The following is a 48,591-nucleotide window of genomic DNA, read 5'->3' as shown; positions in this document are numbered from 1 at the left end:
TCCGACCTCCTCCCCACCACCCTCGGGTAAGGAGGGGCCCCTTGTTAACAGACGTCTGTTAACAAGGGGCCCCTCCTTACCCCGTGGTAGAACGGGCAGGGTGCGGGGGCGTACGGCGGGGGTCCTGGTTGTGGTGGTCGCGGTGGTCGCGACCGCCTGCCAGCGGCCCGCGCCGCGCCCGGCGCCGTCGCCCACCCCGACCGGGCCGCGCGCCCCGGCCGACGTCGTCGACCTGGCCGCCGTCGACCCCACGGTCCGCACCGACATCCGGTACGCCTCGGCGCACAACTTCGTCGGCCGGCCGATCGACGGCTATCCCGAGCCGCTCTGCCTGCTCACCCGCCGGGCGGCCGAGGCGCTGCACCGGGTGCAGACCGCCGCGTCGGCCCGGGGCCACAGCCTGAAGGTCTACGACTGCTACCGCCCGCAGCGCGCCGTGAACGAGTTCGTCGCCTGGGCGAAGCGTCCGCAGGAGCAGCAGATGAAGGCGGAGTTCTACCCGGACCTGCCGAAGGACCGGCTCTTCGCCGACGGCTACATCGGGGCTCCCACGGCCCACAGCCGGGCCAGTACGCTCGACCTGACCCTGGTGCCGGTGCCCACCCCCGCGCAGCCCACCTACACGCCCGGTGACCCCCTGCTGCCGTGCACCGCACCCGCCGGCCGCCGCTTCGCCGACAACTCGGTCGACATGGGCACCGGGTTCGACTGCTTCGACCCGCGCGCCCACACCGCCGACGCGAGGATCACCGGGGCCGCCCGGGCGAACCGGGAGCTGTTGAAGCGGCTGATGACCGCACAGGGGTTCGAGAACTACCCGCTCGAGTGGTGGCACTACCGGTACGTGGACGAGCCGTACCCGGACACCTGGTTCGACTTCCCGGTGGCCCGCGCGTCGCTGCGGTAACCCCGTTGCGTCATGATCCACGAAGGCTAGGCTGCGGTGACCGCACCCGCCCGGAAGGACGTCCCGTGGAGACCGAACGGATCGGCCCGCCGCTGCGGGCCGGCGAGCGGGAGACGCTGCGCGCGTTCCTCGACTTCCACCGGGCCACCCTGGCCCTCAAGTGCGAGGGGTTGACCGACGAGCAACTGCGCCGGCGGGCCTCCCCGCCGTCGACGCTGTCCCTGCTCGGCCTGGTCCGGCACCTGGCGGAGGTGGAACGCTTCTGGTTCCGCCGCGTCATCGCCGCCGAGGACGTGCCGCTGGTCTGGTCGGACAGCGGCGACTTCCAGGCGGCGTACGACACCGGCGGGGCCGACCGGGCGGAGGCGTTCGAGGCGTGGCGGCGGGAGGTCGAGCACGCCCGCCGGATCGAGCGGGCGGCCGAGTCGCTCGACGCCACCGGCCACCAGGCCCGCTGGGGCGAGGACGTCTCGCTGCGCCTGGTGATGCAGCACATGCTGCACGAGTACGCCCGTCACAACGGCCACGCCGACCTCCTGCGCGAGGCCATCGACGGCACCGTCGGCGTGTAAGGCCGGGCCCCCTGTTAACGCCTCCGGTAGAGCAGGGGCCCCCGCTCAACACGTCGATCATGAGGCGCGGGACCGAGGTCCCGCCCGCCGGGTCCTCCGGCCCTGCCACCCGCAGTCGTGGGCGAGAAGCGTGGGAGGTGACAACGGCGTGAGGAGGAGCCATGAAGGCACTCGTGTACGGCGGGCCGGGCGAGAAGTCCTGGTCCGAGGTCCCGGATCCCACCATTGCCGGCCCGCGTGACGCGATCGTCCGGGTGGACGCGGTCACCATCTGCGGCACCGACCTGCACATCCTCGGCGGCGACGTGCCCGAGGTCGAGCCGGGCCGGGTGCTCGGCCACGAGGCGGTCGGCACGGTCGTCGCGGTCGGTGACGGCGTTGCCAACCTCACCCCCGGCGACCGGGTTCTCGCCTCCTGCATCTCCGCGTGCGGCGTCTGCCGCTACTGCCGAGACGGCGTCTACGGGCAGTGCCTCGGCGGCGGCGGGTGGATCCTCGGGCACACCGTCGACGGCGTGCAGGCCGAGTACGCCCGCGTCCCGTTCGCCGACCTGTCGACGTACCGCCTGCCGGAGGGCGTCTCCGACGAGGCGGCGGTGCTGCTGGCCGACATCCTGCCCACCGCGTACGAGGTCGGCGTACTCAATGGCGGGGTGCGGCCCGGCGACACCGTCGTGGTGGTCGGCGCCGGCCCGATCGGCCTGGCCGCGATCCAGACCGCCCGCCTCTTCTCACCGACCCACGTGATCGCCGTCGACAAGGCGCGCAGCCGCCTCGACGCGGCCAAACGGTTCGGCGCGGACCTGACCGTGCTCGCCGACGACGACCCGCTCGACGCGGTGCGCTCGGTCACCGGCGGGCTCGGCGCGGACGTGGCGATCGAGGCGGTCGGCGTGCCCGCCAGCTTCGAGCTGTGCACCGCGCTGGTGCGCCCCGGCGGACGGGTCGCCAACATCGGCGTGCACGGCGCGCCGGCCACGCTGCACCTGGAGCGGCTGTGGATCCGCGATGTCACCATCACCACCGGCCTGGTCGACACCCGCACCACGCCCAAGCTGCTGGACATGCTGGTCGCGGGCCAGCTCGACACCGCGCACATGGTCACCCACCGGTACCCGCTGGCGGAGATCGTCGAGGCGTACGACGTGTTCGCCCGCCCCGCCGAGACCGGCGCGCTGAAGGTCGTGCTCACCCGCTGAGCGGTGTTAAGCGGGGCCCCCTCCTCCACCGGAGGCGTTAACCGGGGGCCCCGCCTTACACCCGCAGCGGGAGCCAGGCGAGGACGTCGGCGATGCGCGCGTCCCAGTAGGCCCAGTCGTGGTCGCCGGGGCCGAAGTCGACGGTGAGCGGCCGGCCGCACCGCCGGGCGGTGTCGACGAACCGCACGCTGTCCTCGTGGAGGAAGTCCTCGGTGCCGCAGGCGACGTAGAGCGCCGGCAGGTCGTCGCCGGCCCGCTCCAGCAGCGTCACCGTGTCGTCCTCGTCGGGCGGCGGGCGGTCGCCCCACACCGTGTGCCACACGGCCGGATCGACCGGGCTGGACGGGTGGTGGCGTCGCCGCACCACGTCGAGCGCCCCGGAGAGGCTGGCCGCCGCCGCGAAGCGGTCGGGGTGGCGCAGCGCCCACTTCAGCGCGCCGTAGCCACCCATCGACAATCCGGCGACGAACGTGTCCTCCCGCCGGCCGGAGAGGCGGAAGAACGATCGGCACACCTCGGGCAGTTCCTCGCTGAGGAACGTCCAGTACCGGTTGCCGTGCTCCTCGTCGCGGTAGAAGCTCCGCTGCACCTGCGGCATCACCACGGCGAGCCCCAACGGGGCGACGTAGCGCTCGATCGACGACTGCCGGGTCCACGCCGTGTCGTCGCCGGTGAGGCCGTGCAGCAGGTAGAGCACCGGCGGGTCGCCGTCGCGGGCGGCGCCGGCCAGGCCGACGCCGGCCGCGCCCGGGTCGGGCAGCAGCACCGTCATCGAGGTGCCCATGCCGAGCGCCTCGGAGAAGAAGTCACAGCGGATCCGAGCCATGAGCCGGCAGCGTACCGGGCCCCGACGGGGTGCGGGTCGACAGTTCCTATTGCCGCGGGCCACCCGGGCGGGACAGGATGGGCATGCGTGCCGGAAACGTGTTCGTAACCTGCGCGCTGCTGGTCTCTGTCACGAGGAAGTGGGAGTCAGGCATGAGCGACGTCTCGGCGGCACTGGGTGTGCGCCTCTACCCGGACCTGGTCGAGCCCGGCGGTCTGGCTCCCGCGCTCGCGCAGACCGCGACCGCCCACCAGCTCGACGTCGGCCGGGTGACCGCACCGGAGCAGGGTCGCAGCCGGTTCACCTGCGCCGAGCTGACCTCGCAGCGGGGCGTGGTCTGCGTCAGCCTCGGCTCGCAGGCCCGCTACTTCATGATCGACCTGCGGGTCGACGGCGAGGTCGAGGCCCGCGGCGACGCCACCGACCTGCTCCAGGTCGCGCAGGTGGCGGACGCCTGGCGGGCCGGCGCCACGCTCGCCGAACTCACCGCGCGTTTCCCGTTCATGGAGCAGGCGAAGCGCCATCCGGTGGCCCAGGCCGGCTGACCCGGTCGCGCCCGCCCGTTTGCGAACGGCGGGCCCCGGCAATATCGCGTTGCCGCCCCGAAGCGGGTGCCCGTACCGTGAGCGGGCAACGTCGTACTGATCAATCCAGGGAGCATCCGGTGTCGCAGCAGAATCGCACCCGCGCCGAGCGGCTCTTGCCGCGCGTCGGTGCCCTGCTGCCCGAACCGGGCCGCGAGGCGTGGTCGCAATCCGGGTGGTGGCGCGTCTAGCGCCGGCGCGACGATCTCGCGCGAGCCGCCCGCCCCCCAGACCGGAGCCGGGCGGTTTTTCGTTCGCCCGGCACGGGCCGTTGGAGCAACTGGCAGCTCACCCGGTTCTCACCCGGGAGGCTACGGGTTCGAGTCCCGTACGGCCTACGACCCCACGACACGAGGAGACGACGATGGGTTTCACCCCGCTGGCCGGTACCCGGGCGCCGGTCCGGGTCTGGACCGACCCGTACACGATCGAGGCGCAGGCGGCCCGGCAGCTGCGCAACATCGGCGCGCTGCAGTGGGTGCAGGGCGTCGCGGTGATGCCGGACGTGCACTTCGGCAAGGGCGCGACGGTCGGGTCGGTGATCGCCATGCGGCAGGCCGTGTCGCCGGCCGCGGTCGGCGTGGACATCGGCTGCGGCATGTCCGCGGTGCGGACCTCGCTCACCGCCGCCGACCTGCCCGACGACCTCGGGCCGCTGCGGTCGGCGATCGAGACGGCCATCCCGGTCGGCTTCGCGATGCGCGACGACGCGGTCGATCCGCGCCGGGTACGCGGGCTGGAGCAGGCCGGCTGGGACGAGTTCTGGCGGCGGTTCGGCACGCTCGACCGGCGGGTGGCGCAGCTCGAGACGCGGGCGCAGCGCCAGCTCGGCACGCTCGGCGGGGGCAACCACTTCATCGAGGTCTGCCTGGAGCAGGGTGGCCCGGACGACGGGCGGGTCTGGCTGATGCTGCACTCGGGGTCCCGCAACATCGGCAAGGAGTTGGCCGAGCGGCACATGGCGGTGGCGCGCGGGCTGCCGCACAACACCTGTCTGCCCGACCGTGATCTCGCGGTGTTCCTCGCCGGCACGCCGGAGATGGACGCCTACCGGCGGGACCTGTGGTGGGCGCAGGAGTACGCGCGGCGCAACCGGGCGGTCATGCTGGCCCTGCTCGCCCAGGTGGTCCGCGACGCGTTCCCGCAGGTCGGCTACGACGAGGCGATCTCGTGTCACCACAACTACGTGGCCGAGGAGAGCTACGACGGGGTGGACGTGCTGGTCACCCGCAAGGGCGCGATCCGCGCCGGCGCGGGCGACCTGGGCATCATTCCCGGCTCGATGGGCACCGGCTCGTACATCGTGCGCGGGAAGGGCAACGTCGACGCGTACTGCTCGGCGTCGCACGGTGCGGGTCGGCGGATGTCGCGGGGGCAGGCGAAGCGGACGTTCAGCACGGCCGACCTGGCCGCGCAGACGGCCGGTGTGGAGTGCCGCAAGGACGCCGGGGTGGTCGACGAGATCCCCGGCGCCTACAAGGACATCACCGAGGTGATGGCCCAGCAGGACGACCTGGTTGAGGTGGTCGCCCACCTCAAGCAGGTCGTCTGCGTGAAGGGCTGAGGCGGGGCCGGCGTCGGAGGGGGCGCCGGTCCTACCGGGTCCGGCGGGCGGCGCGCACGGCGACGGCGACGGCGCCGATGACCAGCAGACCGGAGAGGAGTTGAAGCCCGGGGGAGTCGTCGGCCTCCCCGTAGACCAGTCCGGCGACGCCGAGCGCGGCGGCGGAAACGACGACGGCGGCGAGCAGTGCTCTCATCGCTCGTCCTCGTCGGCGACCCATTCGAGGAGGTCGCCGGGTTGGCAGTCGAGCACCCGGCACATGGCCTCGAGCGTGCTGAACCGGACCGCCTTGGCGCGGCCGTTCTTCAGCACGGACACGTTGGCCGGGGTGAGCCCGACGCGCTCGGCGAACTCGCCGACGCTCATCTTGCGCCGGGCCAGCTCGACGTCGATGCGCACGACGATGGGCATCAGATCACCGCTTCCATGTCGGTGCGCAGCGTGGTGGCCTGCCGCAGCAGCGCACGCATCACGACCATCAGCAGCCCCAGCACGCTGACCCCGGTGGTGAGCAGGAAGAGCAGCAGCGGCAGGCCCGGGTCGTTCGCGTTGAACCCGACCCAGAGGAAGACGCCGACCAGGCTCACCCAACCGACGACGATCGCCCAGACGATGCCGTCGACCCAGGCCAGGGACGCCTCGGTGAAGATCCGATCATGCTTGACCAGAGTGAGGAGTTGCCAGGTGCACACGATCACCACCTGCACGCAGAGCACCCAGAACACCGTGACCGCGGTGGCCGGCCAGCGCAGGTACGCGTCGTCCGGGTTCTCCCGGGCCAGGTGCGCGAACTGCCCGGGCAACGACATCGTCTGGAACAGGACCAGGACGCCGAACAGCAGGACGAGGAAGGCGCGGAGTGCCGTCACCGCGCGCTCGGTAGTCAACATGCATCGACTATCACTCGCTAGCTATCGAAAGTCAATCGACTCGTTCACCGTGCCGTAGTCAGCTCGCCCGGGACGCGCACCACGTCGACCCGGCAGCCGTCGCGCGCCGACACCTGGCACACCTCGACGCCGCCGCCGGCTGCCGCGCCCCGGTAGCGGACGGCCAGCCGGTAGGTGCCCCGGCAGCCGGAGCCGCAGGAGGCCGACCGAGGTGAACCCGGTGCCGACCTCCCGGCCGATGCGAGTCGCCTCCGCGCCGGGCGGCACCAGCGTGGTCAGGCCGGCGGCGCGCTCCGCCCGGGACGGGCCGGCGGCCAGTTCGGTGAGCGCCAGGTGGGAGGTGGTCGCGGCGGCGGGAAGGCCCGTCGGAGGCGCTGATCGACGCCGCCGGCTCACCAGGCTCACGTGGACCGTGATCCGTACCGTCTGGCGGTTAGAGGGGGCCCCTCCTCTACCGAATCCGTTAAGAGGGGGCCCCTCCTTACGCGGCTCAGCCGTACACCGGATGGTCGGCCTGGAAGTCCAGCCGGTGGTCCGCGCCGGCGGCCAGCTCGGCGAGCACGTCGTCGAGGTCCAGGAACGTCCGCCACGGCTCCTGCCCGGTGATGCCGGCGAGCCGGTCCACCACGAGCTGCTCCAGGTCGGTGACCCGGCGCCCCTTCCACACCTTGTCGGCGAGGCTGACCAGCAGGTCCTCCAGTTGCACGCCGGGGGAGTGCCAGGCGGCGTGGGTGACGGCGAAGCGGGCCCGCTCCTCCGGCACGCCGTAGCGCAGCAGCAACCGGTAGCCGGCCTCCTCGTGCGCCGAGCCGGGACCGGTCAGCTCGGCCGGGTGCTCGACCTTGCCGAGGTCGTGCACGGCCGCGCCGAACAGCACCGCCTGCCGGTCGAACGGCACCGCGGTGAAGCGGTCGGCGAACGCGGCGGTGAGGTGCCAGGCCACGTCGTGCACCAGCCGCAGGTGCGCGCCGAGGCGGGGCGGCGCGGCCAGGGCGTCCAGCAGTTCGACCACCACGCCGGGCAGCGGCAGCAGCGGCGGGTCGCCCGGCTCGGTGAGGGCGCGGCGCAGCGCGTCGGAAGTCACCGGGGCGAGGGTACCGCCTGTCCCGCCCGGTCACCCCGCGTCCTGACCGAGTGGCTGACGGTGATCCGCCTGCTCGCCCGATCCCGGCGTGATCGTCCGGTCAGGAGGGTGGAGCAATGCCTACCACGGGGGAAGCCACATGACCGAGTTGAGTCGTCGTACCCTGCTGCGTGCCGCCGCGTTGACCGGCGCCGCCGCCGCGACCGGCCTCGTCGCCGCCACGCCGGCCTCGGCCGCCGAGGTCGCCAACGGGCCGTGGCTGGTCAGCGTGGGCTGGGGCGTGCTCCAGATCGACCCGGGCCGCACCACGCCGCGACCGCTGCTGCCGGACGGCGACCACGCCAAGACCTCGCCGGACGGCCGGTATGTGGCCTGGGTGAACTCCGCCTGGTCGGGCGACGGCACGTTGCTGCCGTACGTGGCCGTGCACGACCGGGTCACCGGTCAGAAGCGCACGCTGCTCGCCGACCCGCCCGGTGTCCGCTACGGCGCGCCGACCTGGTCGCCGGACGGCCGCGAGATCGCTCTGGTCACCGGGAAGCAGAGTGACACGCTGATCGCGGTCGACGTGGCGACCGGCGGGACCCGGGTGCTGGTCCAGGGCCACGCCATGGGCTCACCGGACTGGTCCCGGGACGGCTCGATGATCGTCATGCACTGGCGCAGCCGTTCGGAGGGCCCGCAACTGCGCGTTCTGGAGGTGGCGACCGGCGAGGTGCGGCGACTCTACGCACCGCAGGTGGGGGAGCGCTTCAGCGGGCCGGTGTTCACGCCCGACTCCCAGCGCGTGGTTTTCTGCACCACCCGCTGGTATCCCCACCTGGAGACGCTCAACCAGTCGCTGGCGTCGGTGCGGGTCGGTGGCACCGGCCTGAAGAAGCTCACCGACGAACCGCGGTTCTACCTGTCGCCGGTGTTCTCCCCGGACGGGCGCTACTGCGCCGCGTTGTCCATCCCGCCCGAGAACGAATACCCCGACGGTGGCAACATCATCGTCTCCACCAGCGGCTTCGGGGCCCAGTGGTGGATCCCCGGCGACGAGTACGACGACAGCACCCGGCTGGACTGGGCGCGCGCGATCTGACCCGCCCGCACCGACGCGGCGGCCGGACGACGGCCGCCGCGTCGGCGTATCCGGAGTGGATGTCCACGCCGTCGGGCGCGCGCGGTGCGAGGCTGGGGGCGGACGCCGCCGACGGGGCCGGCGACCGCTGGGGGAGATGCGATGGCCGAGCCGCCGACGGGACCTCCGCGCACCGCGCGCAGGCGCACGGCCGGCACGCCAACCAGCACCGCTACCACGACGGCGCGCAGGTCGACGGGTACGTCGACGACCCGTACCACCGGGTGCGTCGGGCGGTCGCGGCCCGGCTGGTGGCCGACGGGGTGACCGGCGGCGGGCCGGTGCTGGAGCTGGGGTGCGGGTCGCGCGGCATGCTCGACCCGACCGCGCTGCCCGGGCCGCTGGTGCTTGCCGACATGGCGGAGACCGCGCTGGGCACGGCCCGGCGGGCGGCCGGCGGCCGGGCTTTGCCGGTGCGCCTGGACGCCACCCGTGAGCTGCCGTTCCGGGCGGGATGCTTCACCGGCTGCCCGGCTGCCCGGCTGCCCGGCTGCCCGGCTGCCCGGCTGCCCGGCTGCCCGGCTGCCCGGCTGCCCGGCTGCCCGGCTGCCCGGCCGACCGGCGCAGCTTCGTGGCCGGCCCGCCGGAGACGATCGACCGGCTGGTCAAGCTGGTCACCGCGGCACAGTGGATCGAACCGCAGGTGCGCCGGCTCACCCCGGTCAGCCTGGGCTCGGTCGGCTGGTGAGCTGATTCGCGGGCCCGGCCCGGGTGCGGTGCCCCACCAGGGAATCAGCGGACGACGACCAGATTGGCCATGTCCACCACCGGCCGGAAGCCGAGGCGGGCGTAGAGCCGGTTCGACGTGGGGTTCGCCTGGTCGGTGAAGAGGCACACCCGGGCGCCCTCGGCCCGCAGCCGCCGACTCACCTCGGCGACCGCGTTGCCGGCCCACCCTCGGCCGCGCTGCCCCGGTGGCGTGTAGACCGGTCCCACCCGGGCGACGCCGAACGCCGGGGGGTTCGCGGCGGTGAGGTGCACCGGCCGGCCCGCCGCGTCGGTCCAGAACCAGATCCGGCCACCCCGGATCCGGCGGAGCAGCTCGTCCCGGTCGGGCGTTTCGTGGGCGCTGGCGCCGCGCGGGCGGCCCGCCTGTTCGTCGGCGTCGGCCATGAACGCGCCGAACCAGGCGGCGACGAGGTCGACGTCGTCCTCGCCGGCGGCGGTCAACGCCCCCGGCGCCGGCGCGGGCGGCACCAGCGCGTCGAGTTCGTGCAGCCGGGTGTGCTGGGCGACCTCGACCCGGCCGCCGCACAGACGGGCCACCTCGTCGGCGCAGTCACGGGCCGCGGGCAGGGCACCGTTGACCGCCGACACCTGCTCGCCGCGTCCGTGCCAGGTCCGGGCCAGCGCGACCGCCGCCTCCGCCGGCATCGGCAGCAGGAACGGCGGGCGCGGCGGGAACGGCGCGGCCCGCATCCCCGCGCCGACCACCGCGCCGGAGTCGTCCCGGACCACCAGCCACCAGTCGTCCTCCGGCAGGCTGATCCCCTCGGCCCGGTGGGCGGCCATCCGGTGGGCGACGGAGGCGACCACCGTGTTGACCACCGGGTCGGCCGCCAGGTGGTCGCCAGCGGCGTCGAGGAACGCGTCCGGCTCGGCGTGGAAGTGCAGGGTGGGGGTCATTCCGGCACGGTAGTGCTCGCGCGGGCCCGGCCGTAGCGGATTTCCGGCCCGGTCGTCGGTGCCCGCCGTCTCGCCGCCGAGCCGACACCGCCGGCTCAGGCGGTGGCCAGTTCCGCGAACCAGCGGCCACCGTCCGGCCGCAGGTCCCGCACCACCAGCCCGGCCGCGTCGGCCGGCGCGTGCACCGACCGGGTGTCCAACCGTGCCCAGCGGAAGCTGGGTCCCCGGCGCCGGCCCGACACCACGCGCGCCTGCCCCTGCCAGGCGCCGCTGCCGGGCGGATCCAACTCGACCAGCACGGTCCCCTCCGGGTGCAGCAGTTCCCGGCATCGACCCAGCAGCCGGGCCGGGTCACCACCGATGCCGATGTTGCCGTCCAGCAGCGCGACGTGCCGCCACCGGCCCTCCGCCGGCAACGGGTCGAACAGGTCGGCGCGTACCGCGACCGCACCGCGAGCCCGGGTCAACGCCACCGCCCGGGGGCACACGTCGACCCCGACGGTGGTCACACCGGCGCGGGTCAGCGCCGCGGCGAGCCGGCCCGGCCCGCAACCCAGGTCCAGTGTCGGGCCGTGGCAGCGGGCCACCACCGCGGCGGTAGCCCTCTCGGCCGGACCGTGCCACCGCTCGACCGGCAGCCGCCGACGCACCCCGTCGGCCTGCACCAGCCAGTGGGCGCCGGCCCGCCGCCGCAGCGCCGCGCCGAACCCGTCCACACCGGCCCGCCGGCCCGGCTCGCTCCTCGCGCTCAGGGAGCCGGCGTCGGTTCGCGACTGCGGGGCTCGCAACCCCGGCTCATTCCTCGCGCTCACGGGGCCGGCGTCGGTTCGCGACTGCGGGGCTCGCAACCCCGGCTCACTCCTCGCGCTCACGGGCCACCCACCAGGGTCGGCCGCAACGCGGCGACCTCGCGGGCGAAGCGGCCGTCGGGTGCGCAGCGGGCCACCGCCCGCGCGTCCACCCAGTCGTCCACGTCGCGCAACGTCGGCAGCGCGCCGACCCGGAGGCCGGCCCCGACCAGCGCCGCGTGGGTGAGCCGGCAGGTGTCGGCGGTGGACATCGGCACGCCGCGCAGCGCCGCCGCCCGGCGGGGGTCGCGCAGGCCCAGACCCCACCAGCCGCCGTCCGCGGCCGGGCCGAGCACCGCGTCGGTGCCGGGCGCGGACAACCGGCGTACGGCGGCGGCGAGCCGCCCCGGGGTCACCTGCGGGGTGTCCATGCCGATCTGCACCACCGGCCGCCCCGGGTACGCGTCGGCCACGTCGGCGTGCGCGTGCGCGAGTCGATCGGCCAGGCCGTCGCCGCGCTGCGGCAGCACCGGCCACCCGGCGACCGCGGCGGTCAGGTCCGCGCCGTCCTCCGCGTCGGCGAAGCGCCCGGCCAGTGCCAGCACCGGCAGGACGCCCTCGGTGGCGGCGACCGCGTCCAGCGTGTCGCGCAGCGCGGCGGCGGCGATACGGGCGGCCTGCGCCGGGGTGGCCGGTGGGCAGAGCCGGGTCTTGACCGCCCCCGGCACCGGCGCCTTCGCCACCACCAGCAGGACGGTCACCGCGGGCCGTCCACGCTGCGCAGGACCGTCAGGAAGTCACGGGTGGCCCGGACCGTGCCGCGTACCGAGCCGGACACCTTCGACTTCGTGCCGGCGGCGCGCGGGGCGTAGCGGACGTCGCGCTCGTGGATCCGCCAACCGGCCGCCGCGGCCCGGATCATCAACTCCAGCGGATAACCGAACGCCCGGTCGGTCACGCCGAGGGCGAGCAGGTCCGCGCGCCGGGCGACCCGGATCGGGCTGAGATCGCGCAACGGCACCCCGCGCTGGCGCAGCAACGCGGCGACCAGCGCGGTGCCGGCCCGGGCGTGCCACGGCCAGGCGCCGGTGGACACCGGCCGGCGGCGACCCACCGCCAGGTCGGCCGTGCCGGCCGCCACCGGGGCGACGAGCGCCGGCAACTCGCCGGGGTCGAACGAGCCGTCCGCGTCCAGCACGCAGACCAGTGCGGTGTCGGCGGCCTCCAGCCCGGTGTGCACCGCCGCGCCGTAACCGCGCCGAGGCTCGCGTACCACCCGTGCGCCGTGCCGGGCGGCCACCTCGGGCGAGCCGTCCCGGGAGCCGTTGTCCACCACGATCGCCCGGTAACCGGGCGGTAGCGCGTTCAGCACCCCGGGCAGGGCGGCGGCCTCGTCCAGGCACGGCAGCACCACGTCGATCTGTGTCGGCATGCCGCCGAGGCTAGGCCGGCAGCCGCCCGGGTGAGCCCGGATCGCCCTTACGGAACCCTTACCGGTCAGGCATTTCTTACCGACCGGTGACAGGTCGGCGGTTGTCCTGACGAGCGGTGCCGGCGGGCCGTACCGTGCGGTCGTCATGAGACTCGCACCCACACTGCGCCGCACCCCCACCGCGGAGCGGGCCGGGCCCTCACGCCGGGGCGATCTGGTCGCGGTCGCCGTCGAGGCGGCGCTGCTCGCCGCCGCCGTCGTGGTCGGGCTGGTGCTCAACCGGCGCGGCGTCGGCCTGCACGCCGACACCGCGCCGCTGTACGCCACCTGGCACCCCCACGTGGGCTGGGGCACGCCGCTCGCGGCGGCGGTCGCGCTGGTCGTGCTCGGCCCGGGACTGCGCTGGTCGCGTTCCGCGCGGTGGGGGCCGCTGCTGGCCGCCGGCTGGCTGGCCGCGGTGGCCTGGACGCTGGCGCTGGCCCTGGTGGACGGCTGGTCCACCGGGCTGACCCGGCGACTGACCGCGCAGGCGGAGTACCTGCACGAGGTGCCCCGGGTGACCGACATCCCGGCCATGCTGGCCGGCTTCACCGGTCGGATCCTGGACTTCCAGCCCGAATCCTGGTCCACCCACACCGCCGGGCATCCGCCGGGCGCGCTGCTGATCTTCGTCTGGCTGGACCGGGTCGGGCTGGGCGGCGGCGCCGCCGCCGCGCTGTGCTGCGTGCTGGTCGGGGCGACCGCCGTGGTCTCCGTGCCGGTCACGCTGCGCGCGCTGGGCGCCGCCGACGCGGCCCGGGCGGTGCTGCCGTTCCTGGTGCTGCTGCCCGGCGCGGTGTGGTTGGGCGCGTCCGCCGACGCGGTGTTCACCGGCGTGGTGGCCGCGGGGCTGGCGCTGCTGGCGGTCCGCGGGCCACTCGCCGCGCTGGCCGGCGGCCTGCTGCTCGGCTTCGCGCTGCACCTGTCGTACGGATTCGCGCTGGTCGCCGCGCTGGCGGTGACCGTGCTGGCGTTGCGGTCCGACCGTCGCCGGGCCGCCCTGCTCACCGCGACCGCCGGCGTCGCGACCGTCATGGCGCTCTTCGTGCTGGCCGGCTTCCGCTGGTGGGAGGGGTACGACCGGGTCGTCGAGCGCTACTACCAGGGCTGGGCGGCCGACCGCCCGTACACCTACTGGGTATGGGCGAACCTCGCCGCGCTGCTGCTCTCCGCCGGCCCGGTGCTCGGCCCGGCGCTGCGCCGCACCGCCGTCGCCGCCCGACCCGTGTTCGGTCCGGCGCTGTGCCGCACCGCCGTCGCCGCCCGGGCCACCTGGTCGGCCGCCGTCACCGGGCGAGCCGCTCGCGACCGTGCCGGGTCGTCGTCGGTTGCCGCGCCGTCGTCGGACGACACGTTGTTCGTCGGCCGGTCGGGGGCTCGGGTCGTCGGGGTACGGCGACTGGTCGGACTCGGGCCGGCGGTGCTGCTGCCGGCCGCCGCCGCGCTGGCGGTGACCGCCGCCGACCTGTCCGGGATGAGCAAGGCCGAGGTGGAGCGGATCTGGCTGCCGTTCGTGGTGTGGCTACTGGTCGCCGCCGCTCACCTGCCCCCACCGACCCGCCGCCGCTGGCTCGCCGCCCAGGCCCTGACCGCCCTGCTCGTCAACCACCTCCTGCTCACCGTCTCCTGACCGGCCGCGATTCACCGAGCATGGAGGGGTGGCGCCCAGGATGTCGGACAGGACCGATATCGGAGGTCCACCACTCCATGCTCGACGAGTCGATCCGGCCGGGCCGGGGGCGGGTGGTCAGGCGGGTTGGGGGGAGAGGGCGGCGGGGGAGCGTAGGGGGTCGGTGGCGAAGGCGGTGACGCCCTCGGTGAAGGTGACCCGGGCGGTGTAGCCGAGCAGATCCCGGGCACGGGCGGGGTCGGCCACCACGTGCCGGACGTCGGCCGCCCGCGCGCCGCCGGCCACCACCGGGTCCGGGCCGCCCATGGCCGTCGCCAGGGCCGTCGCCAGGTCGCCCACGGTGTGCGGCTCGCCGGAGCAGACGTTCACCGGCACCAGGCCGTCGGGCGCCGGCGCGGCCAGCGCCAGCAGGTTCGCCCGGGCCACGTCGGTGACGTGCACGAAGTCCCGGCGCTGGCGGCCGTCCTCCAGGACGACCGGCGCGCGGCCGGCGGCCAGCGCCGAGCGGAACAGCGACGCGACCCCGGCGTACGGGGTGTCGCGGGGCATCCGGGGGCCGTAGACGTTGTGGTAGCGCAACGCCCACACCCCGCCGCCGGTCTGCCGGGCCCACGCGGCGGCGTAGTGCTCCTGGGCGAGTTTGCTGGCCGCGTACGTGCTGCGCGGCTCCAACGGCGCGTCCTCGGGCACCAGCGCCGGGGCGAGCGTGCTGCCGCAGTCGGGACACGTCGGGTCGTACCGGCCGGCGGTCAGGTCGGTGGCGCGGCGCGGGGCGGGGCGGACCACGCCGTGCCGGTCGCAGGTGTAGCGCCCCTCGCCGTAGACGACCATCGAGCTGGCCAGCACCAGCCGGCGCACCCCGGCGGAGTGCATGGCGGCCAGCAGCACCGCCGTGCCCAGGTCGTTGTGCGCCGCGTAGTCGGGCGCGTCGGACGGGTCGAGGCCGTGCCCGATCATGGCCGCCTGGTGGCAGACCGCGTCCACGCCGGACAACAGCCGGCCCAGCAGCGCGGCGTCGCGCACGTCGCCGACCACCGGGTCGTGCCGCCGGGACCACTGCGGCAGCGTGCCGCCGTGCGCCTGCGGCAGCAGGGCGTCCAGGCAGACCGGCTCGTGGCCCTCGGCCGCCAGCAGGTCGGCGATCTGCGATCCGATGAAGCCGGCCGCGCCGGTGACCAGTACCCGCATACCGGCCCACGCTAGGGCACCCGGGCCGGGTCGGCGGCCGGTTCAGGCAGGACGTCAGCGGTCCGTAAGAGACGGCGGCGGTAAGGCATCGGTAATGCGGCAAACGCCGTCACGGGCCGCCGGCGGCGTCTAGCGTCCCATCCCGTGAGCAACGACGTCCCGCCGCCGCACGACCCGGCGTACGCCGCGCCGGCCCGGCTCTGGCGCACCCTGGACCGCCACCGCCCGCCGGGCGTCGACGCGGTCGACCGGGCCTGGCGCAGCCCGGTACGCGGACCGTGGCTGACCTCGGTGCTGGGCGCGGTGCTGCTGGCCACCCTGCCGCTGGTGGTGGTCACCGGGCTGCTCGACTGGATCGCCTACGGACCCCGCTTCGACCAGGCGTTCCCCCGCGACGTGGGCTGGCTGCACCCGCCGGTGTTCGACTGGCCGACCCGGCCGGCCTGGCTGTTCCGCCTCACCCAGGGGCTGCACGTGACGCTCGGCATCGTGCTGGTGCCGGTGGTGCTGGCGAAGCTCTGGTCGGTGGTGCCGAAGCTGTTCGCCTGGCCGCCGGCCCGCTCGGCCGCGCAGGTGCTGGAGCGGCTGTCGTTGCTGCTGCTGGTCGGCGGCATCCTGTTCCAGAGCGCCACCGGCCTGCTCAACATCCAGTACGCGTACCTGTTCGGCTTCGACTTCTACACCGCGCACTGGTACGGCGCGTGGATCTTCACGGTGTCGTTGGTCGCGCACGTGGCGATCAAACTTCCCCGGTTGGTGACCGCGCTGCGCGGGCCGGGCTTCGCGCGTACCCGCGTGGACCGGACCGCACCGGAGCCGGCGGACCCGGACGGCCTGGTGGCCCGCCGCCCCGGCCCGGCCACGATGAGCCGCCGCGGGGTGCTGGCGCTGGCCGGCGGCGGCGCGCTGCTGCTGGCCGCGCTGACCGTGGGGCAGAGCGTGGACGCGCTGCGGCGCACCGCGCTGCTGCTGCCCCGCGGCCGGCGCGTCGGCGGCGGGCCGACCGGCTTCCCGGTCAACCGCACCGCCGCCGCGGCCGGCGTGACTGCCGAGGCCACCGGGCCGGGCTGGCGGCTGTCGCTGCGGACCGGCGACCGCGCCGTCACGCTGGACCGGGCCGGGCTGCTCGCGCTGCCGCAGCACACCGCGACCCTGCCGATCGCCTGCGTGGAGGGTTGGTCCACGTCGCAGACCTGGACCGGGGTACGCCTGCGGGACCTCGCCGCGCTGGTCGGCGCCGCCGACCCGGCGGCCGCCCGGGTCAGCTCGCTGGAACGCGGGGGTCTGTTCCGCCGGGCGACCCTGCACGGCGGGCAGGTCACCGACCCGGACGCGCTGCTCGCGCTGCGGGTCAACGGCGTCGACCTGAGCGCGGACCACGGTTTTCCGGCCCGCGTCATCGTGCCGGCGCTGCCCGGTGTGCACTGCACCAAGTGGGTGGAGGAGATCGTGTTCGATGGCTGACCTCCGGCGGGCGTACGGCGCGGCGCCCTGGCACCTGCTGCTCCTGGTCGGCTGCTTCGCGGTCGCCGGGTGGGTCGCGCTGCGGCTGGCCGGCGAGCCGGGCGCGGGGCGGATGCTGCTCTGGTTCGTCGGCGCGGTCATCGCCCACGACCTGGTCCTGTTCCCGGCGTACGCGGCGGCCGACCGGGCGCTGGGGCACGCCGGCCCGTCGCTGCGCAACCACGTCCGGGTGCCGGCGCTCGCCTCGGCGCTGCTGTTCCTGGTCTACCTGCCGGGCGTGCTCGGCCTCGGCGACGGCACCTACGCGGCGGCCACCGGCCTGACCCCCGAGCCCCTGCTCGGCCGCTGGCTGGTGGTCACCGCGGTGCTGTTCGCCGCGAGCGCGCTGCTCTTCACGATCCGCCGGGCGCTGCGCTGGACGTCCTGACCCGGCCCGGCCGCCAGTCGGTCAGGCGCCGGGGCCGACCAGCAGGGCGGCGACGGTGACGGTCGTGGCGAGCGCGGCCAGCGCGGCGCTGGTGGCCACGAACCGCCCCAGCGGCACCGCCAACCCGGCCGCCCGGCAACGCTCGTACCAGATCAGCGTGGCCAGTGATGCCCACGGCGTGGCGAGCGGGCCGACGTTCGTGCCGACCAGCAGCGCCAGCAGTTGGGTGTGCCGGTCGGCGGCGATGACCGCCTCGCCGGCCACGTACGCGGGCAGGTTGTTGACCACGTTGCTGAACAACGCGCCGACGGCGCCTGCCCGCAGCGCGCCCTGCATGCCCGGATCGCTGCCGATCAGCGCGCCCATCACGGTGTCCAGCCCGTGCCGGCCGACGGTCTGCACCACCAGGAACAGCCCGGTGACGAACACCAGCAGCCGCCACGGCACCAGCGCCGGGCGCAGCCGGTGCCGGGCCCGCACCGCGAAGCCCGCCAGCAGGATCGCGGCGGCCACCGCGGAGGCGACGCCGATCTCGACGCCGGCCAGCACCCCGGCGACGAAGAGCAGGCAGGCGGCCAGCGCGGTCCGGTGGAGCAGGCGGTCCGCCGGCACGTACGGCGGCGGCGGAACGAACTGCTCGGCGCCGGCGCGGGCCGGTCGCCAGTACCACCGCCACAGCAGCAGCATGGTGACCGCGACGGCGACCACCTGCGCCCACCACATCCGGGCCGCCCACGGCACCGGATCCAGGCCGATCCGGTCGCTGGCCAGGATGTTCGTCAGGTTGGACACCGGCAGCAGCAGGCTCGCGGTGTTGGCCAGCCAGACGGTGGTCATGGCCAGCGGCGTCGCCGGCACGCCCAGCGTCCGGGCCAGCGCGATCATCACCGGCGTCAGCAGCACCGCGGTGGTGTCCAGGTTGAGCGCGATCGTGGTCACCGACGCGAAGCCGACGCAGAGCCAGAACAGCGCCCGGAAGCTGCCCCGCGCGCTGATCGCGACCCGCGCGGCGAGCGCGTCGAAGACCCCGGCCACCGCCGTCAGCTCCGCCAGCACCACCACCGTGCCGAGAAAGACCAGGATCGGGGCGATCCGGCGGAGCGTGGCCTCGGCGTCGGCGCGCGGGAGCAGGCCGGTGAACACGCAGGCCACGCCGACGACGGCGAGCGCGATGGCGATCCAGTCCAGCACGTGCAGCCGCCGACGGGGCCGGTCCGGCGCGGCGGACGGCGGGTCGCCGACGGTTTCCACGAACGCCGATCGTCGCACATCCGCCCGGTCCGGTCCGCCCGAGGCGATCGGTGCGTCGAGCTGCCGACGGTGGGAGCCGGACGAAGCGCGGGCGGCGCCGGAGGTGGCCGCGCTGCACTCGACGGCCGGTCCGGCCTGGGTGGGGCCGGGGCGGGCGGTGGGTGCCGCCCGCCCCGGCTCACCGGTCGGTCAGCGCCGCCACTTCTGGTTGGCGGTGCCGCCGCACTCCCAGATCTGCAGCCGGGTGCCGTCGGCCGAGCTGGGTCCGGTGGCGTCCAGGCACTTGTTGGCCTGCGGGTTCACGATGTCGCCGGCCGAGCTGAACACCCACTTCTGCGCGCCGGTGCCGTTGCAGTCGTAGAGCTGAACCTTGGCGCCGTTCGCGGTCGACCCGGAGGCCACGTCCAGGCACTTGCCGAGCGCGCGCACCGAGCCGTCGGCGTTCCACGTCCAGCGCTGGGCGGCGGTGCCGTTGCAGGTCCAGAGCTGGACCGGGGTGCCGTTGGCGGTGTTGGCGCTGGCCACGTCGACGCACTTGTTGCCGTATCCGACGATCTGCCCGCCGGTGCCCCCGCCACCGTTGTCCCAGGCCTGCACCCGCACGTAGTCGACGGTCATGGTCTGCGGGAACGTGGTGGAGCCGTCCGGCGAGCCGGGCCAGTTGCCGCCGACCGCCACGTTCATGATCATGAAGAACGGGTGGTCGAAGACCCAGCGGTTGCCGCCCGCGTCGGCCGGCGTCTTGCGGGAGTACGCCACGCCGTCGAGGTACCAGGTGATCGAGTCCGGGGCCCAGTCGACGGCGAACGTGTGGAACGCGTCGGCGAGGGCCTGGCCGCCCGGCAGGGACGTCGACGCGCCGATGCCGTTGCCGCCGGAGTAGCCCGGGCCGTGCAGGGTGCCCCAGACGGTGGACGGCGCGTAACCGACGTTCTCCATGATGTCGATCTCACCGCTGTTGGGCCACGGGTTGCTGCCGATGTCGTTGCCGAGCATCCAGAACGCCGGCCACAGCCCCTGCCCGCGCGGGATCTTGATGCGGGCCTCGAACCGCCCGTACGCCTGGGCGAAGGTGCCGTTGGTCAGCAGCCGGGCCGAGGTGTACTGGCAGCTTCCGTACCAGCAGTTGTAGCCGGCCGGGTTCTCCTTGCGGGCGGTGATGACGAGATTGCCGTTACCGTCGAGCGCGGCGTTGCGGGTGCTGTTGGTGTAGTACTGCAACTCGTTGTTGCCCCAACCGCCGCCGCCGATGTCGTAACGCCACTTGCTCGCGTCGGGGGCGGCGCCGGCCGGGCCGTTGAAGTCGTCGGACCAGGTGACCGCGCCGGGGGCGGCCACCGCTGGGGTGCTCGGGACGGTGGTGAGGGCGGCCGTGAGGCCGACCGCCGCCATCGCCAGTGCGGCGACGGTACGGATGCTGCGCACGGGGTGCCTCCTGCGGTGGTGGGGTCCGTTCACCGTCCGTCCGGCCGCCCCCGTCGAACGGTTAACAAACCATAGAGATAGGCTTCGATGAAGGTATGAACGAAGCCGCCCGATGTCAAGAGAGCGCTTCCTCCGGCTCGCGCTGCCACGCCACCGGCGACGGGCGGCCCATCGTGCGCCACGGCCCGCCCAGCAGCGGCGTGAGCACCACCAGCAGGTAGCAGGCCCCCATCACGACGAGCGTGGAGGCGGGGCCGAACCGGTCGGCGGCCAGCCCGGCGCCGAGCGCGCCGACCGGCATGGCCGCCCAGGCGCCGGCGCCGATCACCCCGTACACCCGGGCCCGCATCGATGCCGGCACCCGCTCCAGCTCCACCGCGCCCATCAGTGGGTTGAGCGCACCGGCGGCCAGCCCGGCCACCGCGACCACCGCGACCACCACCGGCAGCGGCGGCGCGGCGGCGAGCGCCCACAGCGGCGGCGCGCCGCAGATCGCGTACGCGGTGACGAACGTGGCCCGGCGCGGCAGCCGGTGCCCGACCCCGCTGAACACCAGCGAGCCGATCAGCGCACCGCCGCCCATGACGCCGACCAGCAGGCCGAACGCGGCCGGACCGCCCAGTTCGCGGTCGGCGACGACCGGCAGCAGCACGTTGCTCTTGGCCGCGTCGAACAGGTTCGTCACCAGCACCAGCAGCACCATGGCGCGCAGCAGCGGCTCCCGCACCAGGAAGCGCAGCCCGGCGGCGAACTGCCGCCAGTAACCGCCCGCCTCCACCTCGTCGTCCTCGATGGACCGGCGTAGACCGCGCGGCACCAGCAGCGTCACGACGAGCGCCGAGACGGCGAACGTCGCCGCGTCCACGGCGAGCACCGGCAGCGCGCCCAGCACGCCGACCAGCAGGCCGGCCACCGGTGCGCCGATCATGCGGGCGCCCCGTGAGGTGGCCTCCGCCCAGCCGACCGCCCGTTCGATCGGCACCCCGGCCGCGACGGCCGCCTCCGGCAGCAGCGCGGTGCGGGCGGTCTGGCCGGGCGTGTCCAGCAACCCGCTGACGAAGACCAGCGCCAGCAGCGCCGGGAACGGCAGACCGACAGTGGCGTGCAGCAGGGGCACGGCGGCGACGGTGACGCCGGAGATGACGTCGGCCAGCACGCTGGACCGCCGGTAGCCGATCCGGTCGACCAGCACGCCGCCGAACGCGCCGCCGAGCACCACCGGCGCGGTGGCGAACGCGCCGGCCAGCCCGGTGGCCGCCGGCGAGCCGGTCTCGGCCAGCACGTAGAGCGGCAGCGCGATGAGCGTCAGCACGTTGCCGGTCAGCGAGACGGCGTGCCCGATCAACAGCCCGGCCAGCGGCCGGCGGTCGCGGCTCACTGCGGCCCCCGGTAGGCCTGCCAGATCAGCGTGACCATCTCCGCGCCCGGCCGGCCCGACGCGCCCCGCTCGCGCCAGCGCCGGCCCAGCGCGGACAGCTCGTCACGCAGCTCGCCCAGCTCGTCGGGAGTCAGGTGCAGCACCGTGTCGCTGCTGGTGGTGCCGCGCACCCAGGCCAGGTCGAGGCTCGCCTCGGACTCCAGATAGGCCTGGTAGCGGGCCGCGTAGCGTGCCATCACGGCCCGGCTCAGCAGGTTGCTGGCGAGCCGCCGCTCCGGGTCGTCGAGCAGCTCGACCGGATCCCAGTCGGTGGTGGCGTGCGCGGCCCGCCACCACCGCTCGCGGCGGTCGCGGGCCAGCTCGGGCGCCTCGGCCACGAAGCCGTGCTCGGCCAGCTTGCCGACGTGCCAGCTGACCGAGCCGACCGCCTCGCCGGTGCGCTCGCTCAGCATCCCCACGGTCTGCGGGCCGCGCAGGCGTAGCTCGCCGAGCAGTCGCAGCCGGGTCGGGTGGGCCAGCGCCCGCATGGCCCGCGGGTCGGTCAGGCGCACGTGCCGGGGCTCGGTGGACATGCCGTCAGGCTAGACGGACAAGAAACGACGTACAAGGTGTCTTGTATGTTCGCGGGTCAGTCCAGGCAGAACTCGTTGCCCTCCGGGTCGGTCATCGTCAGGTGACCGGCGTCGAGCGGGGGAGCGGGCTCGTGGCGGGCGACCCGGCCGGCACCGCGCGCGACCAGCCGGTCGGCCGCCGCCTCCAGCGCCGCCATCCGGGCGTCGCCGGTCAACCCGGGCGCAGCGCGCACGTCCAGGTGCACCCGGTTCTTGACCCGCTTCGGCTCCGGCACCCGCTGGAAGAACAACCGCGGTCCGGTGCCCTCGGGGTCGACCACGGCCGAGGCGTCGTGGTGCCGCTCCGCGGGCACACCCATCGCGGTCAGCGCCTGCTCCCACGAGTCGAAGCCGTCCGGCGGCCCCTGCACCCGGTAGCCGAGCGCCTCGGCCCAGAACGCGGCCAGTCCGGCCGGGTCGGCGCAGTCGAAGGTGAATTGCACGTCGAGGCCCATCTCAGCTCTCCTCACGTCGGGTCCCGGCCAGCCTGCCGCAGAAAGCGGTCAGGAACTGTCCGTGACCCGCCGGGGAGTCAGGACCGGCGGGTCGTCCCGGCCCGGCCCTTGAGCCGCCGCCCCATCTCCCGGGCGATCTCCCGCTTGGCGTCCCGCTCGGCGAGCGCCTGACGCTTGTCGTACGACCGGCGGCCCCGGGCCAGGCCCAGCTCGACCTTGGCCCAGCCGTCGGCGAAGTAGATCGACAGCGGCACCAGCGTGACGCCGCCGTCGCGCAGCTTCTCCAGGATGCGGGCGATCTCCACCCGGTGCAGCAGCAGCTTGCGGGTGCGCCGGGGCGCGTGGTTGGTCCAGGTGCCGAAGCCGTACTCGGCGATGTGCAGCCCGTAGAGCCAGATCTCGCCGTCGCGCTCCTGAGCGAACGCGTCGACGAGCGACACCCGCCCCTCGCGCAGCGACTTCACCTCGGTGCCGGCCAGCACGATGCCCGCCTCGTAGGTCTTGAGGACGTCGTAGTCGTGCCGCGCCCTCTTGTTCGAGGCGATCGGTTTGCGCCCGTTCTCCCTGGCCACGCCGGCAGGATACCCGCCGGCACCCGGCGGACCGCCGACGCCGCTCAGGCGGGCACCGCCTCCGGCTCCCGGTCCACGTCGGCGCGGTCGGCCACCCAGCCGGTGACGATCAGCAGCAGCGCCGCAGCGTAGGTGCTCATCACCAGCAGGCCCGCGCCGGGCAGCTCCGTGCCGGCCGCGCCCACGCCGATGAGCAGGTCGGATACGAGGAAGCACGCCCCACCGGCGGCGACCCGCGCCGACACGCCGGTCGCGGCGGCGGCCATCAGGCACAGCGCCAGGCTGTAGCCGAGCACGGGCGCCCGTAGCGGCCCCAGCGCGCCCCACAGCAGCGCGTTGCCGACGGCCCAGGCAAGCAGGTAACCGGCCCAGGCCGGCACCGGCGGTCGGCCGCGACGCAGGAACGCGGCGAGAAAGGCGAGCTGCGCGATCAGGAAGAACCCCATCCCGAGCAGGAACGCGGTACGTCCCGGCACGAGCAGGGCCACGTCCCCGGCGGTGGCCGCGACCAGACCCGCCGCCACCGCGTCCACCCGGCGCCGGTGCGCGTGGAGGTACGCCAGCAGCACCGGCGCCAGCAGCGGCTTGGCCAGCCACTGGAGCACTGTCGAGTCGAGTGTGACGCCGACCAGTTCGACAGCGGCGACGACGCCGAACAGGGCGAGCCAGGGGCGTCTCACCGGGCCGGCTGCCAGCCGGGACGGCCCAGCAGGTAGCCGAGCCGGTGTCGCCAGCAGGTGGCCCGGCGTAGGTCGGCGAGGATCGCGGCGAACTCGTGGGTCGCCACCCGCAGCGGGTTGTAGGTGCCGATGTTCTTCGTCAGCCCGTAGCGCGCCGGGGCCCGCTCCGGCTCGAAGCTGCCGAACAGCCGGTCCCAGACGATCAGGATGCCGCCGTAGTTGCGGTCGAGGTATTCGGTGTTGGAGCCGTGGTGCGCCCGGTGGTGCGACGGCGTGTTGAAGACCCACTCGATCGGCCGGGGCAGCTTGCCCACCCGCTCGGTGTGCAGGAAGAACTGGTAGAGCAGGCTGATCGACTGCTGGAGGAAGATCATCCACGGCGGGATGCCGAGCAGTGCCAGCGGCAGCCAGAACGGCAGCGAGGTCATCGGCGTCCAGCTCTGCCGCAGCGCGGTGGAGAGGTTGTAGTGGACGCTGGAGTGGTGCACGACGTGGCTGGCCCACAGCACGCGCACCTCGTGGTGCGACCGGTGGAACCAGTAGTAGGCCAGGTCGTCGGCGAAGAAGACGATCGCCCAGGTCCACCAGTCGCCGGGCGAGAGGTGCACCGGCGCGACGGTCCACAGCGCGGCGTAGAGGCCGACCGTGAGCAGCTTCCACGGCACGCCGATGAGCTGGCTGCCCAGCCCCATCGACAGGCTGGTGGTGGTGTCGCGCAGCTCGTAGCCGCGCTCGTCGTCGTCGGGCAGGAAACGGTAGGAGACCGCCTCGATGACGATCAGCAGCAGGAACGCCGGGACGGCGTACAGCACGGCGGGGATCATGCGCGCGCTTCCCTTCCGGGGGTGGGGGTGGTGGGGGTGGTGACCGGGGCGGTCAGCAGCGCCCGGGCGTGCCGGGCGGCCGCCGCGCCCTGGCCGGACGCGACGGCGGCGGCGAGCCGGCGGTGGCCGGCCACGTCGAGCAGTTCGGCGGCGCGGGCGTCGGGGGGGACGTCGCCGACGGCGAACGTGCCGGCCACCAGACTGTTGAAGGCGAGCTGGTAGGCGGTGTTGCCGCTGCCCAGCACGACCAGTCGCCAGATGCGGATGTTCGCCTCGGCCATCCGGTCGAGGTCGGGCGCGAGCGTGCCGTACTCCTCGGCGGCGTGGACCAGCGCGGCGACGACGTCGGTGTCGGCGCGCTCGGCGCAGAGCCGGGCCGCGTCGACGCCGACGCACGCCCGCATCTCCAGCATGTCGCGCACCAGCGTCTCGACCGGGAGTACGTCGCCGGAGCGGGCCAGCGACAGCGCCAGGTCGAGCCCGGCGTGCACCCGCCAGTCGAGCACCCGGGTCGCGCCGCCCTGGCTCACCCGCACCAGGCCGAGTTGTTGCAGCCGGCGCAGCGCCTCCCGGACCGCGTGCCGGTTGACCGCGAACGCGGCGGCCAACTCGCGCTCGCCGGGCAGCGTCTCGTCCGGGCGGTGCCGGCCGGCCACGATGGCGTCGCGGAGCTGACCGAAGACGTGGTCGGAGACCGAGGCGCGGGGGGCGGGGACGAAGGTCATGCGCAGCAGTGTGGCCCGGGACACATCAACCCGTCAACTGGTTGGACCAGTTTAGGTGCCGGCCGGTGCGTGCCGTCGCGGTCACCCCTCGTATCCTTTCGCCGTGGACCCACGACCGGGAAGGGAGTCGGTGTGAGCGACCGGGTCGAGACGTTGGAGTTCCAGGCCGAGGCGCGTCAGCTCTTGCAGTTGATGGTGCACTCGATCTACTCAAACAAGGACGTCTTCCTGCGTGAACTCATCTCCAACGCGTCGGACGCGCTGGACAAGCTGCGGCTGGAGTCGCTTGTCGACAAGGAGCTGTCCGCCGACACGTCGGACCTGCACATCGAGCTGGAGGTCGACCGGGACGCCCGCACGCTCACCGTCCGGGACAACGGCATCGGCATGTCCCGCGACGAGGTGGTCGCGCTGATCGGCACCATCGCCAAGTCGGGCACCGCCGAACTGCTGCGCAAGCTGCGCGAGACCAAGGACGCCGCCGCCTCGCAGGAACTGATCGGCCAGTTCGGGGTCGGCTTCTACGCCACCTTCATGGTCGCCGACAAGGTGACGCTGCTGACCCGCCGCGCCGGGCAGGCCGCCGGCACCCGATGGGAGTCCACCGGCGAGGGCACCTACTCCGTCCAGCAGGTCGAGGACGCGCCGCCGGGCACCTCGGTCACCCTGCACCTCAAGCCGGTCGACACCGACGACAACCTGCACGACTACACCGACGAGCGGACCATCCGGGAGATCGTCAAGCGATACTCCGACTTCATCGCCTGGCCGATCCGGATGACCGTCGACAAGCCCGGCGAGGACGGCGCCACCGTCCGCGAGGAGCAGACGCTCAACTCGATGAAGGCGCTCTGGGCGCGCTCGCGCGACGAGGTCGACGAGTCCGAGTACAAGGAGTTCTACCGGCACGTCGCGCACGACTGGGCCGACCCGCTCGACACCATCCACATGCGGGGCGAGGGCACCTTCGAGTACGAGGCACTGCTCTTCCTGCCCTCGCACGCCCCGCTCGACCTGTTCTCCCCGCAGGGCCGCCGCGGCGTGCAGCTCTACGTCAAGCGCGTGTTCATCATGGACGACTGCGAGGCGCTGATTCCCAACTACCTGCGCTTCGTCAAGGGCGTGGTGGACGCGCACGACCTGTCGCTCAACATCTCCCGGGAGATCCTGCAACAGGACCGGCAGATCCGCGCGGTGCGCCGGCGGCTGGTCAAGAAGGTGCTCGGCACGCTCAAGGACATGTCGGCCGAGTCGTACCGCACGTTCTGGACCGAATTCGGGCCGGTGGTCAAGGAGGGTCTGCTGGAGGACCCGGACAACACCGAGACGCTGCTCGACCTGGTGCGCGCCGCCTCCACCCACGACCCGGCCGAACCCACCTCGCTGCGCGGCTACGTCGAGCGGATGAAGGACGGGCAGACCGAGATCTACTACGCCACCGGCGAGAACCGCTCCACCATCGAGAACTCCCCGCACCTGGAGGCGTTCCGGGCCAAGGGCTACGAGGTGCTGATCCTCACCGACCCGGTGGACGAGGTGTGGGTCGAGCGGGTCGGCGCGTACGACGGCAAGACGCTGCGCTCGGTGGCCAAGGGCCAGGTCGACCTGGAGACCGAGGAGGAGAAGGAGCAGGCGGAGGCCGAGCGGCAGGAGTACGCCGACCTGCTCGCGTTCCTCGGCGACGCGCTCACCGACAGCGTCAAGGAGGTGCGCCTGTCCACCCGGCTGACCACGTCGCCGGCCTGCGTGGTGGGCGACGCGTACGACATGACGCCGACGCTGGAGAAGATGTACCGGGCGATGGGCCAGGAGGTGCCCCGGGTCAAGCGGATCCTGGAGCTGAACCCGACCCACCCGCTGGTCACCGGCCTGCGCAAGGCCCACGGCGAGGGCGGCGACACCGCCGCGCTGACCGAGACCGCCGAGCTGCTGTACGGCATGGCGCTGCTGGCCGAGGGCGGCGAGCTGGCCGACCCGGCCCGCTTCACCCGCGTCCTCGCCGACCGTCTCGCCCGCGGCCTCTAGCGGTAAGGAGGGGCCCCTTGTTAACGCCTGGCGTTAACAAGGGGCCCCTCCTTACCCGCAGGTGCGGAAGGATCGAGGCGTCCCGACCAGCCGCAGCATCCGCGGCTGGTACGCGCCCACCCCGATGCCCACCGGGTGCGCCGGGCGCCGGCCCGCTCCGTTCCTCGCGCGATCTGGCCCGGTCCCGCCCCACGGTAGCCCCACCTCAGGTCGGCGACGGCGAACTCGTGTCCCTGGACGCGGTAGCCCGACCGGGTGAAGAACGTCACAAGAAGTGGTCGATCGTCGCGAATCGTCCCTAGCGTCGGTTCCGTTCGCAGTCGCGGACACCACGGTCCGGCAACGCCCAATCCCGCCGCCGGCCGGTGGTACCCGAACCTCAGGCGGGAGCGGGGGACCCACAGGTTCCATGGTGCACGTCACCTCGGGGTGAAGCCGCCACCGGCGGCCGGGCTCCTCGGCCCGAACCCGACAGCTCACCTCGTCGGCGTGGAGGAATCCACATGTCAACTGCATACTCATCCCGGCGCCGCCGGACCGTGGTCGGCGCGCTCGTCGCCGGCGCCGCCACCGGTGCCGCGGCACTGTTCGGGCCGGCCGCGCCGGCCAGCGCCGCGAGCGTGAACTGGGACGCCGTCGCCCGCTGCGAGTCGGGCGGCAACTGGCACATCAACACCGGCAACGGCTACTACGGCGGGCTCCAGTTCTCTCGCAGCACCTGGAACGGCTACGGCGGCCAGAAGTACGCCGCCCGGGCCGACCTGGCCAGCCGCGCCGAGCAGATCGCCGTGGCCGAGAAGGTCCTCGCCGGGCAGGGCATCGGCGCCTGGCCGGTCTGCGGCAGGAAGGCCGGGTCGGGCTCGACCGCGTCCACGAAGAGGGCCGCCAGCCCGACGAAGAAGACCGTTTCGCGCCCGTCGGGCGGGGAACGGCGCGGCGCACCGACCACCGGGTCCCACCTGGTGCGGCCCGGCGACACGCTGTCCGGGATCGCCGCGGCGAAGCACGTCGCCGGTGGTTGGCGGGTCCTGTACGCGCGCAACCGGGCGGTCGTCGGCGAGGACCCGGGTCTGATCTTCCCGGGGCAGCGGCTGCGCTTGCGCTGATCCCCGGCCGCGGGTGGTGTCCCGCGGCGGGCCGGCGCTCTTGAGCCCTGTCGCACGCCGTGGGGCCGGTGTCGCGTCGTGCGGGTGCCTGCCACTCCGCGACACCGTCCGGTGGCTCCGCGCGTCGTGGTCCCTCGGGACGTGTCGCGCCTGGACGACGCGAACGCCCGGCCGGTTCGTCCGGCCGGGCGTTCGCGGTCTGCGCGACACGCCGGGCGCGGAGGTGTCCGCCCTGCTCCCGGCGTCACCTGCCCGGCCGGGCGCGGCTGGTGACGAGGTTCCGTCGGCGCCGGTTGCTATGGTCACGAGGCTCGGCTAAGACGTGAAGAAAGCGCGGATATGACCAACGATGCGTTCTCGGCCGCCGCGAGCCTCGACGAGCTGCTGACCCGCACGCAGCAGGCGCTGGCCGCGATGCGGTCCCGGGCCTGCGGGCTCGCCGACGGTGAGCCGGGCGAGCTGCTGCTGGCCGAGGGTGCGGCTGCCGGCGGCCGGGTCCGGGCGGTCGCCGTCCAGGGTGGCCGGTTGCACTCCGTCGTCGTGGACCCGGAGTTGGCCGGGGTGCCGCTGGATATCCTCTGCGGACACCTCGTCGACGCCGTCAACGACGCGCTGAGCGAGTTGGACGCTCAGGTCAGCGCGTCCGCCCGGGCGGACACCGACGCGCTGGCCGCCCGCCTCGGCGGCCCGCCCGACCAGGCGGAGCTGTTCAGCCGCACGATGCACGAGGTGGCCGCGCGGATCCGCCGCGACCGCGCCGCCGCGTCCCGCCCCGCCTGACTCGCCCGACCGCCCTCAACGGCGGACGAACGCCCGCCCGCTGGCGCGCTTCGGCTGTTGATCGACTCCGGTGCGGGGAGGTGGCGGTCTCGGGGACACGTGGGTGCCGCCACCTCCCCGCACCTGCGCCAGGCAACCGGCCGGGACGTGGAACGGCCGGCCGTCGGGAGCCGACGGCCGGCCGTTCGTGTCGCGGTCAGCTCAGCGTGACCGCCGTGTCGTCGACGACGAAGGACGTCTGCAGGGAGGCGTCCTCCACGCCGCTGAACGAGATGGTCGCCGTGGTGCCGGCCAGCGACGAGATGTTGAAGGATCGCTGCACGTAGCCGGTGGCCTTGTTCAGGTTGGAGTAGGTGGCCAGCGTGGTGCTGCCGGCCTTGACGGTCAGCTTGTCGTAGGCGGTGCTGGTGGTCGACTCCGCGCTGTCGATGTGCAGCCAGAAGGTGAGCGTCGCCTGGCAGCCGGCCGGGATGCTCACCGACTGGCTGAGCGTGTCGGTGTGCGAGGAGCCGTAGCCGTCGAGCCACGCCTTGTACGAGCCGCTGTGCGCGGCCTGGCCGCTGTCGGTGGTGATGACGCCGGAGGTGGCGCTCCAGTTCACGTTGCCCGACTCGAAGCCGGGGTTGGCGAGCTTGTTGCCGGAGCAGCCGCCGGACGGCGGGGTGGAGGTGGCGGTCGGCGTGGGCGTCGTGCCGCCGGAGCAGGTCGGGTCACCGGACTGCGCCGGCACGCTCACCGCGTTCCAGGCCGCCTTGACGGCGTTGAACTCGGTGCAGCTGCTCGGGTAGAGGTTCTTCGCCGCCTGCAGCGTCCAGGTGCGGTACTTCAGGTACGACGAGGACGAGGTCTTCAGCAGCATCGCGTTGTACATGATCTTGATGGCCTTCTGGATGCCCAGGCCGGTCACGCTGCTGCCGTTGCAGGTGGAGCTGGACGGCTGCCCGTTGGTCGGGCTGCTGCCGTTGGCCAGCAGGTAGAACCAGTGGTTGCCGGGGCCGGCGGAGGCGTGCACCTCGCCACCGGGAACGCTGCTGGAGTAGCAGTTCGGGTCGCCGAGCGCGCCCGGGTTGTACATGTTGCGGATCGGGCCGGAGCCGACCAGGTTGATCTTCTCGCCGACCAGGAAGTCGGGCGCGTCGTAGCTGGACGGCTCGTTGGCGAACCACTCGGTGGCCGCGCCGAACGTGTCCGCCACGAACTCCTGGGTGCCGCCCCGGGAGATGCCGCCCGGGGTGTGGTCGTCGATGCCGTGGCCGATCTCGTGGGCCACCACGTCCAGCGAGCCGATCCACTGGTCGGCGGTGTTCTTGCCGATCTGCACCTGGCTGCCGTCGTAGTAGGCGTTCTGGTCGTTCAGGCCCACCCGGATCGGCCAGTAGCCGCCGTTGCCGTCGGCACCGTTGCGGCCCAGCCACTGGCTGAGCATCTTGTGCTCGGTCTGCGCGGCGAACAGCGCGTCGACGCAGCCGGTCTCCCGGTTGGTGGCGGTGCCGTTGCCCCAGGCGTCGTCGGTGCCGCTGAACGTGGTGTTGTTCGCCGCGTCCTGGCAGCTCAGGTTCGTGACGGTCGGGTCCTTCATGGTGTAGGTGCTGCCCGACTTGGTGGTGTTCAACGTGAGCGGGCTCGGCCCGTTCCAGGCGCCGGTGCCGGTGCCGGCGACGACGTGCTCCTGCGTGCCCAGGACCGCGCCGGTCCGGGCGTCGACGTCCACGGTGAGCCGGCTGGGGCCGTCGGCGTTGGTGCCGCGCACGGTCGTCTCCCAGGCCAGCGCCGGGCTGGCGCCGAGCGTGTAGACGACAAGCGTGGTGCCCTCGACCGAGCTGACGGTCTTGAGCTGGGCGCGTGCCTTCTTCGCGGCGGCGGCCGAGGTCAGCTTCGGGGTGGTGGCGAGCGCGCCGATCGGCCGCTGCTGGGCGACCGAGGCGTACTTCAGGTTGCCGGCGGCGTCGGTGGCGAGCACGAAGTCGCCGCCGACCACCGGCAGTCCCTTGTAGGTGCGCTCGTAGGGCACGTACTGGGTGCCCTCGGAGGAGATGACCGGCTTCTGCACGAACGCGTCGTCGGAACCGGCCTGCAGGTAGGCGGGGCGGTCCGCGACCAGTGCGCGGGCCGAGTCGGCCGCCGCCGCGCGGGCCTGGGCGGGGTTGGGGGCGGCGGGCCCGGGGGGCGCGGCCTGCACGGCCGCGGCGGTGCCGGCGGCGATCACGCCGGCCGCGGCCGCGCCGGTGAGCGCGGCGAGGCGAGGTGAGAGCTTCAAGGGGGTTTGCTCCTGTTCCTAGGCGCGCAGCACGGAGCCCGGTGGGGTCGGGCGGCGCGATGGTGCGAGGCGGGGGTGACGGCCGGTCACCGGAGCTGCCGGCGTGGCTCCGGGTCGACAGATCGACCGTCCGAGCCGCCGGGGGTTCGACGACTCGCTTGCTGCACAATCACACGCCGTCGGAGTCGCGAGCAATGGGTGACCCGGGCAACCGACGACTGCCGGACACCTCGCCGTCGACCCGGATTCAGGAAGCAATGATCTTCAATAGCACCTGATCAGGGTGAACATTGTCGACGATGGACGGCGGGGTGCCCGACCTGCGTGCATTGCCGCAGTTCGCGGATCGTGCACAGAGTTTCAGCGCGGTTGCGCCGGAACCGCGCCGCACCGGCAGGCGTGCGCCGGGCGGGCCCTGGGTACCAGGACCCCCATGGGGACGAACCCGGCCGAGCGCGCCGACACCGCAGCCGTGGCGACCGGTGTCGTCGCGGTCGTCGCCCACCGCAAGAAGACGTTCGGCGGCGGTCTGGACGAGCTGCGCGCCCGGCTGGCCGGCGCCGGAGTCGGGCGGCTGCTGTGGCACGAGGTGCCGAAGAGCCGCAAGGCCCCCGACCGGGTCCGCCGGGCGCTGGACGAGGGCGCCGACCTGGTGCTGGTCTGGGGCGGCGACGGCATGGTGCAACGGTGCGCCGACGCGCTGGCCGGCAGCGGCGTGCCGATGGGCATCCTGCCCGCCGGCACCGCCAACCTCTTCGCCACCAACCTCGGCATCCCCGCCGACCTGCCCGCGGCGGTCCGGATCGCGCTGCACGGACCGCGCCGGCGGCTGGACCTGGGCCGGATCAACGGGGAGCACTTCGCGGTGATGGCCGGCGCCGGGTTCGACGGCGACCTGATCCGCGACGCGGACCGCAAGCTCAAGGGCCGGCTCGGCCGGTTCGCCTACGTCTGGACGGGGCTGCGGCACGTGCGCGGCGAGTGCGTGCGCACCCGGATCCGGGTGGACGGCGCCGACTGGTTCGACGGCGAGGCGAGCTGTGTGCTGTTCGGCAACGTCGGCACCATCACCGGCGGCATCCCGGCCTTCGACGACGCCCGACCCGACGACGGCGCGCTCGAGGTGGGCGTCGCCACCGCCAGCGGCGCGGTGGACTGGGCCCGCACGCTGGGCCGGATGGCCACCGGCCGCTCCGACGAGTCGCCGTTCGTGCGGATCACCCGGGGCCGCAAGGTCACCGTGCGGTTCGCCGCGCCGAAGACGTACGAGCTGGACGGCGGCGCACGGGGCACGGCGAAGCGGTTGAAGGTCAAGGTGGCACCGGGCGGGCTGACGGTCTGCTGCCCGGAGCGCGCGGACTGACCCCCCGGGCCGGTCCGCTCCTGGCCGGGCAGGATGTCGGCATGCGCGACGACGTCCGGGACTACCTCGCCGAGTTGGTCCGGCGCGCCCGGGGCGTGCTCGGTGCCGAGCTGGTCGGCGCGTACGCGGCCGGCTCGGTCGCGCTGGGCGCCTACCAACCGGGGCGCAGCGACGTGGACGTGGCGTTGCTGGTCGACGGGCCGCCGTCCCCGGCCGCGAAGCGGACGCTGGTGCACCGGTTGCGGCACGAGGAGCTGCCCTGCCCCGCGCGTGGCCTGGAACTGGTCGCCTACACCCGGGCGGTGGCCGCCGCCGGCCGCAGCGAGCCGGGCTTCGAGCTGGAGCTGAACACCGGCGCCACGATGCCGTCGCGCGTCACCTACCACCCGGCGGACCGGCCCGCCGCCGACGGCCGGTTCTGGTATGCGCTGGACCGCAGCATCCTGCGCCAGTCCGGGCTGACCCTGCTCGGTCCGCCGGCCGCCGACGCGTTCGCCGATCCGGCCCCGGCGGCGCTGCGGGCGCTGCTGGTCGACGCGCTGCGCTGGTGGCTGGCGTTGCCCACGCCGCCCGGCGACGCGCCGGCGCCGGGCGCCGAGGACGCGGTGCTCGGGGCCTGCCGCGCGCTGGTGCGCTGCCGCGACGGCGTCTGGCTCGGCAAGGTCGACGCCGGGCGGCGGGTGGCCGCCGACGACCCGGACGCCGCGCTGATCCACCGGGCGGTCGCCGCGCGCTCGGGCGGGCCGCCGCCGTCCGGCCCGGCGGCCCGCGCGTTCCAGCGGCGGGTGCTGGCGCAGCTCGACGCCGGTTGAGCCGCCGCTAGGGTGGGCGGGGGGAGGTGCGGTGATCATGGCGGAGCTGGGCGCGTCGGTGCGGGCCGGGCTGGAGGCGGCGGTGCCCGGCGGCGTGAGCACCCGGGCCGCGGACCGGCTGAAGCTGGCCCACGACGCGTCGCACTACCTGCTGCACCCCGGCGCGGTGGTCACCCCGACCGACGCCGGTCAGGTCGCCGCGCTGCTGGCGCAGAGCCGCCGCGCCGGCGTACCGCTGACGTTCCGCTCCGGCGGCACCAGCCTCAGCGGCCAGGCGGTCACCGACCGGCTGCTGGTCGACGTCCGCCGGCACTTCCGCGACCTGACCGTGCTCGACGACGGGCGGCGGGTGCAGGTCCAGCCGGGGGTGGTGCTGCGGCAGGTCAACGCCCGGCTCGCGGCGCACGGCCGCAAGCTCGGCCCGGACCCGGCCAGCGAGGCCGCCTGCACCGTCGGCGGGGTGGTCGCCAACAACTCCAGCGGGATGACCTGCGGCACCGAGTTCAACACCTACCGCACGCTGGAGTCGCTGGTGCTGGTGCTGCCGAGCGGCACCGTGCTGGACACCGGCGCGCCGGACGCCGACGCCCGGCTGCGCGCCACCGAGCCGGCGCTGCACACCGGCCTGCTGCGGCTGCGCGACCGGGTGCGCGGCAACCCCGACTCGGTGCGCCGGGTCCGCGCCCAGTTCGCCATGAAGAACACCATGGGGTACGGGATGAACGCGTTCCTCGACCACGACGACCCGGCCGACCTGCTCACCCGGCTGGTGGTGGGCAGCGAGGGCACGCTCGCGTTCGTCGCGTCGGCGACGTTGCGCACCGTACCCGTGCTCCGGCACGCCGCGACCGGCCTGCTGGTCTTCGACACCCTCGGCGCGGCGATGGCCGCCATGCCGGCGCTGGTGGCCGCCGGGCCGGCGGCGGTGGAGTTGCTCGACGCCGCCGCGCTGCGGGTGGCCCAGCGCGATCCGAAGGCGGACGCGGCGCTGCGTGGCCTGGCCGTGCGCGGGCACGCCGCGCTGCTGGTGGAGTGGCAGGAGTCCGACCCGGACGCGCTGGCCGAGCGGGTCGCCGCCGCCCAGCCGGTGCTGGCCGACCTGCCGCTGACCACGCCGGCGGGGCTCAGCGGCGAGCCGGCGGCCCGGGCCGCGCTGTGGCACATCCGCAAGGGCCTGTACGCGGCGGTGGCCGGCGCCCGGCCGTCCGGCACCACCGCGCTGCTGGAGGACGTCGCCGTGCCGATGGCGGCGCTTGCCGACACCTGCGCCGCGCTGGCGGACCTGTTCGACCGCCACCGCTACGCCGACAGCGTCATCTTCGGGCACGCCAAGGACGGCAACCTGCACTTCATGCTCAACGAGCGGTTCGGCGGCGGCGAGGCCCCGGCGCGCTACGCCGACTTCACCGAGGACATGGTCGACCTGGTGCTCGGCCACGGCGGCACGCTCAAGGCCGAGCACGGCACCGGCCGGGTGATGGCCCCGTACGTACGCCGCCAGTTCGGCGACGAGCTGTACGACGTGATGCGCGAGCTGCGCGCGCTCTGCGACCCCGAGGGCGTGCTCAACCCGGGCGTGCTGCTCGGCGACGACCCGCAGGTGCACCTGCGGCACCTGAAGACCGTGCCGACCGTGGCGGAGGAGGTGGACCGTTGCGTCGAGTGCGGCTACTGCGAGCCGGTCTGCCCGAGCCGGGACCTCACCACCACGCCCCGGCAGCGGATCGTGCTGCGCCGCGAGATCGCCGCCGCCGAGGCGGCCGGCGACCGGGCACTGGCCCGGGAGCTGTCGGACGCCTACGACTACGACGCGGTGCAGACCTGCGCCGTGGACGGCATGTGCGCCACCGCCTGCCCCGTCCTGATCAACACCGGTGACCTGGTCAAGCGGCTGCGCGCCGAGGAGCACGGCCGTGCGTCGGCGCCCGGCTGGCGGGCCGCGGCCCGGCGGTGGGGCGCCACCACCCGGGGCATGGCCCGCGGGCTGGACCTGGCCGGCGCGCTGCCGCCCGCGCTGCCCGAGGCGGCTACCCGGGCGGCCCGGGCGCTGCTCGGCCCCGAGCGGGTCCCGCAGTGGCGACGCGATCTGCCCCGCGGCGGCGCGCCCCGCCGTCCCCGTCCGGTCGACGACCCGGACGCGGTTTTCGTGCCCTCCTGCCTCGGCACGCTGTTCGCCCCGGCCGGGGGCGGCGCCGGGGTGGCCGCCGCGCTGCTCACCCTCGCCGACCGGGCCGGCGTACGCCTGCTCGTGCCGGACGGGATCGGCGACCTCTGCTGCGGCACGCCCTGGTCGTCGAAGGGGCTGACCGACGGCTACCGGGCGGTACGCGACCGGGTGCCGCCGGTGTTGCGGTCGGCCAGCCGCGACGGGGCGCTGCCGGTGGTCAGCGACGCCGCGTCCTGCACCGAGGGCTTCGACCGGCTGCTCGCCGACGCCGGCGACCTGCGGGTGGTCGACGCGGTGGAGTTCGCCGCCACCACCCTGCTGCCCCGGCTGACCGTGCGCCGCCGGCTGGGCTCGCTGGCGCTGCACCCGACCTGCTCGTCGACCCGGCTCGGCCTGGACGACGCGCTGCTCACGGTGGCCCGGGCGGTCGCCGACGAGGTGGTGGTCCCGGACGGCTGGCAGTGCTGCGGCTTCGCCGGTGACCGGGGCCTGTTGCACCCGGAGCTGACCGCGTCGGCCACCCGGGCCGAGGCCGCCGCCGTCACCGCGCGGCCCTTCGACGGGTACGCCTCGGTGAACCGCACCTGCGAGATCGGTTTGGCGCGGGCCACCGGGCAGCCGTACCGTCATGTGTTGGAACTGCTCGCGGAGGTGAGCGCCTGATGTGGCGTAGTTGGCGGTTCGCCGGCCTGATGCTGGCCGCCGCCGTGGTGATGGGCGTCAGCCAGTGGCGGCTGGGGCAGCCGGCCGTCGGCGCCCTGCCGTTCGCCGTGCTGGCCGTCCTCTTCTCCCCGCTGGTCTTCCCCCGGTCGCTGACGGCGGCCCAGGCGCGGCTGCGCAGCGCGCGCGACGGCCGCCCGGTCGTCTACTGGCGCCCCGGCTGCACCTACTGCCTGCGGTTGCGGCTGCGGCTGGGCCGGAACGCCGGGCGGGCCTACTGGGTGGACATCTGGCGTGACCCGCAGGGGGCGGCGGCGGTCCGGGAGGTGACCGGCGGCGACGAGACCGTGCCGACCGTGGTGCTGCCGGACGGGCCGGTGGTGAATCCCGACCCGGCGTGGCTGCGGGCGCGGCTCTCGGCCTGAGCGGGACGCACCGCTGGCAGGACCGCCACGTGCCGCGCACCCCCCGGCGGGCCGTTGCACCCGGCGCCCCGGCCGGGTGCGGCCGGGGCGCCGGGGCTGGTCACGCCGTGAAGGGCAGCGTGACGGTCGAGCGATCGCCGGTGCCCAGCGTGCTGGGGCCGCCGCCGATGGCGTTCCACACTTCCACCCGCACCGTGCCGCCGACCAGGTCACCGAGCGTCCCGACGCCGGAGAGCAGACCCCGGGCCGGGGTGTAGTGCTCCCAGCCCGGCACCGGGTCGGTGGCGAAGTACTGGTAGGTCTCCACCCGGTCGGCGGTGCCGTCACCGCTCAGGTCGTAGGAGACCCGGACGTGGGTGCCGTTGCCGACCGTCGTGCCCGCGTCGAGCAGCAGGTCGAAGCGGGTCGCTCCGCCGGTGTAGCGGGCGGTCAGGCCGGTGGCGGTGAACACCAGGTGGTCGCCGCCGGTCGCCGGGACCGTCATCGTGGCCGGCGTGCCGGCCGCGCCGGCCAGTCCGGCCGGCCCCACCAGATGACGCTCCGCGGTGAACTCGCCCGTCCCCGGTGGGGCGGTGGTGGCGGTGGTCCCGGCGTACGGCAGGACGAGGCGGGACGCGTCACCGACGCCGAGGGCGGTGGTGCCGGCGCCGATGGCGTTCCACACCTCGATCCGGACCGTGCCGCCGGCCAGGTCGCCCAGCGTGCCGGTGGCCGAGACCAGGCCCTGGGTCTGCCGGTAGTGCTCCACGCCGGTGACCGGGTCGGTGGCGTAGTACCGGTAGGTCTCCACCCGGTCGAAGGTGCCGTCGCCGGTCAGGTCGTAGGAGACCCGGGCCTGGACCCCGTTGCCGACCGCGGTGCCGGCGTCGACGGCCAGGTCGAAGGCGGTGTTCCCGCCGGTGTAGGCGCCGGTCAACCCGGTGGCGGTGAACACCTGCGGGTTGGCGGGTGATCCGTCGTGGTTGCCGTTTGCCGCGGCCACGGTGACCGTGCCGGCCGGGCCGGCCGTGCCGGCCAGCTCCCCGCCGGAGCGCAGGTAGCGGGTCGGCTCCAGCGGCGTCGGGGTGCTCGGGCTGGGGCTCGGGCCGGTCGGCGTCGGGCTGGCGCTGGTCGGCGTCGGGCCCGGCGTGGTCGGCGTCGGCGTCGGGGTGGTCGGGGTGGGGGTGGGCGGCCCGGTCGGCGGGGGGCCGGTCGGCACCGGCACACCGCCGGTGGCGCTGCCTCCGCTCCAGGTGTGCGCCCCGGAGGTGATGGTCTTGCCGGCCGGCACGGCGAGCGTGGTGCCGTCGGAGAACGTGACGGTCAGCGGCGCGGCGGTGATGTTCGACGCCACGTAGGTGCGCTCGGTGCCCTTCTTGAACACCTTCGCCAGCGGGTGGTTCGCGGTGACCGAGGTGTCCACAGTGCCCAGCGCGGCCAGGTTGCGGATCCAGTGGAACGTGTGCGCCTTGCTCTCGCCCTCCTCGCTGGTGAATCCGCTGTTGGCGCGGAAGTTGCGCAGCGCCTCGTCGCCGTCGCCGAGGGCGAGGAACTCCCAGATGATGTCCTGCCACACCGTCGGTGGGCCGCCCTTGTTGGCGAGCAGCTCCGCGTAGTTGGCCTTGACGTACTCCGGGTGTTCGCCGAGGTAGAGGTGACCGCCGGTGATGGGCAGCATGTTGATGCCCTGGATCATCTCCGGCGCGGAGGAGAACCAGGTGGCGTACGCGCCGCCGTCGCCCCACACCATGCCGACGGTCTGGTGGCCGAAGCCGGCCGGGAAGTTCTCGTCGTGCACGTCGAACCAGTATTCCGAGATGGCCGCGGACTGGGTGGTCCACAGGTAGACGCCGGCGTCACGGACGGCGGTGTCGCCGGTCGCCTGGCCCCACTGGATCAGCGCGTTGGCGAAGTTCATCCCCTCGGACGAGGACTCCTGGTTGTTGCCGGCGAAGAACGGCGCCAGCCCGGACGCCCAGTCGTGGCCGGCGTAGATGTCGAAGTCGCGCAGGTAGGGGAAGCGGTTGTCGGCGCGGTCGTAGTTGTTGGCGTCGCGGATGAGCAGGTCGACCATGCCGCCGTAGCGGGTGTCGTCGGCCCAGCCGGGGTCGAACTTGGCCAGGGTGGCCGCCGCGGCGATGAAGTAGCCGTAGTGGAAGTGGTGGTCGTTGAGGTCCTCGTCGGAGCCGTACGACGCGGGGTAGCCGATCAGCGTGCCCCAGTTGCGGTCGTAGTAGAAGAGCTGGCCGGTCTCGCCGGGGCCGGCGGTGAGCCAGTTGGTGAGCCGGGCCTTCATGGCGGCCACGGCCTTGTCCCGCACCGGCGCCAGCCCGAGCTGGTCGGCGATCTCGGCGATCCGGGCGGCCCGGCCGAGGCCCTTGCCGGCCCAGTAGGTGTCCTGGCCGCTGACCCCCTCCGGGTTGCCCAGTTCGGCGTTGAGGTAGTTGGTGACGGTGCTCAGGTCCGCGCCGGTCGAGTCGCCGACGCCCGGCACCTCGGGGAGCACGCCGGTGAAGCGCATCGAGGTGGTGAACGACGGCACCCCGGTGAGCACCCGCATGGCGCCGCGCGGTGAGACGTACGTGCCGGTGACCGGGGTGGCGCCGGTGAGGCTGCGCCACTGGTGCGGGTAGAGCGCCACCACGGTCTTCGTCTCGGTGCCCTCGCGGGGCGTGGTGGTGAACGCGTAGGTGGTGCGCACCGTGCCGGCCGCCGGGTCGTAGGCGTAGCTCATCCGGGTGCCGGTGACGTGCGCGTGGGCGTATCGGCCGTAGGTGTCGGCCAGGCCCGCCTTGTCCGCGCCGCCGGGCAGCACCGCGACCGAGAAGTAGCCCTTGCCGGCCAGCGTCGAGCTGATGCCGGCGCCGTTGACGGTCCAGGTCGCGCCGGACGGTGCGTACGCGACGTAGTCGTGGCCGTTGACCGTGAAGCCGATGGTGGCGCCGGAGTTGCGCCACACGGTGGGCGTGGCGGTGGCGGTGAGCTGCGCGGCGCCGCCGCCGGTGACGGTGTAGTAGCTGAACGGCAACCCGTGGCCGATGGTGGCCCGCATGCCGCGGCTGCCGTCGCTCCAGTCGGCGGTGACCGTCCAGTCCGTCCAGTCGGCGGCCTTGACCACCGGCGCGGCCAGCCCGGCCACTCCGACCCGGACGTCCTCGCGGTACGGGTAGTGGAATTCGCCGACCCCGGTGGCGGTGCCGCTGATCGCCGGCGTGGTGGTGTAGGACAGCCCGAGCCCGTTGTTCTCGGCCTTGAACGCCAGCGGGTGGGCCTGCAGGTTCTCGCTGGTTCCGCAGCTGTTGCGCTTCCAGATCAGCGAGGACCACCAGTCGTTGGTGGGGATCGCGCCGGCCGGGGCGTCCGCGGTGGCGAAGATCCGAGGGTTGGTGCTGACCGTGCCGCAGCCCTTGGGCAGCGCGGCGCCGGGCGGCAGCGTTTCGGTGTAGCTGCCCGCGCCGACGGTGCCGGCGGCGGCGGTGCCGCCACCGCCGACCACGACACCGAGCAGGCCGGCCGCGAGCACGGAGGCGGCGGCGAGGGCGGTCGCCCGCCGGCGACGCCGGTGGGCGGGGGACGGGATGGAAGCCGGCGGGGGTACGGGGGAGACGTCCCGCAGGGGGAGTGTCATGGAGGTCCCCTTCGGAGGAGAAGGTGGTGTTCGGAGGCGGTCCGACGGTCGAGAGAGCGCTCTCTTGAGAAGCGAGATTAGGTTCCGGTTACGCGTCCGTCAATGTTACCAAAGAGAGCGCTCTCTGCGACAGGGAAGGCTCCCACCCAGACGCGCGCCGACCCCCACCACACCGTGGTGATCCCAGGGTCGTGTTGACACCCACCACGTTCCACTCAGTGTCCGCGCGGCGCGTGGGTGGAACGTGGTGGGTGTCTCGGGCTCGTGTTGACAACCACTGCGTTCCACTCGCTGTGCGCGCGGCGCGTGGGTGGAGCGCCATGGGTGTCCGGGGTTCGTGGGGGCACTGGCCGGGCGGACGTGGATCAAGGGGTTGGTGTCCGGCCGGACCCGGCCGACGACACCAACCCCTTGATCGACGTGAGATGGTGGGCGGTGGGTGGGTCAGGCGGCGGTGGCGACCAGACGACCCTCGCCGGTCCTCGGTTCGGCGGCCGGACGGTCGGCGTCGCTCACCGGGGCGGCGAGAGCGTCGCCCGGACGTGCCGCCCCGGTCACGGTCGCCCCGGCCCTCGCGGCGGTCGCCCCGGCCCGCGCGACGGTCAACCCGGCCTGGGCGGTGTGCCACGCGGGGCACGGCCAGGCGGCGCCGGCGCAGCTCGGGCTGGCGCACGTCCGTTCCGCGTCGGGTTGGTGCGCGTCGGCGACTGCGGCGGACAGGTCCCACAGCAGTGGGTCGGTCACCTCCGCCGGACGGTCGGCGGCGCGGTCGGTGCTGGTAACGGACATTTTCGGTCCCCCCTGTGGTGAACGGCCCTGACCTGTTTCCGGAACCGACCGGCGGCAAACCTGCGGATGATCGGGAGCGGGCATAGGCTGGCCGCCGTGGCGAGGTACTACGACCTGCATCCGGACAATCCCCAACCGCGGGTCATCCGGCAGGTGGTGGAGCTGCTGCGGTCCGACGGGGTGATCGTCTACCCGACCGACTCGTGCTACGCCCTCGGCTGCCGGCTCGACAACCGCGCCGGGGTGGAGCGGATCCGGGAGATCCGCCGGTTGGACGAGCGGCACCCGTTCACGCTGGTGTGCGCCGACTTCGCCCAGCTCGGCCAGTTCGTCAAGCTCAGCAACGCGGTCTTCCGGCAGGTCAAGGCCGTGATTCCGGGCAGCTACACGTTCCTGCTGCCGGCCACCGCCGAGGTGCCCCGCCGGCTTCAGGATCCGCGGCGGCGGGTGGTCGGCGCGCGCGTGCCGAAACACACCGTCACCCAGGCGTTGCTCGCCGAGTTGGGCGAGCCGCTGCTCTCCAGCACCCTACTGCTGCCCGGTGAACCGGAGCCGATGACCCAGGGCTGGGAGATCAAGGAGCGCCTCGATCACCTGGTCGACGCCGTGGTCGACGCCGGCGACTGCGGGCTCGAACCCACCACCGTCATCGACCTCTCCGGGCCCGAGCCGGAGATCCTGCGCCGGGGAGTCGGCGACCCGTCCCGCTTCGAGTAGAGATCGGGCCGTTTGACCCCACCCCCTCGTGCCGTGCGGCACGGTGGACCCGGCGGACGGTGACGGGGGTACGGCGTGAGCGCACTCGTGCTGATCACGGCGCTCGGCGCGACCGTGCTCATCGGCACCACCATCGGGGGCCGGTACAGCGTCGCGCCGCCCGTGCTGCTCATCTCGATGGGCGCGCTGCTCGGCCTGCTGCCGCCGTTCACCAGCGTGGTCCTCGAACCCGAGGTGGTGCTGCTGCTGTTCCTCCCGGCGATCCTCTACCGGGAGAGCCTGGCGATCAGCCTCCGCGAACTGCGCGCCAACCTTGCGGTGATCGCGCTGCTGGCCGTCGCGCTGGTGATCATCACGATGGTCGCCGTCGCGTACGTCGCCCAGGCCCTCGGCGTGGAGCCGGCCGCCGCCTGGGTGCTCGGCGCGGTCCTGGCTCCCACCGACGCCGCCGCCGTCGCCGGCCTGGCCAAGCGGATGCCGCGGGGCATCCTCACCACGCTGCGCGCCGAGAGCCTGGTCAACGACGGCACGGCGCTGGTGTTGTTCGCGGTGGCGGCTGGCGTGATCGCGGGCGGGAGGGTGCCCGGCGCGTTCTCGCTCACCGGCCAGTTCGTCGGCAAGTCGCTGGGCGGGGTGGCCGCCGGGCTGCTGGTCGGCGGGCTGGTGGTGCTGATTCGCAAGCACGTCGACGACGCGTTGCGCGAGGGAGCGGTGAGCATCCTGACCCCGTTCGTCGCGTTCCTGCTCGCCGACGCGGCGCACGCCAGCGGGGTGCTCGCGGTCGTCGTGTCCGGCCTGCTGCTGTCGTACGCCGGCCCCCGGGTGATCCGGGCCCGCTCCCGGGTCACCGCCTACGCGTTCTGGGACCTGTCCACCTTCATGATCAACGGTAGCCTGTTCGTGCTGCTGGGCATGCAGGTCCCCGGCTCGCTGCGGAGCATCACCAGCCACTCCCCGGCCGCCTCGTTCGGCATCGCGGTGCTTGTCGCGCTGGTCGTGGTCGTCACCCGGCTGAGTTGGGTGCACCTGGCGGTGTCCGCGTTGCAGCACGTCGACCGGCGGGAGCCGCGACGGTCGACCCACTTCGACGCCCGGATGCGTACCGCCGCGGGCTGGGCCGGTTTCCGGGGCGCGGTCTCGCTCGCCGCGGCGCTTGCCGTGCCGGTCACCGCGCACGACGGCACGCGGGTGCACGAGCGCGATCTGATCATCTTCGTCACCGTGGTGGTGATCGTGTTGATCATGGTGGTGCAGGGCACCACCCTGCCCGCCGTGGTCGGCTGGGCCGGCCTGACCGGCGACCGGGAGCGCGACGACGAGGTGCGTCGGGCGCGGATCCGGGCCACCGAGGCGGCGCTGGCGGCGTTGCCGTCGGTCGCCGCCGACCTGGGCGTCGCGCCGGACACCGTGGACCGGCTTCGGGCCGGCTACCAGGAACACCTGGCAAAGGTCCGCAACCCGCCCGGCGAGGAGGCCGACCGGGAGCGGGAGCTGACCCGCCGGTTGCAGCTGGCGATGCTGGACCGCAAGCGGCAGGCGGTCACCCGGCTGCGCAACACCAACCAGATCGACGACGCGGTGCTGCGCGAACTCCAGGCGGCCACGGACATCGAGGAGATCCGGTTGCTCGGCCCCGAGGTGGAGGACTGACCACCGTGCCACCCCCGCCCCCGCCCCCGCCCCCACCCCCACCCAGCCCCCGCCGCGTTCACGGAAAGAGTGGCTATCCAGCACCGGATAGCCACTCTTTCCGTGAATTAGGGGAGAGGTAGGGGGACGGAGAGGGTCAGCCGGCCGTGCAGCTCACCGTGCCGGAGGGGGCGGTGCCCGTTCCCTGGAAGCCGAACTCGGTGCTGCCGCCGGCCCCCACCTGGCGGTTGTAGTCGACGTTGCGGAACGTCACCAGACCGCTGGAGCCGCTGGCCTGGGCGCTCCACGTGTTGGTGACCGACGAGCCGGAGGGGATGGTCAGCGACACCGACCATCCGTTGAGCGCGCTGCCGCCGGCGGTGACCCGCACGTTGGTGACGAAGCCGCCCGGCCACTGGTTGGTGGTGAGCGACGCGGTGCAGGCGCCGGTCGGCGGCGGAGTCGTCGGCGGGGTCGTGGTGGGCGGCGTGGTGGTCGGCGGAGTGGTGGTCGGCGGAGTGGTCGTCGGGGGCGCGGTGGTCGGCGGCGGGGTGCCACCGGCGTTCAGCGCGTTGAGCGTCGAGGTGTACGCCGCCTTCTTGTTGCCGTTGCCGTCGAAGAGCAGCGGCGTGCCGCTGGCCCGCCAGGAATCGCTGTCCCGGATGCCCCAGACGGTGATGCCGTTGCACCTCGCCACGGCCAGGCAGTCGGCGACCACGTTGCCGTAGGTGGTGGCCTGCGCGCTGCCGGAACCCTCGATGTCCAACTCGGTGATCTGCACGTCGACCCCGAGGGCGGCGAAGTTCTGCAGCGTGGTGCGGTAGTTGTTCGGGTACGGCGAGCCGCTGTTGAAGTGCGACTGGAAGCCGACGCAGTCGATCGGCACGCCCCGGGCCTTGAAGTCCTTGACCATGTTGTAGACGCCCTGCGTCTTGGCCCAGGTCCAGTTGTCGGTGTTGTAGTCGTTGTAGCAGAGCTTGGCGCCCGGGTCGGCGGCCCGGGCGGTGCGGAAGGCGACCTCGATCCAGTCGTTGCCGGTGCGCTGGAGGTTCGAGTCGCGCCGGCCGCCGCCGCTGTCGGCGTACGCCTCGTTGACCACGTCCCAGGAGTAGATCTTGCCCTTGAAGTGGGTGGCGACCTGGGTGATGTGGTTGACCATGGCGTTGCGCAGCGCGGTGCCGGACAGGTTCTGCGCCCAGCCGGGCTGCTGCGAGTGCCAGGCCAGCGCGTGCCCGCGAACCCGCATGCCGTTGGCCTGGGCGTGCGCGACGATCCGGTCGGAACTGCTGTAGTTGAACTGGTTCTGGGACGGCTCGGTGGCGTCCCACTTCATCTCGTTCTCGGGCGTGACCATGTTGAACTCGCGGTTCAGGATGCCGACGTACGTGCCGTCCGACAGCTTGTTTGCGGCCACCGCGGTGCCGAAGTAGCGGCCCTGTTCCGCCGCCGACGCGCCGAGCGTCGTGCCGGCGCTGGCGCTGGTCGCGACCGCGACCGTCGCCGCGACCGCCGCGGCTCCGGCCAGCATCGACACCACCGCGGCGCGCCTGCGCGGCCGGGCTGCCGCGCCGTCTCTGGTGCGGGCGAACACCTTGTCCATCTGAAAGCCTTTCCTAGCCTGGTCAACGGGATGGTCCACCTCGGTCACCGCCCGCCACGGTGTCGGCTCGGGCGCGGCCGCCCGGAGGCCGCGCGGGTGGGGGAGCGGATCCCCCGGTCACCGTGGAATGATCGAAGTGAATATCTGCCAGCAGCCTACCGGAACCGTTCCGAAAAATTAACGCTGTCGATGGCGCGATTCGGCACCGGTGCGCCAGCCGTCGCCGCCGGCGAACGTGCCGGCCGGGAGTGGTCGGCACGCCGTGCCCGAGTCGGTGCGTGGGTCCGAAAGTTTCGGCGTCCGGGGTCGATCGGCCCGACCCGCTGTCCGCCACCGGACGATGGGCGGCGCTTGAACCGGGGCGGCTGCGGGGCGATGCTGCTATTACATCGATTATCGACGATGCAGGAGGTCTTCCGGATGCGCCGACCGTCGCTCGTCTTCCTCACGCTCGCCGCGCTGCTCGCCGTCACCCCGGCCGCGGCCCGGGCCGGCGCGGCCCCGCCACCCGCACCCGCGACGCTCGCCGGGGTGCGCACCGCCGGCACCGCCTGGGGCCACGACCCGGCCACCGGCCGCCTGACCGTCACCGTCGACGACACGGTACGCGGGGCCGAACTGGCCGCGCTGCGCCGGACCGCCACCCGCTCCGGCGCGGTGCTGCGGCACGAGCCCGGCCGGCTGCGCACGCTCATCGCCGGAGGGCAGGCGGTCTACGGCGGCGGTGGGCGCTGCTCGCTCGGCGCGAACGCCCGCCGCGGCAGCACCTGGTACTTCGTCACCGCCGGACACTGCACCAACCTCGGCGCCACCTGGTACGCCGACAGCGCCCGCACCACGGTGCTCGGCTCCCGCGCCGGCAGCAGCTTCCCCGGCAACGACTACGGGGTGGTCCGCTACACCGGCACGATCGCCCATCCCAGCGCGGTCCACACCTACCCGGGCCAGGTGACGATCTACGGTGCCGGCAACGCGTACGTCGGGCAGGCCGTCTGCCGCAGCGGTGCCACCACCGGCGTGCGGTGCGGCACGGTCACCGGGCTGAACCAGACCGTCAACTACGCCGAGGGCAGCGTCACCGGGCTTATCCGCACCAACATCTGCGCCGAGCCGGGGGACAGCGGCGGCCCGCTCTACGTGGCCGCGACCGGCACCGTCCTCGGCATCCTCTCCGGCGGCAGCGGCAACTGCACGAGCGGTGGCGTCAGTTACTACCAACCGATCCTGGAGATCCTCGCCGCGTACGGCCTGAGCATCCCGTGACCGGCGGTCCCACCCCGGGCCTCCCGCAGTACGGTCCCGTCGGCGGTGCTGAAGATCATGGGTAGCGGTTAACCTGGCGCGGTGACCGTCTATGCCCTCGCGCAGCTCACCGTTCACGACCGGGCGCGCTACGACCGCTACGTGGCCGCCTTCCTGCCGGTGCTGGCCCGGCACGGCGGCCGGCTGCTCGTCGCGGACACCGCCCCGCGGGTGGTGTCCGGCGAGTGGCCGCACGACAAGGTGGTGCTGTTGTCCTTCGACAGCCGGGAGGACTTCGAGCGCTGGTCGGCCTCGCCGGAATACCGGGAGATCTCCCGCGAGCGGGAGGCGGCCACCGACGGGGTGCTCCTGCTGCTCGACGGGATCGGCCACGCCTGGCCGGCCTGACCGACCGTTGGGCGCCTCCGCGCCGACCCGCACGTCGGTCTACCTGCGTGAGCTAGGGTGTAACGGTCCCCGAGCATCGGAGTGATCATGGCAGGTGACGACGACATCTCCGGGTGAGAGCCCGGACGGCCGCCGACGCGCGACACGCGCCGTCGCCGCGGCCCCCTTCGTCGTCCGCCCGCCCCGCCGAGCGCCACCTCGCGCCCGGCGCTTCCTTCCGAGGTCGATCATGTCCGACGCCTTCGTCGTCAGTTCCGCTCTCACCTTCTCCTGGCCGGACGACACGCCGGTCTTCACCGAGTTGTCCTTCTCCCTAACCGGCGGCCGGACCGGCCTGGTGGCGCCCAACGGCTCCGGCAAGACCACCCTGCTGCGGCTGATCGCCGGCGAGCTGCGCCCCACCGCCGGCACGGTCACCGTGCACGGTGTCCTCGGTTACCTGCCCCAGCATCTGCCGTTCGCCGTCGACCAGAGCGTCGCGCAGGTCCTCGGCGTCGACCGGGCCGTCGCCGCGCTGCACGCCATCGAGGCCGGCGACGCCCGCGAGGAGCACTTCACCGCCGTCGGCGACGACTGGGACGTGGAGGAGCGCACCCACGCCGAGCTGGACCGGCTGGGGCTGGGCGGGCTGGCGCTGGACCGCCGGCTCGGCACGCTCAGCGGCGGCCAGGTGATCTCGCTGGGCCTGGCCGGGCAACTGCTGCGACGCCCGGACGTGCTGTTGCTCGACGAGCCGACGAACAACCTCGACGAGGCCGCCCGGGAGCGGCTCACCGCGGTGCTGCGCGGGTGGACCGGCTGCCTGCTGGTGGTCAGCCACGACCGGGCGCTGCTCGACGAGATGGATCGCATCGCGTCGCTCGAACCCGCCGAGATCCGCTGGTACGGCGGCAACCACACCGCCTACGAGCAGGCCGTCCGTGCTGAGCGCGAGGTCGCCGAACGGCAGGTCCGCAGCGCCGAACAGGATCTGCGGCGGCAGCGGCGCGAGCTTCAGCAGGCCCGCGAACGTGCCGCCCGCCGTGCCTCCACCGCCGCGCGCAACCTGCCCGACGCCGGGCTGGCCCGGATCGTCGCCGGTGGCCTGAAGCGGGACGCCCAGGTTTCCGCCGGTCGCGCCGCCGAGACGCACACCGCCCGCGTCGGCGACGCGCAGGCCCGGCTGGATCAGGCCAGTCGGGCCGCCCGCCAGGACGACCGGATCGTCATCGACCTGCCCGACACCACCGTGCCCGCCGGCCGGACCGTGTTTCACGGCGAGCGGCTGCGCGCCGCGTACGACGGCCGCCCGGTGTTCGCCGGCGAGGGACTCGACCTGAGCATCCGGGGGCCGGAACGGATCGCGCTCACCGGCGGCAACGGCGCCGGCAAGTCCACGCTGCTGCGCCTGGTCAGCGGCGACCAGCCGCCGGCCGCCGGCACCGCCACCCGGGTCGAGGGCCGGGTGGCGTACCTGTCACAGCGCCTGGACCTGCTCGACCCGGCGCGTACCGTCGCCGAGAACCTGGCCGCGTTCGCGCCCGGGCTCGCCGACGCCGAGCGGATGAACCTGCTGGCCCGGTTCCTGTTCCGCGGTGACCGGGTGCACCTGCCGGTGCGGGTGCTCTCCGGCGGCGAACTGCTGCGGGCCACCCTCGCCTGCGTGCTCAACGCCTCGCCCGCGCCGCAACTGCTGCTGCTCGACGAGCCCACCAACAACCTCGACCTGGACAGCGTCGCGCAACTGGAGAGCGCGCTCGG

General features: G+C 74.0%; 46 protein-coding genes, 1 tRNA gene and 1 riboswitch (1 of these 48 only partly in view). Of the genes, 23 read left to right on the top strand and 24 right to left on the bottom strand.

Annotated features, from left to right (window positions below; translation table 11 throughout):
* Positions 1–100: 100 nt before the first annotated feature.
* The 3 genes from AB0H28_RS24870 to AB0H28_RS24860 all read left to right on the top strand — a co-directional run bounded on the left by AB0H28_RS24870 (position 101) and on the right by AB0H28_RS24860 (position 2,678).
* Positions 101–907, top strand: coding sequence for a M15 family metallopeptidase (locus AB0H28_RS24870; RefSeq protein ID WP_358044695.1), 807 nt, complete (start codon positions 101–103; stop codon positions 905–907).
* A gap of 65 nt (positions 908–972) precedes the next feature.
* Complete coding sequence (locus AB0H28_RS24865) at positions 973–1,479, top strand: DinB family protein (protein WP_358044692.1); 507 nt, start codon at positions 973–975, stop codon at positions 1,477–1,479.
* A gap of 161 nt (positions 1,480–1,640) precedes the next feature.
* Positions 1,641–2,678, top strand: a complete 1,038-nt coding sequence (locus AB0H28_RS24860) for a zinc-dependent alcohol dehydrogenase family protein (RefSeq protein ID WP_358044690.1) — start codon at positions 1,641–1,643, stop codon at positions 2,676–2,678.
* A gap of 55 nt (positions 2,679–2,733) precedes the next feature.
* Here the strand turns inward: AB0H28_RS24860 and AB0H28_RS24855 are convergent, their stop codons facing one another.
* On the bottom strand, positions 2,734–3,504 hold the full coding sequence (locus AB0H28_RS24855) for an alpha/beta hydrolase family protein (RefSeq protein WP_358044687.1): 771 nt from the start codon (positions 3,502–3,504) through the stop codon (positions 2,734–2,736).
* A 152-nt stretch (positions 3,505–3,656) separates the two neighbouring features.
* Here AB0H28_RS24855 and AB0H28_RS24850 point away from each other — a divergent pair, with 152 nt between their 5' ends.
* The 3 genes from AB0H28_RS24850 to AB0H28_RS24840 all read left to right on the top strand — a co-directional run bounded on the left by AB0H28_RS24850 (position 3,657) and on the right by AB0H28_RS24840 (position 5,652).
* Positions 3,657–4,049 (top strand): hypothetical protein, encoded by a 393-nt coding sequence (locus AB0H28_RS24850; protein WP_358044684.1) that lies wholly within the window; start codon positions 3,657–3,659, stop codon positions 4,047–4,049.
* 304 nt (positions 4,050–4,353) lie between these two features.
* A tRNA-Glu gene (locus AB0H28_RS24845) sits at positions 4,354–4,426 on the top strand.
* A 26-nt stretch (positions 4,427–4,452) separates the two neighbouring features.
* Positions 4,453–5,652 (top strand): RtcB family protein, encoded by a 1,200-nt coding sequence (locus tag AB0H28_RS24840; RefSeq protein ID WP_358044681.1) that lies wholly within the window; start codon positions 4,453–4,455, stop codon positions 5,650–5,652.
* 31 nt (positions 5,653–5,683) lie between these two features.
* Here the strand turns inward: AB0H28_RS24840 and AB0H28_RS24835 are convergent, their stop codons facing one another.
* The 4 genes from AB0H28_RS24835 to AB0H28_RS24820 all read right to left on the bottom strand — a co-directional run bounded on the left by AB0H28_RS24835 (position 5,684) and on the right by AB0H28_RS24820 (position 7,626).
* The gene (locus tag AB0H28_RS24835) at positions 5,684–5,848 is read right to left on the bottom strand and encodes a hypothetical protein (protein ID WP_358044678.1); all 165 of its coding nucleotides are present in this window, start codon (positions 5,846–5,848) and stop codon (positions 5,684–5,686) included.
* Complete coding sequence (locus AB0H28_RS24830; RefSeq protein ID WP_358044675.1) at positions 5,845–6,063, bottom strand: helix-turn-helix transcriptional regulator; 219 nt, start codon at positions 6,061–6,063, stop codon at positions 5,845–5,847. The genes AB0H28_RS24835 and AB0H28_RS24830 overlap by 4 nt, the downstream gene beginning before the upstream one ends.
* Positions 6,063–6,542 (bottom strand): DUF2975 domain-containing protein, encoded by a 480-nt coding sequence (locus tag AB0H28_RS24825; protein WP_358044672.1) that lies wholly within the window; start codon positions 6,540–6,542, stop codon positions 6,063–6,065. The genes AB0H28_RS24830 and AB0H28_RS24825 overlap by 1 nt, the downstream gene beginning before the upstream one ends.
* Positions 6,543–7,032: 490 nt before the next feature.
* Complete coding sequence (locus AB0H28_RS24820) at positions 7,033–7,626, bottom strand: HD domain-containing protein (RefSeq protein WP_358044669.1); 594 nt, start codon at positions 7,624–7,626, stop codon at positions 7,033–7,035.
* Positions 7,627–7,765: 139 nt separating this feature from the next.
* On the opposite strand from AB0H28_RS24820, the gene AB0H28_RS24815 reads away from it, so the two are divergent.
* Positions 7,766–8,710 carry a hypothetical protein gene (locus tag AB0H28_RS24815; protein ID WP_358044667.1) on the top strand — a complete coding sequence of 315 codons (945 nt, stop codon included), beginning with the start codon at positions 7,766–7,768 and terminating at the stop codon, positions 8,708–8,710.
* A gap of 211 nt (positions 8,711–8,921) precedes the next feature.
* On the opposite strand, the gene AB0H28_RS24810 is transcribed toward AB0H28_RS24815, so the two are convergent.
* Positions 8,922–9,107: a hypothetical protein gene (locus AB0H28_RS24810; RefSeq protein WP_358044664.1), complete on the bottom strand. Its 186-nt coding sequence runs from the start codon at positions 9,105–9,107 to the stop codon at positions 8,922–8,924.
* A 96-nt stretch (positions 9,108–9,203) separates the two neighbouring features.
* Between AB0H28_RS24810 and AB0H28_RS24805 the strand changes: the two genes are divergently transcribed.
* Positions 9,204–9,437, top strand: a complete 234-nt coding sequence (locus AB0H28_RS24805; RefSeq protein ID WP_358044661.1) for a hypothetical protein — start codon at positions 9,204–9,206, stop codon at positions 9,435–9,437.
* A gap of 44 nt (positions 9,438–9,481) precedes the next feature.
* Here the strand turns inward: AB0H28_RS24805 and AB0H28_RS24800 are convergent, their stop codons facing one another.
* The 4 genes from AB0H28_RS24800 to AB0H28_RS24785 form a co-directional block, all read right to left on the bottom strand.
* Complete coding sequence (locus AB0H28_RS24800) at positions 9,482–10,375, bottom strand: GNAT family N-acetyltransferase (RefSeq protein WP_358044658.1); 894 nt, start codon at positions 10,373–10,375, stop codon at positions 9,482–9,484.
* 95 nt (positions 10,376–10,470) lie between these two features.
* On the bottom strand, positions 10,471–11,091 hold the full coding sequence (locus AB0H28_RS24795; protein ID WP_358044704.1) for a class I SAM-dependent methyltransferase: 621 nt from the start codon (positions 11,089–11,091) through the stop codon (positions 10,471–10,473).
* 152 nt (positions 11,092–11,243) lie between these two features.
* Positions 11,244–11,924 carry a DUF2064 domain-containing protein gene (locus tag AB0H28_RS24790; RefSeq protein WP_358044656.1) on the bottom strand — a complete coding sequence of 227 codons (681 nt, stop codon included), beginning with the start codon at positions 11,922–11,924 and terminating at the stop codon, positions 11,244–11,246.
* On the bottom strand, positions 11,921–12,595 hold the full coding sequence (locus tag AB0H28_RS24785) for a glycosyltransferase family 2 protein (RefSeq protein WP_358044653.1): 675 nt from the start codon (positions 12,593–12,595) through the stop codon (positions 11,921–11,923). The genes AB0H28_RS24790 and AB0H28_RS24785 overlap by 4 nt, the downstream gene beginning before the upstream one ends.
* Before the next feature lie 145 nt (positions 12,596–12,740).
* On the opposite strand from AB0H28_RS24785, the gene AB0H28_RS24780 reads away from it, so the two are divergent.
* Positions 12,741–14,264 (top strand): hypothetical protein, encoded by a 1,524-nt coding sequence (locus tag AB0H28_RS24780; protein ID WP_358044650.1) that lies wholly within the window; start codon positions 12,741–12,743, stop codon positions 14,262–14,264.
* Positions 14,265–14,381: 117 nt separating this feature from the next.
* Here AB0H28_RS24780 and AB0H28_RS24775 read toward each other — a convergent pair whose 3' ends face one another.
* A complete protein-coding gene (locus AB0H28_RS24775; RefSeq protein WP_358044648.1) occupies positions 14,382–15,452 on the bottom strand; it encodes an NAD-dependent epimerase/dehydratase family protein in 1,071 nt (356 codons plus the stop codon).
* Between the two features lie 144 nt (positions 15,453–15,596).
* Between AB0H28_RS24775 and AB0H28_RS24770 the strand changes: the two genes are divergently transcribed.
* Together AB0H28_RS24770 and AB0H28_RS24765 are read left to right on the top strand one after the other, a co-directional pair.
* On the top strand, positions 15,597–16,916 hold the full coding sequence (locus AB0H28_RS24770) for a molybdopterin-dependent oxidoreductase (protein ID WP_358044645.1): 1,320 nt from the start codon (positions 15,597–15,599) through the stop codon (positions 16,914–16,916).
* Entirely contained in the window at positions 16,909–17,343 is a 435-nt protein-coding gene (locus tag AB0H28_RS24765; RefSeq protein WP_358044642.1) for a hypothetical protein, read from the top strand. The genes AB0H28_RS24770 and AB0H28_RS24765 overlap by 8 nt, the downstream gene beginning before the upstream one ends.
* 21 nt (positions 17,344–17,364) lie before the next feature.
* Here the strand turns inward: AB0H28_RS24765 and AB0H28_RS24760 are convergent, their stop codons facing one another.
* The 9 genes from AB0H28_RS24760 to AB0H28_RS24720 form a co-directional block, all read right to left on the bottom strand.
* Positions 17,365–18,594 carry an SLC13 family permease gene (locus AB0H28_RS24760; RefSeq protein ID WP_358044639.1) on the bottom strand — a complete coding sequence of 410 codons (1,230 nt, stop codon included), beginning with the start codon at positions 18,592–18,594 and terminating at the stop codon, positions 17,365–17,367.
* A 189-nt stretch (positions 18,595–18,783) separates the two neighbouring features.
* A complete protein-coding gene (locus tag AB0H28_RS24755) occupies positions 18,784–20,019 on the bottom strand; it encodes a family 16 glycosylhydrolase (protein WP_358044636.1) in 1,236 nt (411 codons plus the stop codon).
* 115 nt (positions 20,020–20,134) lie between these two features.
* Positions 20,135–21,397, bottom strand: a complete 1,263-nt coding sequence (locus AB0H28_RS24750; RefSeq protein WP_358044633.1) for an MFS transporter — start codon at positions 21,395–21,397, stop codon at positions 20,135–20,137.
* Positions 21,394–21,969, bottom strand: coding sequence for a helix-turn-helix domain-containing protein (locus AB0H28_RS24745; RefSeq protein ID WP_358044630.1), 576 nt, complete (start codon positions 21,967–21,969; stop codon positions 21,394–21,396). Before AB0H28_RS24745 ends, AB0H28_RS24750 begins: the two co-directional genes overlap by 4 nt.
* A gap of 56 nt (positions 21,970–22,025) precedes the next feature.
* A complete protein-coding gene (locus AB0H28_RS24740; protein WP_358044627.1) occupies positions 22,026–22,463 on the bottom strand; it encodes a VOC family protein in 438 nt (145 codons plus the stop codon).
* A gap of 77 nt (positions 22,464–22,540) precedes the next feature.
* Positions 22,541–23,035 (bottom strand): SsrA-binding protein SmpB, encoded by a 495-nt coding sequence (smpB, locus tag AB0H28_RS24735; RefSeq protein ID WP_358044624.1) that lies wholly within the window; start codon positions 23,033–23,035, stop codon positions 22,541–22,543.
* 44 nt (positions 23,036–23,079) lie between these two features.
* On the bottom strand, positions 23,080–23,715 hold the full coding sequence (locus AB0H28_RS24730) for a lysoplasmalogenase (RefSeq protein ID WP_358044621.1): 636 nt from the start codon (positions 23,713–23,715) through the stop codon (positions 23,080–23,082).
* On the bottom strand, positions 23,712–24,539 hold the full coding sequence (locus tag AB0H28_RS24725; RefSeq protein ID WP_358044618.1) for a sterol desaturase family protein: 828 nt from the start codon (positions 24,537–24,539) through the stop codon (positions 23,712–23,714). Before AB0H28_RS24725 ends, AB0H28_RS24730 begins: the two co-directional genes overlap by 4 nt.
* Positions 24,536–25,264: a GntR family transcriptional regulator gene (locus tag AB0H28_RS24720; RefSeq protein WP_358044615.1), complete on the bottom strand. Its 729-nt coding sequence runs from the start codon at positions 25,262–25,264 to the stop codon at positions 24,536–24,538. The genes AB0H28_RS24725 and AB0H28_RS24720 overlap by 4 nt, the downstream gene beginning before the upstream one ends.
* Positions 25,265–25,396: 132 nt before the next feature.
* Here AB0H28_RS24720 and htpG point away from each other — a divergent pair, with 132 nt between their 5' ends.
* The 3 genes from htpG (at position 25,397) to AB0H28_RS24705 (ending at position 29,175) form a co-directional block, all read left to right on the top strand.
* Positions 25,397–27,289: a molecular chaperone HtpG gene (htpG, locus tag AB0H28_RS24715; protein WP_358044611.1), complete on the top strand. Its 1,893-nt coding sequence runs from the start codon at positions 25,397–25,399 to the stop codon at positions 27,287–27,289.
* A 360-nt stretch (positions 27,290–27,649) separates the two neighbouring features.
* A riboswitch (cyclic di-AMP (ydaO/yuaA leader) is annotated at positions 27,650–27,794 on the top strand.
* The gene (locus AB0H28_RS24710) at positions 27,793–28,395 is read left to right on the top strand and encodes a transglycosylase family protein (RefSeq protein WP_358044608.1); all 603 of its coding nucleotides are present in this window, start codon (positions 27,793–27,795) and stop codon (positions 28,393–28,395) included. It overlaps the preceding riboswitch by 2 nt.
* Before the next feature lie 339 nt (positions 28,396–28,734).
* A complete protein-coding gene (locus AB0H28_RS24705; protein ID WP_358044605.1) occupies positions 28,735–29,175 on the top strand; it encodes a YbaB/EbfC family DNA-binding protein in 441 nt (146 codons plus the stop codon).
* Positions 29,176–29,371: 196 nt separating this feature from the next.
* Here the strand turns inward: AB0H28_RS24705 and AB0H28_RS24700 are convergent, their stop codons facing one another.
* A complete protein-coding gene (locus AB0H28_RS24700) occupies positions 29,372–31,432 on the bottom strand; it encodes a M4 family metallopeptidase (RefSeq protein ID WP_358044602.1) in 2,061 nt (686 codons plus the stop codon).
* 433 nt (positions 31,433–31,865) lie between these two features.
* Here AB0H28_RS24700 and AB0H28_RS24695 point away from each other — a divergent pair, with 433 nt between their 5' ends.
* The 4 genes from AB0H28_RS24695 to AB0H28_RS24680 are packed head-to-tail and all read left to right on the top strand — an operon-like array spanning position 31,866 to position 36,859.
* Positions 31,866–32,795, top strand: a complete 930-nt coding sequence (locus AB0H28_RS24695) for a diacylglycerol kinase family protein (protein WP_358044599.1) — start codon at positions 31,866–31,868, stop codon at positions 32,793–32,795.
* 41 nt (positions 32,796–32,836) lie between these two features.
* Entirely contained in the window at positions 32,837–33,607 is a 771-nt protein-coding gene (locus AB0H28_RS24690; protein ID WP_358044595.1) for a nucleotidyltransferase domain-containing protein, read from the top strand.
* Positions 33,608–33,644: 37 nt separating this feature from the next.
* Positions 33,645–36,437: an FAD-binding and (Fe-S)-binding domain-containing protein gene (locus tag AB0H28_RS24685; RefSeq protein WP_358044591.1), complete on the top strand. Its 2,793-nt coding sequence runs from the start codon at positions 33,645–33,647 to the stop codon at positions 36,435–36,437.
* Entirely contained in the window at positions 36,437–36,859 is a 423-nt protein-coding gene (locus AB0H28_RS24680) for a glutaredoxin domain-containing protein (RefSeq protein ID WP_358044588.1), read from the top strand. The genes AB0H28_RS24685 and AB0H28_RS24680 overlap by 1 nt, the downstream gene beginning before the upstream one ends.
* 100 nt (positions 36,860–36,959) lie before the next feature.
* Here the strand turns inward: AB0H28_RS24680 and AB0H28_RS24675 are convergent, their stop codons facing one another.
* Both AB0H28_RS24675 and AB0H28_RS24670 read right to left on the bottom strand, forming a co-directional pair.
* A complete protein-coding gene (locus tag AB0H28_RS24675) occupies positions 36,960–40,466 on the bottom strand; it encodes a glycosyl hydrolase (protein WP_358044585.1) in 3,507 nt (1,168 codons plus the stop codon).
* Positions 40,467–40,910: 444 nt separating this feature from the next.
* Positions 40,911–41,255 carry a hypothetical protein gene (locus AB0H28_RS24670; protein ID WP_358044582.1) on the bottom strand — a complete coding sequence of 115 codons (345 nt, stop codon included), beginning with the start codon at positions 41,253–41,255 and terminating at the stop codon, positions 40,911–40,913.
* 96 nt (positions 41,256–41,351) lie between these two features.
* Between AB0H28_RS24670 and AB0H28_RS24665 the strand changes: the two genes are divergently transcribed.
* On the top strand, positions 41,352–41,972 hold the full coding sequence (locus AB0H28_RS24665) for an L-threonylcarbamoyladenylate synthase (RefSeq protein WP_358044580.1): 621 nt from the start codon (positions 41,352–41,354) through the stop codon (positions 41,970–41,972).
* A 75-nt stretch (positions 41,973–42,047) separates the two neighbouring features.
* Positions 42,048–43,622, top strand: coding sequence for a Na+/H+ antiporter (locus AB0H28_RS24660; RefSeq protein WP_358044577.1), 1,575 nt, complete (start codon positions 42,048–42,050; stop codon positions 43,620–43,622).
* Between the two features lie 136 nt (positions 43,623–43,758).
* Here the strand turns inward: AB0H28_RS24660 and AB0H28_RS24655 are convergent, their stop codons facing one another.
* On the bottom strand, positions 43,759–45,201 hold the full coding sequence (locus AB0H28_RS24655) for an endo-1,4-beta-xylanase (protein WP_358044574.1): 1,443 nt from the start codon (positions 45,199–45,201) through the stop codon (positions 43,759–43,761).
* A gap of 420 nt (positions 45,202–45,621) precedes the next feature.
* Between AB0H28_RS24655 and AB0H28_RS24650 the strand changes: the two genes are divergently transcribed.
* The 3 genes from AB0H28_RS24650 to AB0H28_RS24640 all read left to right on the top strand — a co-directional run.
* Positions 45,622–46,464: a S1 family peptidase gene (locus tag AB0H28_RS24650; RefSeq protein WP_358044701.1), complete on the top strand. Its 843-nt coding sequence runs from the start codon at positions 45,622–45,624 to the stop codon at positions 46,462–46,464.
* An 81-nt stretch (positions 46,465–46,545) separates the two neighbouring features.
* Complete coding sequence (locus tag AB0H28_RS24645; RefSeq protein ID WP_358044571.1) at positions 46,546–46,851, top strand: DUF1330 domain-containing protein; 306 nt, start codon at positions 46,546–46,548, stop codon at positions 46,849–46,851.
* 229 nt (positions 46,852–47,080) lie between these two features.
* Positions 47,081–48,591 carry the 5' portion of an ABC-F family ATP-binding cassette domain-containing protein gene (locus tag AB0H28_RS24640; RefSeq protein ID WP_358044567.1) on the top strand. 130 nt of this gene lie beyond the right edge of the window, so only the first 1,511 of its 1,641 coding nucleotides appear in the window; its start codon is at positions 47,081–47,083; the stop codon falls past the right edge of the window.

Origin of the sequence: Micromonospora sp. NPDC050980 (assembly GCF_040653835.1) — a bacterium.
In the GTDB taxonomy this organism is placed as follows: Bacteria; Actinomycetota; Actinomycetes; order Mycobacteriales; family Micromonosporaceae; genus Micromonospora.
The sequence above is the reverse complement of the archived record's forward strand: the minus strand, read 5'-3'. Positions and strand labels throughout refer to the sequence as shown.

What these genes read in the sequence shown, in the direction of transcription:
- AB0H28_RS24860 (WP_358044690.1), top strand. Translation starts at nt 1,641, where the DNA reads ATGAAGGCACTCGTGTACGGCGGGCCGGGCGAGAAGTCCTGGTCCGAG.
- AB0H28_RS24855 (WP_358044687.1), bottom strand. Translation starts at nt 3,504, where the DNA reads ATGGCTCGGATCCGCTGTGACTTCTTCTCCGAGGCGCTCGGCATGGGC.
- AB0H28_RS24850 (WP_358044684.1), top strand. Translation starts at nt 3,657, where the DNA reads ATGAGCGACGTCTCGGCGGCACTGGGTGTGCGCCTCTACCCGGACCTG.
- AB0H28_RS24840 (WP_358044681.1), top strand. Translation starts at nt 4,453, where the DNA reads ATGGGTTTCACCCCGCTGGCCGGTACCCGGGCGCCGGTCCGGGTCTGG.
- AB0H28_RS24835 (WP_358044678.1), bottom strand. Translation starts at nt 5,848, where the DNA reads ATGAGAGCACTGCTCGCCGCCGTCGTCGTTTCCGCCGCCGCGCTCGGC.
- AB0H28_RS24830 (WP_358044675.1), bottom strand. Translation starts at nt 6,063, where the DNA reads ATGCCCATCGTCGTGCGCATCGACGTCGAGCTGGCCCGGCGCAAGATG.
- AB0H28_RS24825 (WP_358044672.1), bottom strand. Translation starts at nt 6,542, where the DNA reads ATGTTGACTACCGAGCGCGCGGTGACGGCACTCCGCGCCTTCCTCGTC.
- AB0H28_RS24815 (WP_358044667.1), top strand. Translation starts at nt 7,766, where the DNA reads ATGACCGAGTTGAGTCGTCGTACCCTGCTGCGTGCCGCCGCGTTGACC.
- AB0H28_RS24810 (WP_358044664.1), bottom strand. Translation starts at nt 9,107, where the DNA reads ATGTCGGCAAGCACCAGCGGCCCGGGCAGCGCGGTCGGGTCGAGCATG.
- AB0H28_RS24805 (WP_358044661.1), top strand. Translation starts at nt 9,204, where the DNA reads ATGCTTCACCGGCTGCCCGGCTGCCCGGCTGCCCGGCTGCCCGGCTGC.
- AB0H28_RS24800 (WP_358044658.1), bottom strand. Translation starts at nt 10,375, where the DNA reads ATGACCCCCACCCTGCACTTCCACGCCGAGCCGGACGCGTTCCTCGAC.
- AB0H28_RS24785 (WP_358044653.1), bottom strand. Translation starts at nt 12,595, where the DNA reads ATGCCGACACAGATCGACGTGGTGCTGCCGTGCCTGGACGAGGCCGCC.
- AB0H28_RS24780 (WP_358044650.1), top strand. Translation starts at nt 12,741, where the DNA reads ATGAGACTCGCACCCACACTGCGCCGCACCCCCACCGCGGAGCGGGCC.
- AB0H28_RS24775 (WP_358044648.1), bottom strand. Translation starts at nt 15,452, where the DNA reads ATGCGGGTACTGGTCACCGGCGCGGCCGGCTTCATCGGATCGCAGATC.
- AB0H28_RS24765 (WP_358044642.1), top strand. Translation starts at nt 16,909, where the DNA reads ATGGCTGACCTCCGGCGGGCGTACGGCGCGGCGCCCTGGCACCTGCTG.
- AB0H28_RS24745 (WP_358044630.1), bottom strand. Translation starts at nt 21,969, where the DNA reads ATGTCCACCGAGCCCCGGCACGTGCGCCTGACCGACCCGCGGGCCATG.
- AB0H28_RS24740 (WP_358044627.1), bottom strand. Translation starts at nt 22,463, where the DNA reads ATGGGCCTCGACGTGCAATTCACCTTCGACTGCGCCGACCCGGCCGGA.
- AB0H28_RS24725 (WP_358044618.1), bottom strand. Translation starts at nt 24,539, where the DNA reads ATGATCCCCGCCGTGCTGTACGCCGTCCCGGCGTTCCTGCTGCTGATC.
- AB0H28_RS24720 (WP_358044615.1), bottom strand. Translation starts at nt 25,264, where the DNA reads ATGACCTTCGTCCCCGCCCCCCGCGCCTCGGTCTCCGACCACGTCTTC.
- AB0H28_RS24710 (WP_358044608.1), top strand. Translation starts at nt 27,793, where the DNA reads ATGTCAACTGCATACTCATCCCGGCGCCGCCGGACCGTGGTCGGCGCG.
- AB0H28_RS24705 (WP_358044605.1), top strand. Translation starts at nt 28,735, where the DNA reads ATGACCAACGATGCGTTCTCGGCCGCCGCGAGCCTCGACGAGCTGCTG.
- AB0H28_RS24695 (WP_358044599.1), top strand. Translation starts at nt 31,866, where the DNA reads ATGGGGACGAACCCGGCCGAGCGCGCCGACACCGCAGCCGTGGCGACC.
- AB0H28_RS24690 (WP_358044595.1), top strand. Translation starts at nt 32,837, where the DNA reads ATGCGCGACGACGTCCGGGACTACCTCGCCGAGTTGGTCCGGCGCGCC.
- AB0H28_RS24685 (WP_358044591.1), top strand. Translation starts at nt 33,645, where the DNA reads ATGGCGGAGCTGGGCGCGTCGGTGCGGGCCGGGCTGGAGGCGGCGGTG.
- AB0H28_RS24680 (WP_358044588.1), top strand. Translation starts at nt 36,437, where the DNA reads ATGTGGCGTAGTTGGCGGTTCGCCGGCCTGATGCTGGCCGCCGCCGTG.
- AB0H28_RS24675 (WP_358044585.1), bottom strand. Translation starts at nt 40,466, where the DNA reads ATGACACTCCCCCTGCGGGACGTCTCCCCCGTACCCCCGCCGGCTTCC.
- AB0H28_RS24670 (WP_358044582.1), bottom strand. Translation starts at nt 41,255, where the DNA reads ATGTCCGTTACCAGCACCGACCGCGCCGCCGACCGTCCGGCGGAGGTG.
- AB0H28_RS24655 (WP_358044574.1), bottom strand. Translation starts at nt 45,201, where the DNA reads ATGGACAAGGTGTTCGCCCGCACCAGAGACGGCGCGGCAGCCCGGCCG.
- AB0H28_RS24650 (WP_358044701.1), top strand. Translation starts at nt 45,622, where the DNA reads ATGCGCCGACCGTCGCTCGTCTTCCTCACGCTCGCCGCGCTGCTCGCC.